Source organism: Polynucleobacter necessarius (assembly GCF_900095185.1).
Taxonomy (GTDB): Bacteria; Pseudomonadota; Gammaproteobacteria; order Burkholderiales; family Burkholderiaceae; genus Polynucleobacter.
In genome coordinates this window covers 167,173-222,318 of record NZ_LT606948.1, presented here as the reverse complement: position 1 = coordinate 222,318, position 55,146 = coordinate 167,173, and the positions used below count along the sequence as shown (strand labels likewise).

At 45.1% G+C, this 55,146-nt stretch carries 62 protein-coding genes, 1 other RNA gene and 11 pseudogenes (2 of these 74 cut by a window edge); 46 read left to right on the top strand and 28 right to left on the bottom strand.

All coding sequences use genetic code 11. The features are described 5' to 3' along the window. The 6 genes and pseudogenes from DXE31_RS10865 to DXE31_RS10015 form a co-directional block, all read right to left on the bottom strand. Nucleotides 1–248, bottom strand: partial view of a TAXI family TRAP transporter solute-binding subunit gene (locus DXE31_RS10865; RefSeq protein WP_231969261.1) — the 5' portion only. The gene continues 106 nt to the left of window position 1, outside the view; 248 of the gene's 354 nt are visible here — the first part of the coding sequence; it begins with the start codon at nucleotides 246–248; the stop codon falls past the left edge of the window. A gap of 48 nt (nucleotides 249–296) precedes the next feature. Next, nucleotides 297–491, bottom strand: coding sequence for a hypothetical protein (locus DXE31_RS10860; RefSeq protein ID WP_231969260.1), 195 nt, complete (start codon nucleotides 489–491; stop codon nucleotides 297–299). 140 nt (nucleotides 492–631) lie between these two features. Next, nucleotides 632–844 (bottom strand): beta/alpha barrel domain-containing protein, encoded by a 213-nt coding sequence (locus DXE31_RS11910; RefSeq protein WP_269460564.1) that lies wholly within the window; start codon nucleotides 842–844, stop codon nucleotides 632–634. Further along, nucleotides 844–1,365: a dihydrodipicolinate synthase family protein gene (locus DXE31_RS11905; protein WP_269460563.1), complete on the bottom strand. Its 522-nt coding sequence runs from the start codon at nucleotides 1,363–1,365 to the stop codon at nucleotides 844–846. Before DXE31_RS11905 ends, DXE31_RS11910 begins: the two co-directional genes overlap by 1 nt. 162 nt (nucleotides 1,366–1,527) lie before the next feature. After that, nucleotides 1,528–1,968 (bottom strand): annotated as a pseudogene (locus tag DXE31_RS10020) (NAD(P)-dependent oxidoreductase). 14 nt (nucleotides 1,969–1,982) lie between these two features. Next, nucleotides 1,983–2,192 (bottom strand): hypothetical protein, encoded by a 210-nt coding sequence (locus DXE31_RS10015; RefSeq protein ID WP_231969259.1) that lies wholly within the window; start codon nucleotides 2,190–2,192, stop codon nucleotides 1,983–1,985. Nucleotides 2,193–2,484: 292 nt separating this feature from the next. On the opposite strand from DXE31_RS10015, the gene DXE31_RS10855 reads away from it, so the two are divergent. Together DXE31_RS10855 and DXE31_RS10850 are read left to right on the top strand one after the other, a co-directional pair. Continuing rightward, complete coding sequence (locus DXE31_RS10855; protein WP_231969258.1) at nucleotides 2,485–2,826, top strand: 3-hydroxyacyl-CoA dehydrogenase NAD-binding domain-containing protein; 342 nt, start codon at nucleotides 2,485–2,487, stop codon at nucleotides 2,824–2,826. Continuing rightward, on the top strand, nucleotides 2,826–3,269 hold the full coding sequence (locus DXE31_RS10850; protein ID WP_231969257.1) for a 3-hydroxyacyl-CoA dehydrogenase family protein: 444 nt from the start codon (nucleotides 2,826–2,828) through the stop codon (nucleotides 3,267–3,269). The genes DXE31_RS10855 and DXE31_RS10850 overlap by 1 nt, the downstream gene beginning before the upstream one ends. A 119-nt stretch (nucleotides 3,270–3,388) precedes the next feature. Here the strand turns inward: DXE31_RS10850 and DXE31_RS10845 are convergent, their stop codons facing one another. The 4 genes from DXE31_RS10845 to DXE31_RS09690 form a co-directional block, all read right to left on the bottom strand. After that, nucleotides 3,389–3,577 carry a CrcB family protein gene (locus DXE31_RS10845; protein WP_231969255.1) on the bottom strand — a complete coding sequence of 63 codons (189 nt, stop codon included), beginning with the start codon at nucleotides 3,575–3,577 and terminating at the stop codon, nucleotides 3,389–3,391. Nucleotides 3,578–3,712: 135 nt separating this feature from the next. Further along, entirely contained in the window at nucleotides 3,713–4,165 is a 453-nt protein-coding gene (locus tag DXE31_RS10840) for a dioxygenase family protein (protein ID WP_231969254.1), read from the bottom strand. Nucleotides 4,166–4,227: 62 nt separating this feature from the next. Next, nucleotides 4,228–4,497 carry a dioxygenase family protein gene (locus tag DXE31_RS10835; protein ID WP_231969252.1) on the bottom strand — a complete coding sequence of 90 codons (270 nt, stop codon included), beginning with the start codon at nucleotides 4,495–4,497 and terminating at the stop codon, nucleotides 4,228–4,230. Nucleotides 4,498–4,688: 191 nt separating this feature from the next. Continuing rightward, nucleotides 4,689–4,865, bottom strand: a complete 177-nt coding sequence (locus DXE31_RS09690) for a hypothetical protein (protein ID WP_162785513.1) — start codon at nucleotides 4,863–4,865, stop codon at nucleotides 4,689–4,691. 28 nt (nucleotides 4,866–4,893) lie between these two features. Here DXE31_RS09690 and DXE31_RS01360 point away from each other — a divergent pair, with 28 nt between their 5' ends. Next, a complete protein-coding gene (locus tag DXE31_RS01360; protein ID WP_114697550.1) occupies nucleotides 4,894–5,556 on the top strand; it encodes a site-2 protease family protein in 663 nt (220 codons plus the stop codon). Between the two features lie 62 nt (nucleotides 5,557–5,618). Then, nucleotides 5,619–6,071, top strand: coding sequence for a c-type cytochrome (locus DXE31_RS01355; protein WP_114697549.1), 453 nt, complete (start codon nucleotides 5,619–5,621; stop codon nucleotides 6,069–6,071). 6 nt (nucleotides 6,072–6,077) lie between these two features. Here DXE31_RS01355 and DXE31_RS01350 read toward each other — a convergent pair whose 3' ends face one another. Next, nucleotides 6,078–6,803, bottom strand: a complete 726-nt coding sequence (locus DXE31_RS01350; protein WP_231969250.1) for a cytochrome b/b6 domain-containing protein — start codon at nucleotides 6,801–6,803, stop codon at nucleotides 6,078–6,080. Between DXE31_RS01350 and DXE31_RS01345 the strand changes: the two genes are divergently transcribed. Further along, nucleotides 6,802–8,007 carry an MFS transporter gene (locus DXE31_RS01345; RefSeq protein ID WP_114697548.1) on the top strand — a complete coding sequence of 402 codons (1,206 nt, stop codon included), beginning with the start codon at nucleotides 6,802–6,804 and terminating at the stop codon, nucleotides 8,005–8,007. The two genes, DXE31_RS01350 and DXE31_RS01345, sit on opposite strands and share 2 nt — an antisense overlap. Before the next feature lie 18 nt (nucleotides 8,008–8,025). Here DXE31_RS01345 and DXE31_RS01340 read toward each other — a convergent pair whose 3' ends face one another. From DXE31_RS01340 to DXE31_RS01315, 7 genes and pseudogenes are all read right to left on the bottom strand, one after another. Continuing rightward, nucleotides 8,026–8,184 carry a hypothetical protein gene (locus DXE31_RS01340; protein ID WP_231969248.1) on the bottom strand — a complete coding sequence of 53 codons (159 nt, stop codon included), beginning with the start codon at nucleotides 8,182–8,184 and terminating at the stop codon, nucleotides 8,026–8,028. Then, nucleotides 8,181–8,729: pseudogene (locus DXE31_RS01335) on the bottom strand (Bug family tripartite tricarboxylate transporter substrate binding protein). The gene DXE31_RS01340 and the pseudogene DXE31_RS01335 overlap by 4 nt, the downstream one beginning before the upstream one ends. A 343-nt stretch (nucleotides 8,730–9,072) precedes the next feature. After that, nucleotides 9,073–9,183, bottom strand: a complete 111-nt coding sequence (locus DXE31_RS12655; protein ID WP_197712086.1) for a chromate transporter — start codon at nucleotides 9,181–9,183, stop codon at nucleotides 9,073–9,075. 84 nt (nucleotides 9,184–9,267) lie between these two features. After that, nucleotides 9,268–9,813 carry a chromate transporter gene (locus DXE31_RS01325; RefSeq protein WP_114697547.1) on the bottom strand — a complete coding sequence of 182 codons (546 nt, stop codon included), beginning with the start codon at nucleotides 9,811–9,813 and terminating at the stop codon, nucleotides 9,268–9,270. Between the two features lie 14 nt (nucleotides 9,814–9,827). Further along, on the bottom strand, nucleotides 9,828–10,259 hold the full coding sequence (locus tag DXE31_RS10005; protein ID WP_197712085.1) for an NAD(P)-dependent oxidoreductase: 432 nt from the start codon (nucleotides 10,257–10,259) through the stop codon (nucleotides 9,828–9,830). 118 nt (nucleotides 10,260–10,377) lie between these two features. Next, nucleotides 10,378–10,743, bottom strand: a complete 366-nt coding sequence (locus tag DXE31_RS10000) for a Rossmann-fold NAD(P)-binding domain-containing protein (protein WP_197712084.1) — start codon at nucleotides 10,741–10,743, stop codon at nucleotides 10,378–10,380. Nucleotides 10,744–10,843: 100 nt separating this feature from the next. Then, complete coding sequence (locus tag DXE31_RS01315; RefSeq protein WP_114697546.1) at nucleotides 10,844–11,617, bottom strand: sulfurtransferase; 774 nt, start codon at nucleotides 11,615–11,617, stop codon at nucleotides 10,844–10,846. A gap of 87 nt (nucleotides 11,618–11,704) precedes the next feature. Here DXE31_RS01315 and DXE31_RS01310 point away from each other — a divergent pair, with 87 nt between their 5' ends. From DXE31_RS01310 to DXE31_RS01290, 6 genes and pseudogenes are all read left to right on the top strand, one after another. Next, the gene (locus DXE31_RS01310) at nucleotides 11,705–12,718 is read left to right on the top strand and encodes a tripartite tricarboxylate transporter substrate binding protein (protein WP_114697545.1); all 1,014 of its coding nucleotides are present in this window, start codon (nucleotides 11,705–11,707) and stop codon (nucleotides 12,716–12,718) included. A 26-nt stretch (nucleotides 12,719–12,744) separates the two neighbouring features. Then, entirely contained in the window at nucleotides 12,745–13,296 is a 552-nt protein-coding gene (locus tag DXE31_RS01305) for a carboxymuconolactone decarboxylase family protein (protein ID WP_114697544.1), read from the top strand. Nucleotides 13,297–13,316: 20 nt separating this feature from the next. Continuing rightward, nucleotides 13,317–13,565 carry a pirin family protein gene (locus tag DXE31_RS12650; RefSeq protein ID WP_415077786.1) on the top strand — a complete coding sequence of 83 codons (249 nt, stop codon included), beginning with the start codon at nucleotides 13,317–13,319 and terminating at the stop codon, nucleotides 13,563–13,565. Continuing rightward, complete coding sequence (locus DXE31_RS12645; protein WP_415077785.1) at nucleotides 13,558–13,680, top strand: pirin family protein; 123 nt, start codon at nucleotides 13,558–13,560, stop codon at nucleotides 13,678–13,680. Before DXE31_RS12650 ends, DXE31_RS12645 begins: the two co-directional genes overlap by 8 nt. A gap of 432 nt (nucleotides 13,681–14,112) precedes the next feature. Continuing rightward, nucleotides 14,113–14,181 carry a hypothetical protein gene (locus tag DXE31_RS12640; RefSeq protein WP_415078048.1) on the top strand — a complete coding sequence of 23 codons (69 nt, stop codon included), beginning with the start codon at nucleotides 14,113–14,115 and terminating at the stop codon, nucleotides 14,179–14,181. 4 nt (nucleotides 14,182–14,185) lie between these two features. Then, nucleotides 14,186–15,206 (top strand): annotated as a pseudogene (locus tag DXE31_RS01290) (50S ribosomal protein L11 methyltransferase). A 41-nt stretch (nucleotides 15,207–15,247) separates the two neighbouring features. Here DXE31_RS01290 and ssrA read toward each other — a convergent pair. From ssrA to ompA, 5 genes are all read right to left on the bottom strand, one after another. Beyond that, nucleotides 15,248–15,606: a transfer-messenger RNA gene (ssrA, locus tag DXE31_RS01285) on the bottom strand. A gap of 110 nt (nucleotides 15,607–15,716) precedes the next feature. Continuing rightward, nucleotides 15,717–16,163: an HAD family hydrolase gene (locus tag DXE31_RS01280; RefSeq protein ID WP_162785512.1), complete on the bottom strand. Its 447-nt coding sequence runs from the start codon at nucleotides 16,161–16,163 to the stop codon at nucleotides 15,717–15,719. 22 nt (nucleotides 16,164–16,185) lie between these two features. Continuing rightward, nucleotides 16,186–16,341: a hypothetical protein gene (locus DXE31_RS09685; protein WP_231969246.1), complete on the bottom strand. Its 156-nt coding sequence runs from the start codon at nucleotides 16,339–16,341 to the stop codon at nucleotides 16,186–16,188. Nucleotides 16,342–16,349: 8 nt separating this feature from the next. Next, nucleotides 16,350–17,039, bottom strand: a complete 690-nt coding sequence (gene ubiG, locus DXE31_RS01275; protein ID WP_114697542.1) for a bifunctional 2-polyprenyl-6-hydroxyphenol methylase/3-demethylubiquinol 3-O-methyltransferase UbiG — start codon at nucleotides 17,037–17,039, stop codon at nucleotides 16,350–16,352. Between the two features lie 96 nt (nucleotides 17,040–17,135). Then, on the bottom strand, nucleotides 17,136–17,708 hold the full coding sequence (gene ompA / locus DXE31_RS11900) for an outer membrane protein OmpA (protein WP_114697541.1): 573 nt from the start codon (nucleotides 17,706–17,708) through the stop codon (nucleotides 17,136–17,138). A gap of 159 nt (nucleotides 17,709–17,867) precedes the next feature. Here ompA and gyrA point away from each other — a divergent pair, with 159 nt between their 5' ends. From gyrA to DXE31_RS09675, 20 genes and pseudogenes are all read left to right on the top strand, one after another. After that, nucleotides 17,868–20,570: a DNA gyrase subunit A gene (gyrA, locus tag DXE31_RS01265; RefSeq protein ID WP_114697540.1), complete on the top strand. Its 2,703-nt coding sequence runs from the start codon at nucleotides 17,868–17,870 to the stop codon at nucleotides 20,568–20,570. 29 nt (nucleotides 20,571–20,599) lie between these two features. Continuing rightward, nucleotides 20,600–21,700, top strand: coding sequence for a 3-phosphoserine/phosphohydroxythreonine transaminase (gene serC / locus DXE31_RS01260; RefSeq protein WP_114697539.1), 1,101 nt, complete (start codon nucleotides 20,600–20,602; stop codon nucleotides 21,698–21,700). After that, complete coding sequence (pheA, locus tag DXE31_RS01255) at nucleotides 21,700–22,779, top strand: prephenate dehydratase (RefSeq protein WP_114697538.1); 1,080 nt, start codon at nucleotides 21,700–21,702, stop codon at nucleotides 22,777–22,779. Before serC ends, pheA begins: the two co-directional genes overlap by 1 nt. A gap of 49 nt (nucleotides 22,780–22,828) precedes the next feature. Next, nucleotides 22,829–23,945, top strand: a pseudogene (gene hisC / locus DXE31_RS01250) (histidinol-phosphate transaminase). 15 nt (nucleotides 23,946–23,960) lie between these two features. Then, nucleotides 23,961–24,842, top strand: a complete 882-nt coding sequence (locus DXE31_RS01245) for a prephenate dehydrogenase (RefSeq protein ID WP_114697537.1) — start codon at nucleotides 23,961–23,963, stop codon at nucleotides 24,840–24,842. Between the two features lie 8 nt (nucleotides 24,843–24,850). Next, complete coding sequence (gene aroA, locus DXE31_RS01240; RefSeq protein ID WP_114698610.1) at nucleotides 24,851–26,170, top strand: 3-phosphoshikimate 1-carboxyvinyltransferase; 1,320 nt, start codon at nucleotides 24,851–24,853, stop codon at nucleotides 26,168–26,170. A gap of 25 nt (nucleotides 26,171–26,195) precedes the next feature. Beyond that, nucleotides 26,196–26,858 carry a (d)CMP kinase gene (gene cmk, locus DXE31_RS01235; protein ID WP_114697536.1) on the top strand — a complete coding sequence of 221 codons (663 nt, stop codon included), beginning with the start codon at nucleotides 26,196–26,198 and terminating at the stop codon, nucleotides 26,856–26,858. A gap of 143 nt (nucleotides 26,859–27,001) precedes the next feature. Beyond that, the gene (gene rpsA, locus DXE31_RS01230) at nucleotides 27,002–28,675 is read left to right on the top strand and encodes a 30S ribosomal protein S1 (protein ID WP_114697535.1); all 1,674 of its coding nucleotides are present in this window, start codon (nucleotides 27,002–27,004) and stop codon (nucleotides 28,673–28,675) included. Between the two features lie 52 nt (nucleotides 28,676–28,727). Continuing rightward, nucleotides 28,728–29,066 (top strand): annotated as a pseudogene (locus tag DXE31_RS01225) (integration host factor subunit beta); the annotation flags it as partial. Nucleotides 29,067–29,123: 57 nt separating this feature from the next. Then, the gene (gene lapB / locus DXE31_RS01220; RefSeq protein ID WP_114697533.1) at nucleotides 29,124–30,344 is read left to right on the top strand and encodes a lipopolysaccharide assembly protein LapB; all 1,221 of its coding nucleotides are present in this window, start codon (nucleotides 29,124–29,126) and stop codon (nucleotides 30,342–30,344) included. 57 nt (nucleotides 30,345–30,401) lie between these two features. Further along, complete coding sequence (locus DXE31_RS01215; RefSeq protein WP_114697532.1) at nucleotides 30,402–31,766, top strand: UDP-glucose dehydrogenase family protein; 1,365 nt, start codon at nucleotides 30,402–30,404, stop codon at nucleotides 31,764–31,766. 53 nt (nucleotides 31,767–31,819) lie between these two features. After that, on the top strand, nucleotides 31,820–32,749 hold the full coding sequence (rfaE1, locus tag DXE31_RS01210) for a D-glycero-beta-D-manno-heptose-7-phosphate kinase (protein WP_114697531.1): 930 nt from the start codon (nucleotides 31,820–31,822) through the stop codon (nucleotides 32,747–32,749). Further along, nucleotides 32,746–33,765: an ADP-glyceromanno-heptose 6-epimerase gene (rfaD, locus tag DXE31_RS01205; RefSeq protein ID WP_114697530.1), complete on the top strand. Its 1,020-nt coding sequence runs from the start codon at nucleotides 32,746–32,748 to the stop codon at nucleotides 33,763–33,765. Before rfaE1 ends, rfaD begins: the two co-directional genes overlap by 4 nt. Before the next feature lie 135 nt (nucleotides 33,766–33,900). Continuing rightward, nucleotides 33,901–34,194: a hypothetical protein gene (locus DXE31_RS01200; protein ID WP_114697529.1), complete on the top strand. Its 294-nt coding sequence runs from the start codon at nucleotides 33,901–33,903 to the stop codon at nucleotides 34,192–34,194. A 5-nt stretch (nucleotides 34,195–34,199) separates the two neighbouring features. Then, a complete protein-coding gene (locus DXE31_RS09680) occupies nucleotides 34,200–34,400 on the top strand; it encodes a hypothetical protein (RefSeq protein WP_162785510.1) in 201 nt (66 codons plus the stop codon). Further along, a complete protein-coding gene (locus DXE31_RS10820) occupies nucleotides 34,394–34,645 on the top strand; it encodes a hypothetical protein (protein WP_114697528.1) in 252 nt (83 codons plus the stop codon). Before DXE31_RS09680 ends, DXE31_RS10820 begins: the two co-directional genes overlap by 7 nt. A 14-nt stretch (nucleotides 34,646–34,659) precedes the next feature. Then, nucleotides 34,660–34,923 carry a hypothetical protein gene (locus tag DXE31_RS01190; protein WP_114697527.1) on the top strand — a complete coding sequence of 88 codons (264 nt, stop codon included), beginning with the start codon at nucleotides 34,660–34,662 and terminating at the stop codon, nucleotides 34,921–34,923. After that, complete coding sequence (locus tag DXE31_RS01185) at nucleotides 34,920–35,177, top strand: hypothetical protein (protein ID WP_114697526.1); 258 nt, start codon at nucleotides 34,920–34,922, stop codon at nucleotides 35,175–35,177. Before DXE31_RS01190 ends, DXE31_RS01185 begins: the two co-directional genes overlap by 4 nt. 78 nt (nucleotides 35,178–35,255) lie before the next feature. Next, on the top strand, nucleotides 35,256–35,594 hold the full coding sequence (locus DXE31_RS01180; protein ID WP_114697525.1) for a hypothetical protein: 339 nt from the start codon (nucleotides 35,256–35,258) through the stop codon (nucleotides 35,592–35,594). 592 nt (nucleotides 35,595–36,186) lie between these two features. Beyond that, a pseudogene (locus tag DXE31_RS09675) lies at nucleotides 36,187–36,467 on the top strand (cysteine synthase B); the annotation flags it as partial. A gap of 14 nt (nucleotides 36,468–36,481) precedes the next feature. Here DXE31_RS09675 and DXE31_RS01165 read toward each other — a convergent pair. After that, nucleotides 36,482–37,726 (bottom strand): lytic murein transglycosylase, encoded by a 1,245-nt coding sequence (locus DXE31_RS01165; protein WP_114697524.1) that lies wholly within the window; start codon nucleotides 37,724–37,726, stop codon nucleotides 36,482–36,484. 6 nt (nucleotides 37,727–37,732) lie between these two features. On the opposite strand from DXE31_RS01165, the pseudogene DXE31_RS01160 reads away from it, so the two are divergent. The 5 genes and pseudogenes from DXE31_RS01160 (at nucleotide 37,733) to DXE31_RS01140 (ending at nucleotide 43,863) form a co-directional block, all read left to right on the top strand. Further along, nucleotides 37,733–38,590, top strand: a pseudogene (locus DXE31_RS01160) (arginase family protein). A 195-nt stretch (nucleotides 38,591–38,785) separates the two neighbouring features. After that, nucleotides 38,786–40,282, top strand: a pseudogene (locus tag DXE31_RS01155) (AMP-binding protein); the annotation flags it as partial. A gap of 64 nt (nucleotides 40,283–40,346) precedes the next feature. Continuing rightward, entirely contained in the window at nucleotides 40,347–41,096 is a 750-nt protein-coding gene (locus tag DXE31_RS01150; protein ID WP_114697523.1) for an electron transfer flavoprotein subunit beta/FixA family protein, read from the top strand. Further along, on the top strand, nucleotides 41,097–42,032 hold the full coding sequence (locus DXE31_RS01145; protein WP_114697522.1) for an electron transfer flavoprotein subunit alpha/FixB family protein: 936 nt from the start codon (nucleotides 41,097–41,099) through the stop codon (nucleotides 42,030–42,032). 56 nt (nucleotides 42,033–42,088) lie between these two features. Then, nucleotides 42,089–43,863, top strand: a pseudogene (locus DXE31_RS01140) (acyl-CoA dehydrogenase). A 78-nt stretch (nucleotides 43,864–43,941) separates the two neighbouring features. Here the strand turns inward: DXE31_RS01140 and DXE31_RS01135 are convergent. Continuing rightward, nucleotides 43,942–44,472, bottom strand: coding sequence for an META domain-containing protein (locus tag DXE31_RS01135; protein WP_231969244.1), 531 nt, complete (start codon nucleotides 44,470–44,472; stop codon nucleotides 43,942–43,944). A 222-nt stretch (nucleotides 44,473–44,694) separates the two neighbouring features. Here DXE31_RS01135 and rpsP point away from each other — a divergent pair, with 222 nt between their 5' ends. From rpsP to DXE31_RS01105, 6 genes are all read left to right on the top strand, one after another. Beyond that, the gene (gene rpsP / locus DXE31_RS01130; protein WP_114697520.1) at nucleotides 44,695–44,940 is read left to right on the top strand and encodes a 30S ribosomal protein S16; all 246 of its coding nucleotides are present in this window, start codon (nucleotides 44,695–44,697) and stop codon (nucleotides 44,938–44,940) included. A 92-nt stretch (nucleotides 44,941–45,032) separates the two neighbouring features. Further along, entirely contained in the window at nucleotides 45,033–45,599 is a 567-nt protein-coding gene (gene rimM, locus DXE31_RS01125) for a ribosome maturation factor RimM (protein ID WP_114697519.1), read from the top strand. 33 nt (nucleotides 45,600–45,632) lie between these two features. After that, a complete protein-coding gene (gene trmD / locus DXE31_RS01120) occupies nucleotides 45,633–46,379 on the top strand; it encodes a tRNA (guanosine(37)-N1)-methyltransferase TrmD (RefSeq protein ID WP_114697518.1) in 747 nt (248 codons plus the stop codon). Between the two features lie 135 nt (nucleotides 46,380–46,514). After that, complete coding sequence (gene rplS / locus DXE31_RS01115; protein WP_114697517.1) at nucleotides 46,515–46,910, top strand: 50S ribosomal protein L19; 396 nt, start codon at nucleotides 46,515–46,517, stop codon at nucleotides 46,908–46,910. Nucleotides 46,911–47,055: 145 nt separating this feature from the next. Continuing rightward, on the top strand, nucleotides 47,056–47,577 hold the full coding sequence (locus tag DXE31_RS01110) for an NUDIX hydrolase (protein ID WP_331851975.1): 522 nt from the start codon (nucleotides 47,056–47,058) through the stop codon (nucleotides 47,575–47,577). A 135-nt stretch (nucleotides 47,578–47,712) separates the two neighbouring features. Continuing rightward, entirely contained in the window at nucleotides 47,713–48,672 is a 960-nt protein-coding gene (locus DXE31_RS01105; RefSeq protein ID WP_114697516.1) for a CobD/CbiB family protein, read from the top strand. Here DXE31_RS01105 and rsgA read toward each other — a convergent pair. Further along, the gene (rsgA, locus tag DXE31_RS01100; RefSeq protein WP_114697515.1) at nucleotides 48,581–49,630 is read right to left on the bottom strand and encodes a ribosome small subunit-dependent GTPase A; all 1,050 of its coding nucleotides are present in this window, start codon (nucleotides 49,628–49,630) and stop codon (nucleotides 48,581–48,583) included. The two genes, DXE31_RS01105 and rsgA, sit on opposite strands and share 92 nt — an antisense overlap. Before the next feature lie 9 nt (nucleotides 49,631–49,639). Continuing rightward, nucleotides 49,640–50,875 (bottom strand): M48 family metallopeptidase, encoded by a 1,236-nt coding sequence (locus tag DXE31_RS01095; RefSeq protein WP_415077784.1) that lies wholly within the window; start codon nucleotides 50,873–50,875, stop codon nucleotides 49,640–49,642. 27 nt (nucleotides 50,876–50,902) lie between these two features. On the opposite strand from DXE31_RS01095, the gene orn reads away from it, so the two are divergent. After that, on the top strand, nucleotides 50,903–51,499 hold the full coding sequence (orn, locus tag DXE31_RS01090) for an oligoribonuclease (protein ID WP_114697513.1): 597 nt from the start codon (nucleotides 50,903–50,905) through the stop codon (nucleotides 51,497–51,499). Nucleotides 51,500–51,567: 68 nt separating this feature from the next. Here the strand turns inward: orn and mog are convergent. Next, nucleotides 51,568–52,103, bottom strand: a pseudogene (gene mog, locus DXE31_RS01085) (molybdopterin adenylyltransferase). A 176-nt stretch (nucleotides 52,104–52,279) separates the two neighbouring features. On the opposite strand from mog, the gene pmbA reads away from it, so the two are divergent. The 3 genes and pseudogenes from pmbA to DXE31_RS01070 all read left to right on the top strand — a co-directional run. Beyond that, a complete protein-coding gene (gene pmbA / locus DXE31_RS01080) occupies nucleotides 52,280–53,581 on the top strand; it encodes a metalloprotease PmbA (RefSeq protein ID WP_415078046.1) in 1,302 nt (433 codons plus the stop codon). 60 nt (nucleotides 53,582–53,641) lie between these two features. Beyond that, nucleotides 53,642–54,668, top strand: a pseudogene (locus DXE31_RS01075) (TRAP transporter substrate-binding protein). 61 nt (nucleotides 54,669–54,729) lie between these two features. Next, a protein-coding gene (locus tag DXE31_RS01070; protein WP_197712083.1) for a sulfite exporter TauE/SafE family protein crosses the window boundary here: on the top strand, nucleotides 54,730–55,146 show its 5' portion. 174 nt of this gene lie beyond the right edge of the window; the window shows 417 of its 591 coding nt (coding positions 1–417); the start codon lies at nucleotides 54,730–54,732; the stop codon falls past the right edge of the window.

Below are 55,146 nucleotides of genomic sequence, written 5' to 3'. Positions count from 1 at the left end.
TTGATATCTTTAGTCGGATCTAAACCAGCTGCTTCAAGTAAACGAAATGCCATGACTTCAGTTGCGCTTCCAGGGGCGCCAGTGCTGACTCGCTTACCTTTGAGGTCACCCATAGTTTTGATGCCAGTTGATTCAACAGTAGCAACGTGCATCAAGTTTGGATAAAGAATGAGCAGAATGCAAACATCAATAGGCTTGTCTTTAAATTTATCTACGCCTGATGTTGCATCTTTAGCAGCATTCGCCATAGAAAAACCAACATATGGCTTTGTCTGTGCCGATTAGCTTTAAGTTGTCTATACAGAGCCACCACCGGTGACTTCTGCCGTTGCAGACATGCTTGGAACTTTGCTGGAAAGAACAGAGGCTAAGCCACCACCCATGGGGTAGTAAACGCCTCCTATGCCGCCCGTAGCAATAGAGATATTTTGCGCAGTTGCACTTGCGTATAAAAAGCTAAGCGATATAGCAATGACTTTAAGTGGTTTCATTGTTGTCTCCTATTTATGTTTTGTATTGTATTTTTATTAAATTACAGTCCCGGCATGCTAAAATTAATTTTTTTTAACTCTTTAAGTAATTGAGAGTGCTGATCATCGCTGAGTTGCATAAGTGGTGGACGCACTCTGAGCTACTCAGGATCATTGGTGTAATGGGCTGCAGCAGTTTTCATGCCTGCAATCATTTGATACTTAGCAAAAATTCCACGAACCTGATCAAGTCCAGCTTGACGCTCATCTGCGTTGGATTCTCGCCAGTGCGCCGCTAATTCAGCAATGGCTTTTGGATTGACGTTGGCGGCAGTGGAAATGCAACCGACGCCACCAGCACGCAGGGCACCCATTAAAAATACTTCATGACCCCCGCATAGACTCTAAAGCCAGAAGGAGCGAGTAATTGAATGACTGATTCGGTGTATGCCCAGTCGCCTGAGCTATCTTTCATGCCGACAACAGTGTTTGGGTACTCCTTTGCTAAGTGCGCAAGTAAGGAGAGGCTTAAATTAAGCTTAGTAACTGGTAGAATGTTGTAAATATAAATCTGAAGTGCAGTACTACCCATCTTTTGAATGACTTCAGAAAAATAAGCGAAGAGGCCATCGTCTGATACTTCTTTGTAGAAGAAGGGCTGTAACATTAATACCCCTGCGCACTTATGATTCACTGCATGGCGAGTTATTGTCACAGCGGCATCAATTGATGTGGCACCAGTACCAGGCATCATATGTTCAGGATTTAATCTGCCTTCAATTAAGGCGGTCAAAGCACTCATTTTTTGAGGGGCAGATATTGAGTTTGCTTCAGAGTTTGTGCCAAAGATCGCTTGACCAACACCATTGGCCTCAAGCCATGTACATTGTTTCAATAACTTTTTGGAGCATCTGGGCTACCGTCCGCCTTAAATGGTGTGATTACAGGGGACAACACCGCAGGTAAGGTAGAAGGGTGCAGAGAAATCGTCAGGCTGGCTCCGTTTTAATTATTTACTTCTGAAGGAAATTTTTGTTGTGTAAAGAAAGCTTCTAAATTATCTACCGCTAACTTGGTCATTGCTATCCGCGTTTGGACTGGACTCATTTTCAAAAACATCTAAAGCCGCGCCAGCAATCTTTTTATGCTGCAGTGCATATAAAAGAGCGCCCTCTCAACCACGCTACCACACACAATATTGATTAGATAGCCAGAAGGCCTCAAGGACCTCGGTATTGAGCATCTTGTTTGTTTTCGGAGTGGCTTGGCACGCTAGAAAAAGGATCTCGCTGGCTTTGGCTAAAGAGTAAACATCGTGGAAATAGGCATAAGAAACGGATTTCTGATTGTGTCCCGAATAAGCGATTTTTACCTTAAAAGCCTCAAGGCGTTTAGCCAGGTCCTGGCCTATTCGACCCATACCCGCTATTCCTATAGTTTTGCCAGCAAGGGTAGTTGTAATTGGAAAAGGTGCCTTTGACCAAGCAGAGCGTTTCACGTATTCCTGAGCCTCTAGAATGCGGCGGAGTAAGCCAAGAGGAGATTGTCATAGCTAACCCCACAGGTTGCCACCATGCGAATACTGGAAATTTGCTGCACCAAAGCTTTAGGCAACTTGGTGTTTGAGCGAATCAAAATCGCTTGAAAGTTGCCTGCTGGAGCAGGTGCTTGAGGATCTGCATGACGACAGAGAATAAAGCGTCGATCAATTTCCGCTTGCATAATTTCAGGGAAATGGCCGACCTGCAGCCCCGAATTGACGGGGATCATGTCTCGCTAACTTTTTCTTTGAAAAAAGGAGCCCATTATAAGAGGATTTTTAGAACAGGTCCGCATCCCTTTTAGGAGAATATTCATGTTATTCATGCTAGCTGAAACTAAGGTGGTGATTGTTGGTGGCGGCACGATGGGTGTTGATGTAGCGGCTGTGTGTGCACGCGGGTGGGTGTGCTGTTCAGGTCGTTGAGTCAACCACTGAGCGTCGTGCACTCCTACCAGATATTTTGCTAATACTATGGCTGATCTTGGCTATGAGCATCGGATCCATTTACTGTCTGTGGCAGTAGCGCTTGAAAAAGTAGACTCGACTGATATTGATTTGGTAATCGAGTGTGTTCCGGAACTATTGGATATTAAAAAAGAGTTATTTGCTCAGTTAGAAAAATATGCCAAGCCTGAGGCAGTGCTAACCAGTAACAGTACCAGCTTTCCAATCCGCCAGATTGCAAAAGGTCTCAAAACTGCAGCAAGAATGATTGGATTACCTTTCTTTATGCCAGCACACTTAGTGCCATGCGTTGAGGTTGTTTATGGTAAGAAGACCTCGCCAATGGTAAGGACAGTCTATCTCGTTTAATGACTGCTTGTGGCATGGTGCCAGTAACGGTCAAGAAAGATCTCCCAGGTTTCTTAGTCAATCGATTGCAGCATGCCCTTTCTCGTGAAGCTTTTGCCATGGTCGATGCTGGTATATGTACCCCAGAAGATATTGATAAAGCTGTTCGTTTTGGCTTTGGTTTTCGTGAGATCGCCGCTGGTCCTGCAATGAATAACTCACCAACTACTTCCCAATGTCCCAAGCTTTGTGGAATTGGGTTATTCCAAAGTAGAAGTTCTTATATTGATAAATTAAATGCTGCTGCAAATGAAGCACTTAAGAATCCTCAATTACGAGAGCTCATGCTCTCACAAGGTAATGAGATTGGCGGTGGCAACCCAGCAGAGTTTACAGCGCTCATCAAATCAGACGCAAGCAAATGGAGTGTAGTAGTCAAAAGTGCAAACATCAAACCCGAATAGGAGATTGACATAGATTAAATTTTTGGGCTTAGCATTCCCAATTGTTTAAGTGTTTATTTAAGCACTTGGTCAGTCAAGATACCCAAGAAAGTAAACGCAATCGAGCCGATTAAGTGAAGTCATGCTGTGTCCAAGACCCAACTTAGCTCACCGCACTGCATAAAACCAACCACTTCAGCCGAAAAACTTGAAAAAGTCGTCAAGCCACCCAGAAAACCAGTAATGATAAAAAGTTTCCATTTAGGTGAGACGTTAGGATTATTACCAAAAAAGGCAATTGCGATACCTATCAAATAGCCACCAATCATATTAGAGATTAAAGTCCTCATTGGAATGACAGATGTGGCCTAACCGTTAAAAAATTAAATGCTGCTCTTAGCAACGCGCCCAGACCAACGCCAAAGAAGATTGCAAAAATTGATAACCACATAGTTCGCTCTTTATTAAATGGAGAAACCCAGCATACTGATTGAACTCATCCCTATACCATCAGAATATATTTTTACTTGCTCACCTTTTGCCTGCAAGGCTAGCGTATATAAAGCTGGCCAATAATGCTCTGGGGTTGGAATTGAGAGTTTGGCGGCCTCACCAAAACCTTCCCACTCAATCAAAGAGTCCTGATGGTTAGCCTGAATTTTCGAGATAAAAAAATGATTGAATTGCGTAGCCAATGGATAAGGCTCTGCACCCTCTTGCCAGCGAATAGTGCGTAAATTATGAACAACATTACCGCTAGACAAAATCAGGATATTTTCATCACGTAAGGGTCTTAGCTGTTTGGCCAACTCATAATGCTCTCGTTCTCGTGCCGACATCGATCCATCCAAACTCAACTGCACTACCGGCACATTAGCGTTTGGATACATGTATTTGAGATACTGACCAAGCACCATGATCGATCCCTCACTCGTTTTCTTCAAGCACTACGGAAATGTCCAATAACTCTTGGATACGATCAAGCCAACTCAGGACTGCTTGGCGCTGAATCTTGGATATTCAAGAGGGCCTGTGGGAAGCCGCCAACGTCATGAATTGTTTTGGGCTTAGGCATTGCAGCAACCCAAATCCCGCGCGTTACCCAATGAGCTGATATGACAAGAATAGAGTCTGGGCGCTGTAATGGTTTCCCTGAAGATGACCAGGCCGCTGTATAGCGGTTGGGCTCAATAGCATACATCGGACTACCATAGCCAGCAAATACTGCCGGTTGGCGATGGCTAGTCATTAATGCGTTTTAACCGAACTCATAACCTGTATGAGCTGCAACCAAAGCAAACAAAATTGCCAAACTAGTAGCGGCGCCCAACATGACGATCAAGGTAATAATCTTTTTGTTGATTGCTTCTTTTGATTCGTTATGCTATTCGTTCATGCTAAATCCTCTGTAAACAGATTAATCAATAGTGCAATTATCCACTATCGACCGCGACCAGCCTTGCGCATCATGCCTTTTCCCACGCCAAAGCCTGCTTGAGGCCTTCCAGGGGGCCCAGATGGGCCTTTAGGCGCGGGTGGGCGTGCTGGTGGTGGCGGCTTGGCGACAACTGAGGCCTTTATTGGGGTCTTGGAATCGGGTTTCTTTTCGTCGGTCACTTTTTGCTCCTGTGGATATCATATTGCCATGATTACTGACTATTCTATCCAAGCTATCGCAATTAATGCTATTCCGCTGATTTTTGCGATCACTATTCATGAGGCAGCCCATGGTTACGCTGCGCATAGATTTGGCGACAATACTGCTTATATGCTTGGGAGAGTGAGTCTAAATCCCGCCAAACATATTGATCCGGTCGGCACTATTTTAATTCCGCTAGTCTTACTTTTGACTGGATCCCCATTTTTAGTGGGCTACGCTAAGCCTGTCCCCGTCAATTTTTGTCGTCTGCGAAATCCCAGAATCGACTCTATCTGGGTTGCCTTAGCTGGACCAGGCTCCAACTTCATCCAGGCGTTGATCTGGCTCATCCTACTTATCGCGCTCGTCGGATTTGGGGTGGATGAGAAATTTCTCATTTCCATGTCGCAGGCTGGAATCACTTGGAATCTAAGTTTACTGGTCTTTAACCTATTCCCATTACCCCCACTAGATGGCGGAAGAATTTTATCCAGCCTCCTACCAGCCCGTCAGTCTATTGCCCTTGGAAAATTGGAGCCTTGGGGGTTTTTTATTGTCCTAGGACTGGTTTTTACCGGAATTATTGGCAGCTTCTGGATGCAACCTTTGATGAACTTCTTTGAATGGCTCATTTTGTTGTTAACCGCCCCCCTGCGGATGATTTTTTAAGCGGAAATACCCATTTTGAGATATGCTGAAATGACGCAATGCACTGATTAGGGAGAACTCTTATGAAATTTCAGAAATTGGTTTTAGGAAGCGCAGCTACTGTTTTAGCAATGTGTGCCGGTCAAGCATATGCACAATTTCAAAAGCCAGAAGACGCCATCAAATATCGCCAAAGCGTCTATACCGTCATGGCCAATTCTTTTGGGAAAATTGGCGGAGTTGTCAAAGGCGAAGCTCCATTCAACAAAGATGAAGTAGCAAAAAACGCCGCTATTGTTTCCATGATGTCGACTTTACCTTGGCAAGCATTTGGACCTGGCACTGAAGGCGGAAAAGCGCAACATGCCGTTTGGTTGGACAACGCAAAATTCAAAGCTGCCTCTGACAAAATGCAATTAACAGTGGCTGATCTCAATAAAGCCGCTCAATCAGGCGATCTTGAGAGTATTAAAAAAGCTTTTGGTGCTGCTGGTGCAACATGCAAAGGCTGTCATGATGATTTCAAAAAGAAATAAGCCTTTTTACTTTGTCATGTAATAACCCACCACTACCACGATCAAGCCTAAAATTAATAGAGCAAATCCGCGCTGTAAGACCCCATCCTTGGAGGCGCGACCCAAGTCAGTAGGCAGATAATTAGCCGCCTCACTTGGGTCAATTTCTTGATCCCCAGTGATGATCGGCTTGATAAGATTTTCACCTTTAAATTTTTTGTAGAACCAGATCGCTGCGATATGAATCGTAATCAGAGTGAGAATCACCACTTGGTTGCCTTCATGTATCTCTGACAAAAATGAAGATACCCGTCCAGGCACATACTTAGCAAGTGGCCCTTGAAATGCGATTTCATCATCCACAAATAAACCAGTAGCAACTTGAACACAGAGCACAAAGAGGAGTGCAAATACCGATAATGCACCCACTGGATTGTGGCCAAGAACGCGAGGCGAACTACCTTGCAAATAATCGATAATTGCTTTTTTGCTTGGAAAGAACGATATAAAACGCGCATGGGTAGAGCCAACGAATCCCCAGATAATTCTGAAGAGCAGCAGAGTCAAAATGCTGTATCCAAAATAAGCATGCCATTGAATCGCATTGCCACCCAGATTAACGCTAATAAAACTCCCAATAATGCAGAGCACTAACAACCAATGAAATAAGCGGATTGGCAAATCCCATATGCGAATGATTATCTTCATGCGATAAGGATAAAGCAGCTCTCCCTTAAAATGCAAAGGATTCATGAATCCTGGAAAAGCCTTTAGAACCCTTCTGCTGTACCGCATAGGCGCAACCCTATGCTATCAAGTCACAATGGTGGCTATAGGATGGCATTTATATGAAATTACCAATAGCGTAGTTTCACTCGGTCTAATTGGCCTTGCTGAGCTCATTCCCTACTTTGCGCTAGCGCTTTACTCAGGACATGCGGTAGATCACTACTCGCGTAAATGGATTGCCGCGCTTGCCTGTCTGATTCACATTGTGGCAGGTCTTTTTTTAACAGCCGTATCACTAGGATGGTTGACCCCACCAGAACCATTAATTTACACCGCCGTCGCATTCATCGGCGTTGGCAGAGCATTACTCAGACCCTCTTATCACGCACTGTTTGGTCAAATCATCCCACGTGATCAATTACCACATTACACCGCCTATGCATCTTCAGCTTTTCAGATTTGCGTAGTAGCTGGCTCTGGACTAGGCGGCCTCACAATTGGTTTTGCTGGCCTTGAATGGACATATCTACTTGCTGCATTGTGTGGCGCAGTTGGACTATATGGCATTGCCTTCATTAAGGTACCCCAAGAGAAATCTAGCAATCTATCGAAACACTTTCTCAAAAGTTTTTTAGAAGGCTTTCACTACGTCAGAAAACATGAGCTTATTTTGAGCATCATGGCGCTCGATATGTTTGCAGTACTTTTTGGTGGCGCGGTTTCTATCTTGCCGGCGTTTGTAAAAGAAGGACTGAACTCGGGGCCAGAAATACTAGGCATTCTGCGTGCCGCGCCCGCGGCAGGTGCCGTTGTAACAGGAATTTATTTAGCGCGGCACCCTATTTTGACAGACTCTGGCAAGCATCTACTTATATCCGTTGCAGGATTTGGTATGGCGATTATTGTCTTTGGCATCTCCAGCAATCTTTGGCTATGCGCATTCTTTTTGCTGATCTCCGGGTGCTTTGACTCAGTTTCCGTAGTCATTCGAGGGAGCATCATGCAATTGACAACACCAGATCACATGCGTGGCAGGATAAGCGCTATAAATGGGATCTTTATTGGATCATCAAATGAATTAGGAGCTCTTGAATCAGGCATCGCTGCAAGCATAATAGGGCTAGTACCCTCAATTATATTTGGCGGAGTCACAACCATTGCAGTGGTTGTCATTACCTATCGCCTAGCCCCGCACCTGAGAAAACTTCACCTCAAAGATATTTCATAACTTCCGTTTTGGTTATTACTATTTAATCTCTGGCAAATCTTTTTGAATAATCTTCAAGCCGGCACGCCATGCATCTTGATAACGCTCGCGCTCTGCTTGAATAGTTTCAGCAGTCCAGGTAAAAAATCCTTCGCCGGTTTTCATACCAAACTTACCATTCTCAATTCGGTCACTCAAACACTTGGCAGTAAAAGCGAGCGTTTGTTACTGGTAATGGCGAGAGGACAAATTTTGTCAGCCTTGATACCGGGCACAGCCGAATACATTTTGTCAAACATGAAATCAACATTGCCTGCCATGAGATCGGTTACAGCGCCAGATCCACCCTTATAAGGGACATGAATCATCTGAATACCTGCATTGAATTCAAAGGGCTCAGCAGAGAGTTGATGGCTGCCACCGATTCCGGCTGAAGAAAATATTCAAACGTTAGGTTGAGCTTTTGCTGCTACAACAATATCCTGAACAGTTTTATAGGGTGAATTAGGATTCACGACTAAGACTAATGGACCTTTTTCAACCGCGATGATAGGAGTCAAATCCGTTTCAGGGGCGTAACGCAAATTTCCAAACAATGTTTTATTGACTGCCATGGGAGCAAAATTTCCCATACCAATAGTGTATCCATCTGGTGCTGTACGAGCAATAAATTCAGTGCCGATATTCCCGCCGGCACCTAGCTTGTTATCGATAACTATGGGCTGCTTGAGAATGAGGCTCATCTTTTGAGAGAGCTGTCGGCTTCTCGAGTCGGCGCTTCCACCGGTACCATAAGGCACTATGAAATGAATTGGTTTGCTTGGATAGCTGCTCTGAGCAAAAATCGAAGTTGCAAATATTGCAAGAAGACAGAGTAGGTAAGCTGGAAATTTTTGATGGACTTGCATAGTAATTTTCTTAAAGTGATCTAAATAAATCCCAGGGCGCCTAGTGCTCCACCAATTGCAATGCAATAAAGTGGATGCCAGCGTGTGAATAAGGTAAAGCCGATAATAGTGATGGTCAAGATGTAGACCGCAATACCCTGGTGAATTTGTAGGGCAATCTCCCAAGCGGAAGAGAGAACTAGCCCAATAGAGTAGCTGTCATGAAATTGGGCCCTGGAGCAGCTTGGGCAATCGCAAAGTAATCAGAAAATGTTTGCAAATCTATCCACCGCTCTTGATAGACAGCCAAATTTAATAATTCAGGTAAAAGTGCATTTACACCGACAAATCATGGAGAACGCAGATAGCTTCAAAAATAGACTCAACAGTATGTTCATCTACGCTGAGCCTTTTTGCGTGCCAAGAATATAGCTAATGGTGATGCTGTTAGCACTACCCATCCTAAGCCTAAATGAAAATAAGTGGCGCATAGAATGGTGACTGCGACGACTAAAAACATCGCTGGGTAATGAAATTCATCGCGCAGTATTTTTAATCCAGTCGAGGCAATGAGGCCGACTCCTACGGCAGAAATACCGCGCAAGACTCCTTTAACCGTTGCAATATAGCTGTAATGCTCATAGAGTGTTGCAAGCAATATTACAAGAGCGATTGGCCCCAGGATTAGGCCAAGCACCGCAGCAAAAGCTCCTCTTGCGCCGCCAAATCTCGAGGCTACACAGACCGCTAAGTTCACAATATTTGGGCCTGAAACAATCTGGCAGATTCCGAGAATGGCGCTAAATTCTTCCGATGTCAGAACTTTATCGCGTTCAACTAACGTCCTTCTGGCCAAAGGAAGTACGCCTCCAAAACCCGAAAGGCCAATTTTGCTAAAGCTAATAAAACGTTGGAGCGGAGAAAGGGTGTAGGGTTGCATGAAATCAAGCAGGGCTATTGTGGATTAAAGGGATGCGGTACGGGTTTATTTTCTACCCATGCTTCTAGAGTCTCGGTAATTCCTTTTGAGAAAGTAGCAAAGATAGGTTCGGCAATAAATTCAAGATGCGGCGTTACCAGTGGATTAGGTGTATTGCCTAATGCATCTTTTTCCGGAAGTGGTTCAATATCAAAAACATCTACCGCTGCTTGACTTGGCCGACCAGCTGCTAGCGCAGTTTGTAGATCGCCCATATTAATAAGCGCCGAGCGAGACGGATTGACCAAGATCGAATTGGGACGCATGAGTGCCAATTGATCAGAACTAATTAATCCCTTGGTCCCAGGTCCAGCAACTAGATGCATTGAGACCACCTTAGAAGTTTTCAGGAACTCATCAAGGCTTACTGCCTTAGCATTCTCAGCAGCAGCACGTTCTGGAGTCATGCGCGGACTCCATGCCAAACGCTGCGCCCACACGTGCTACGCGACTACCAATTGCACCCAAGCCCATTATGCTCAGGCGTTCATCAGGGAGCATCGGCAGTACAGATAGAGAGTCGCGCTAGCCACCAGACGCGATTAATTTATTTTCCTCAATTAAGCGTTTGGATGTACCTAAGATCAAAGCCCAAGTGAGTTCAGTGGTTGTTTCTTTTGGAGGGCCACCAGGTGTATAGGCCATCGGAATATTTCTCGAAACTAGAGTAGATGCTTCTAGAGTGCCATTGCGTTCACCAGTAAATATTAAAAATTTGAGTTTTGGCAAACGTGCAATCAAGCCTTCATTAAAAGGCGAGCGATCTCTTACGATTGCAATTACATCTGCATCTTTTACAGCTTCATAGAGAGCTTGGTCTCGTAAAGGCTCGTGATAAATCGTAAGGTTGGTCAGTTGATAAAGCTTGTTCCAATTGGAGGCTTGTTCCAATTGGAGAAGCGGCGGAGCGGAGGGCGCGCTCGTAGTCGCCAAGGATTACAATATTCGGTAATGAGCTCATAGATTTCTTGTATATAGGGTGCATTAATTTTCAGTGGAAATAGTGTGGATTTTTTCGAATAGAGTGTTCTGCAGGAATGGAATCCAAGCTGGGTTCCAATGCTTCGCGCTCATCAAAGACAAAACAGCTTCCTTGATAAGGAGGAGAGCCGACCTCTTCAAAGTATTTCAGAATACCGCCTTCTAATTGATAGCTGTGTTGCATGCCAATCTCTCGCATATATAGACCAGATTTTTCGCAACGAATACCACCAGTGCAAAAGCTCACGAGTGTTTTATCGACTAACTCATCTTTATGAGCTGAAATAGCGGCGGGAAACTCTGTGAACTTTTCAATATTGAAAAGTAAAGCATTCTCAAAAGTGCCGTATTCAACCTCGAAAGCATTCCGAGTATCTACCATCACCACAGGACGACCCAGATCATCAGTGCCGCGATCCAACCACTCTTGGAGCTTCTTGGGGCTAATAAAATTGGCACGACCTTCTTCTGGGCGAAGGGTCGGATGATTCATGCGAATAATTTCATTTTTCAGTTTGAACAGCATTTTCTTGAAAGGCTGTTCATCTGACCAGCTTTCTTTTGTGGTGAGAGGGTTAAAGTGCGGATCAAGGCGCAACCAATCCACAAATCCTCGAAGCTCCTCTGGCTTGCTGGCAAGGAACATGTTGATGCCCTCGCCAGTTAGTAGGATGGTCCCTTTAAGGTTGCGACTATTGCACTCATCTAGCGTCTTGGCGCGTAGCTCTGGCAATCCATCTAGGCTGACAAATAAATAGGCGGCAATATTTAGAATCAACTTCATGTTTCTCTCACTTGGCTTCCTTTGTATTATCGAGCAAATAGACTAAGGGGGTGTTAATCTTGAGGCATTATTACAGGAGGCAAATCCATGTTGGATCATTTAAAAATGGCTAAAAAAGCCCTGAAAAATAGCTTATTGGGCGTCTTATTGGCTTTTGGCTGCGCTAGTCTTGTCTGTGCACAAGGTGCGGGGGTTGGAGCTTGGCCAACCCAAAAACCAATTCGCTTAATTGCCGTATTTCCACCGGGGGGTTCGGTTGATCAGGTGGCTCGGGTATTGGCGCCTGCATTGCAGGCTGAGTTGAAGCAAAACGTAATTGTAGAAAATATTGGCGGAGCTTCTGGTGTCATTGGCACATTAGCGATGACGCGTTCTGATCCCGATGGTTACACTTTTGCTGTGGTGTTTGATACTCACGGCGTAAATCCGAGCCTGAAAGACAAACTTCCCTATGACACGATTAAAGATATTGCACCTGTAGTGTTAATTGGAACATCGCCAATGGTATTGGTGGCAAGCAAAAAGTCTGGCATTACTAGCTTTAAACAGTTGGTTGATCTCTCCAAAACAGGCCAGCAATTTAGCTATGGTTCCATTGGAATTGGTAGCTTAGGACACTTGGCAATGGCGCGACTTGTGAAACAAGTTGGCTTTGATTGGAACCATATTCCGTATCGTGGTGGTGGTCCTTTGATGCAGGATGCTTTGGGCGGTCAAGTTGAATTAGCAGTAGGCTCAGAGTTCTTGGTCAAGCCTCATGTGGATAGTGGTGGCGTCATTCCTTTGGTGATAACTACTGCTAAAAGATCTCCTTCATTGCTAAATGTCCCGACAATCTCAGAGAGTGGCTTCCCGGGATTTAGTGCGCCAGCTTGGTGGGCAGTTTTAGCGCCTGGTAAAACACCTGCACCAATAGTGGACGCAATGAATAAGGCATTAAAAAAGGCTTTGAAAACACCTGCAGTTGCTGAAAAGTTCAAAGTACAAGGCATTGATATCGTTGGTGGCAAGCCAGAAGCTGCGCGTGAATTTATTGGCAAGCAAATTGGTATCTGGGGTAAGTTCGTAATTGAAAACAATCTCAAAGAGACAGCACAGTAAACAAATAAAAGGTTGATTCATGATGTATGACAGAACGTTTAATTCCTTATCAGCCTATGGATTTAGCTGAACCAGCAGAGCTGGTGGCAGCCATTCGTCAGCGCCGTGGTGGCCAGTTCATTAATTTGGATCGCATGCTCTTGCATAGCGTTCCAATTTCTGAAGGTTGGAATCATTTTATTGGGGAGATTCGTAATAATCTCTCTTTGGACCCTAAATTGCGTGAGTTGACAATGTGTGGCGTGGCGGTCCTCAATGGTGCCGAGTATGAATTTTTTCATCATGCGCCCGCATTTAAAAAGGCTGGGGGTAGCGAAGAGCAGGTACAAGGCTTGCGTTTAATTGGCCAGCCCAATTTTCCAAAGGGGTTGTTTTCGGCAGTTGAACATGATGCTGCTGACTTAACTTTTCAGATGACACGCAACATTAAAGTTGATCCTGATCTCAGGAAGCGCTTACAAGCATCTTTGGGTAGTACAGATATCGTCGAGTTGGTTACAGTGATTGCAGCGTATAACATGGTTTCTCGCTTTTTAATGGCGCTAGATGTGAATCCTGAAGATCATCCACCCGCTTAAATAGAGCTGTACCTCTGAATATGATCCGAAATATTCAAACCATTATTCCTGGTATTGATACTTCTGATGGTGCGGGTGTGAAATTGCGTCGAAGTCTTGGCGGTCAGAATCAAGTTCGTTTAGATCCTTTTTTGATGCTCGATGAATTTTCTTCACATGATCCCAATGACTATGTAGCAGGTTTTCCTGCTCACCCACATAGAGGTTTTAAGACGGTCACCTATATGCTTGAGGGCCATATAGGTTGCATGAGAGGATCATTTGAGTAACCCAGGTCATTTAAAGACTGGTGGTATGCAGTGGATGACTGCCGGACGAGGCATTATTCATTCAGAGATGCCACAACAGGTAAGTGGCGCTGCGCGGCTTTTAACTTTGAATTAACTTGCCTGCTAATGAGAAGATGAAAGAGGCTGGATATAAAGATATCTAGATTGAGGGAGGATATTCCAAAGGTAGATATGGTTAATGGCGGAACGGTCCAGGTGATTGCCGGTTTATATCAATACGAGAATCATGAAATCCTGTCCAATACAAGGCATCACTACCGCACTCTTATTTTTGGATGTTCACATCACCCCATTGTGATTTTGAGCATCCCATTGCGAAAGAGCTCAATGTGTTTGTCTATGTATATGACGGCGCTTTAGAGAGCGGCGCCCCCACTTGAGGCCTGTGCCCAAGTAAGCAGCGATTGTCCTTGGGGATGGGGGACCCCCGCCTAAAAGCCAAATCTGGACCTGCAGGCGCACAACTGATTATCCTCGCAGCATTTTACCGCTTCATGAGCCCATTGTTCAGTACGGTCCCTTCGTTATGAATACACGGGCTGAGATTGAGCAAGCAATTCATGATTATCAAAACAATCGATTTGTGATTACCTAGGCGAATCAAGATACCTGGCTGCAGTGGGAAGAGGGCGGCCAAGGCTAAGTGGCATTTAGAAAACGGGATTGCGTCCCACAAAAAGATTCTGATTGCTGACGATACCTTAACTGCTGATATCGCCTATTGATTGGCGTGTGAGGGTACAGCGATGCTTTTTTACAGGGGAGCTTTTCAGAATGCACGGCAAGCTATTGCAGGCTTTAGCCAGGATGGTGGATAGGTCTTCAAAAAAATCTTCCCGAGCTCATGCGCTTGAAAAAGAAAAAAACAGAAGCCCTCTTGATGTATTTAATTTGCACCGACTTGCTCAATCTGCTAGGTATTATCAGTGCCCATGAATGGCGTAAGACTGGCGTTCAAGTTCTCACTAGAGACGATGAGGAGATTCGGGTTCATCCGCGCTATGGAGTTTTTTCGCCTATCCGTGGTGAATATATCGAGCTCGTATTAAAGGCGCCCTGCCTGCAGCGTTACAAAATAATTCAATTGCTTTCGATATCGGTGTCGGTACGGGGGTTTTGTCGATTGTTTTAGCGATGCGCGAGGTTGGAAAAATCATTGCGACGGATTTAGATGATCGAGCAATAGCTTGTGTACAAAAAAATATTGATCGATTGGGTTTGAGTCAGCAGATTGAAGTCAGTAAAACCGATCTTTTTCCTGCAAGTAAAGCCGCTCTGATAGTTTGTAATCCGCCGTGGTTGCCTGCCAGAAGACCAAGTTCCTCTTTGGAGCGTGCCGTGTATGACCCTGATAGTCAAATGCTGAAGGGTTTTTTAAGGGGACTTAAAGATCATCTGCTACCGCAAGGTGAGGGTTAGCTAATTCTCGCTGATCTAGCGGAGTATTTGGGGTGGCGCTCGAGAGAAGTGCTTGAAGATTGGATTGTGCAAGCGGGCTTAAAGGTGATTGCACGTTTAGATACTAAGCCTACACATCAAAAAGTTTTTGATAAGGCGGATGCTTTGCATTCTGCACGATCGAAGGAAGTTACTGCTCTTTGGCGTTTGGGTGTTCGATAAAAAACAAAACCCCTCCAAAAATCAGAGGGGCTTGCTTTAAATGGTGGAGTCGGCGGGAATCGAACCCGCGTCCGCAAATCCTCCACAACAAGTTCTACATACTTAGTCATATCGTTCGATTTAATCAGTTAGTCACGGATTGACACGTTTCTCACTGACGATTCACCAAGTTTTCGTACTATTTTTCGTGACGCAAAATAGTCTTATCTCTTGTATATGACCCTGATGTAGCTTGCGCTACCTGACCCAAGAGAGAATCAGTTCAGGGGCAACCGCAATTAAGCGGCTAGTGCGTAACGTTCGTCGTTAGCAGTTATTACATTCCCATTGATTTACGAGATAACGGGTCCTCGGTATGCCCTTGATGCTTTGTAATCCACGTCGAAACCATGTCGACCCCGGAGTTCATACATAGGAAGAATCTATTTTAAAGCTGCTAACCTTAAATTGCTGAATATCTTTTTAAACCCTGCTGGGAAAAATGATTTGTAATAAGTCGGCGGAAGGGGGTTATTGATGATGTAATCCGCTCCCCAAGCCTCTGGAGGCTCCTTTACAGCGACAGTAACCATAGGCTGCTGCAACGGTCTTCATTCCTGCTGCGTTGCCCGCCAAAATGTCTCTGATGTCATTGCCAAACATAGATTGATTGTGTAGAATTGATATTCGAAGCTCTTGCTGCATGCAAAATGGGCTCTGGGTGTGGTTTGAACAGTGGAGACGGCTCGCTGGTGAAGACCCATTAACTTCGTAATGGGTCTTAGTAAAACGCTCACTTTTGTTGGTAATGATTCCCCGGAGAAGATTTGCATGGTCCATTTGGACAAGCAAGTGGTCAATTCCATCAAATAATCTGCTTTCTACTAACAAAGCTTTCTCATAATTGCTGAAAAACTCATCACGTAGAATGGGGAAATCTGCATGATCTGGACTGATTCCGAAAGCGTCTGCGAGCAATCCCCTTGCGTCGGCTGAAAGCTTAAGGTTGCAGAAATTCATAAGGCTTGAGCTCTAAATGGCGCGTAATGAGTAATTGATTGGTTGCTGCCACTAAATCTGGAGCAGTATCAGCTAATGTCCCATCCAAAGCAAAAAAGATGCCTGCGTATGGGCTCGACTCGAGAGAGTCGCTCACGTTTTGACTCACTTTCGCACTGCGATCATGTAATTCACATCCACGTCATCGCTTAGGCCATATACCTGAGTAATAGGGTTGTAGCTTAAGCCGTTCATGCCTAGCATCTCTAAATTTGCATGACGGGTCAAGGCAACCAGTTCAGAGGGTTTGATGAATTTAGCGTACTCATGGGTGCCTTGAGGAAGCAGTTTGAGGATGTACTCTGCGCCAATAATCGCAAATAAGTGGGACTTTGGATTGCGATTTAATGTACTAAAAAATAAAGTCCCGCCTGGTTTACACAATTTGGCACAGGCTCTCACGATTGACGCAGGGTCAGGCACATGTTCTAGCATCTCCATGCAAGTCACTACATCATATTGTTCTGGTTGTTCTTCTGCGAGTGCCTCTGCTGAAATCGCGCGATATGTGAGATTTGCGCCTACTTCGAGTGCATGTAATTCTGCAACTTTAAGTGCTTTTTCAGAGAGGTCGATACCAGTTGTATCTCCGCCTGAATGCGCGATCGATTCTGCAAGGATGCCGCCGCCGCAACCAATATCCACTACCTTTTTGCCCTCTAGATTGACAAATGATTTGATCCAACCCAGTCGAAGCGGGTTGATGGCATTTAGGGGTTTGAATTCGCTATTCGGATCCCACCAGCGATGGGCTAGGGCGCTAAATTTGGCGATTTCGGACTGGTCGACGTTCATAAGAGGGGGTTTTGGGTAAGGCTATGAAAGAAGTTTATGAATATAACGGAAATACAAAAGCCCGCTTGAAGCGGGCTTTTGTACAAGTAAAGCGAATTACTTAGCTGCTGTACCAACAACTTCGATGTCAGTACGGCGGTTCTTAGCGCGGCTTTCAGCATTTGCGTTTGATGCAACTGGATTGCTCTTGCCTTTAGATTCTGTGTAGATACGGCTTCCGTCAACACCCTTGCTTACGAGGTAAGTCTTAACAGATTGCGCACGACGCTGACCGAGGGCCATGTTGTATGCATCTGTGCCGATGCTGTCAGTGTTACCAACAGCGATGATGACTTCCAACTTGATCTTGCTCAAATCACGAGCAATCTTGTCCAAAGTAGCCATGCCTTCTGGCTTCAATGTTGCTTTGTCAAAATCATAAAGTGTGTCAGCTTGCAAAGTGATTTTGCTTTGGCTAACACCAGAAACAGGAGCCGCAGGTACTAGAGCACCGTCACAACCTTTGAACGCAGTTGCCGGTGTCCAGTTGTTGACGCGCCAGCACAATGTGCCATCGCCGTTTTTCCAATTCAAAGTACCGTCGCCGTTTACCCAGTTGTCAACGGTTTGAGCAGAAGCAGCAGAAACGGTGATAACAGAAGCCAGCAACACTTTTAGGGTTTTGTTCATTTTTAGTCCTCAAAAATCTCTTTTTTAATTAAAGCCAAACTTAAATGTAATTCGCCCTACTTTGATGCAAAAACTGCAAAGCGACACATCTCAATTTCGTACACACTGACAGAATTTTAGCATAGGGCCTACCTGTCATCAAAATGATATTATTTCTAAATGGAACAAGCCGCTAAAGAAACACTATCCATATCCCTCGAAGACGAAATGCGGCGGTCCTATTTGGACTACGCAATGAGCGTCATCGTCGGCAGAGCCCTGCCAGACGTGCGTGACGGCCTCAAACCGGTTCACCGCCGGGTCTTATTTGCAATGTATGAATTAAACAACGATTGGAACCGAGCTTATAAAAAATCTGCCCGTATAGTTGGCGATGTAATCGGTAAATACCATCCGCACGGTGATTCTGCGGTGTATGACACGATTGTTCGAATGACACAGGACTTCTCTCTACGCTATATGCTGATTGACGGGCAGGGTAACTTTGGCTCCGTAGACGGCGATAACGCTGCTGCAATGCGGTATACCGAGATTCGCCTTCGTAAGATCGCCCATGAGCTTTTGGTTGATTTGGATGAGGAAACAGTCGATTTTGGTCCAAATTACGATGGCAGCGAGAAAGAGCCCCTGATTCTGCCTGCCAAAATGCCTAATTTGCTGATTAATGGCAGTTCTGGCATTGCTGTAGGCATGGCAACTAATATCCCTCCCCATAACCTGGATGAGGTGGTTTCAGCCTGTTTACATGTACTTCACAACCCTGAATGCACGATTGATGAGCTGATTGAGCTAATTCCGGCTCCGGATTTCCCAACCGCCGGGATTATTTACGGGGTTCAGGGCGTTCGCGAGGGCTACCGTACTGGTCGCGGGCGAGTGGTAATGCGTGCCAAAACTCACTTTGAAGATTTGGATAAAGGTGCCCGTCAAGCCATCATCGTTGATGAGTTGCCATATCAGGTTAATAAGAAGAACTTGCTCGAACGTATTGCCGAGTTAGTGAATGAAAAAAAAGTAGAAGGCATTTCTGATTTACGTGATGAATCGGATAAATCTGGCATGCGTGTCGTGATTGAACTCAAGCGCGGAGAAGTGCCAGAAGTTGTTCTCAATAACTTGTACAAGAGCACTCAACTACAAGATAACTTTAGTATGAACATGGTGGCTTTGGTTGATCACCAGCCACGCCTGTTAAATCTCAAGCAAATGCTTGAGTATTTCCTGCAACATCGACGTGAGGTTGTTACACGTCGTACCATTTTTGACCTACGTAAGACGCGTGATCGTGGGCACGTATTAGAAGGATTAGCGGTTGCGTTAGCAAATATTGATGAATTTATTGCGATTATCAAAGCGGCTGCGAACCCAGTGCTTGCTAAGCAAGAATTAATGGGTAAAGCTTGGGACTCATCGATGGTGCGCGAGATGTTAGCGCGGGCTGAGACCGATACACCTGGTGGCCGCAACGCTTATCGTCCAGAAGGATTGTTACCTGAATACGGCATGCAAACTGCTGGCTTATATCGTCTCTCTGATAGTCAGACGCAAGAAATTTTGCAGATGCGCTTGCAACGTTTGACTGGCCTTGAGCAAGACAAGATCGTTAATGAATACAAAGAAGTCATGGCAGAAATTTCTGACTTACTTGATTTGCTAGCAAATCCAGAGCGTGTCACTCAAGTGATGGAATCTGAATTAAAAGAAGTACAATCGGAGTTTGGTATTGCGGGCGGTGATACAGGTCGTCGTTCATTTATTGAAATGAATGCAGCTGAACTTTTCACGGAAGATTTGATTACGCCACAAGATATGGTGGTGACACTCTCACATACCGGTTACATGAAGAGCCAGCCGCTGAGCGAATATCGCGCGCAAAAACGCGGCGGTCGTGGCAAACAAGCTGCTGCAACAAAAGCTGAGGATTGGATTGACACCCTATTCGTGGCTAACACCCATGACACGATTCTGTGCTTCTCTGATCGAGGCCGCATGTACTGGCTCAAAGTATGGGAAGTTCCGCAAGGAAGCCGCACATCGCGTGGTAAGCCTATTGTAAATATGTTCCCCCTGATTGAGGGGGAGAAGATTACTGTGATTCTGCCGATTAAGGGTTACCAAGACGACCACTATGTGTTTATGGCCACTAGCTTAGGTACCGTGAAGAAGACGCGGTTATCTGACTTCTCTAATCCACGTAAGGCCGGCATTATTGCGGTTGACTTAAACGAAAACGATTTCTTGGTCGGTGCGGCGATTACAGACGGTCAGCATGATGTGATGTTGTTCTCTGATGCAGGAAAAGCGGTCCGCTTTGATGAGAATGATGTTCGTCCGATGGGCCGAACTGCCCGTGGTGTACGCGGTATGAATCTTGGTGAAGGCCATCAGGTAATTGCTATGTTGGTGGCTCCTGCTGAAGGCGCTGAGGCTGCGGTTGTAGCTGCGAATGGCGTTGCTATTCCAAGTAGCGTGTTGACTGCAACTGAAAATGGTTACGGGAAACGTACGCCAATGATTGAATATACCCGTCATGGTCGTGGTACCAAAGGCATGATTGCGATTCAGACGTCAGACCGGAACGGTAAAGTGGTTGCTGCTGCACTAGTATCCCCAGAAGATCAAATTATGTTGATCACCATTGGTGGCGTACTAGTTCGTACACGTGTCTCTGAAATTCGTGAAATGGGTCGTGCGACCCAGGGCGTTACTTTGATCAACGTAGATGCAGGTACACGACTTTCTGGTCTGCAGCGTATTGCTGAAAGCGATTCCGATGACGCGGGCGATGTTGAGGATGAAGGCGATATGCCTAACGCTGCTCCAACAGCCGATGCCAATTCTGATGCGGCAGGCGACGCTTAAGGCGTCACCACACTCGACTTGTAAACATCATGACATTTGACCGCCGCATCTTTAATTTCGCTGCGGGGCCTGCTACTTTGCCCGAAGAGGTTTTGAAGCAGGCCGCTGATGAAATGCTCAATTGCCATGGACTTGGCACCAGCGTGATGGAAATTAGTCACCGTAGCAAAGAGTTTATGGAAGTGTATGAAAAGGTCATTCAAGACCTTCGTACATTGATGAATATTCCGGACTCATATGAAATCCTGCTTTTGCAGGGCGGTGGTCTTGGGCAAAATGCAGCCATACCAATGAACTTGATGCCTTTGGCTAAAAATGGACCAAAGGCAGATTACATTGTGACTGGTGTTTGGTCAGAAAAATCATTTCAAGAGGCGCAGAAGTACGGCACGGCAAATTTAGTTGCATCTTCTGCCGTTGAAAAGTTCAATACAATTCCTGCCAGAAATACTTGGAAGTTATCGAGTGATGCTGCCTATGTTCTTTATTGTGCCAATGAGACAATTGGTGGAGTTGAATTTCCAGATGTCCCCGAGGTTGGCGATGTTCCTTTGGTCGCCGATATTTCTAGCAACATTCTCTCTAAAGAGATGGATGTGAATCGATGTGCTGTTTGGTTTGGTGGTGTACAGAAGAATATTGGTCCGTCTGGTGTAACAATTGTGATTGTTCGCAAAGATTTAATAGGTCACAGCATGGACATCACTCCATTAATTTGGGATTGGGCTGTCCAAGCAAATACCCAATCGATGATTAATACTCCGCCTACGTTTTCTATCTACATGGCTGGTCTTGGCTTTAAGTGGTTGCTCGGGCAGGGTGGTGTGAAAGTGATTGAAAAGCGCAATCAAGAAAAGGCGGATTTGCTTTACAACTTCTTGGATCAAAGTAGTTTGTATGAGAATCGCGTTACTAAAGAATATCGTTCGCGTATGAACGTGACCTTTTTCTTAAAAGATGAGAGCCTGCTGAACGCAGAATTTTTGACTCAATCGAACGCTGCTGGTCTGGTGGGATTGCGGGGTCATAAAGCGGCGGGTGGAATGCGTGCCAGCATTTATAACGCCATGTCGATTGAAGGCGTACAAGCCTTAGTTGAATTTATGCGTGACTTTGAAAGGCGGGCTTAATGAGTACTGAAGAACAGCGCTTAGCTCCCTTAAGGGAAAAAATTGATGCCTTAGATGCCCAGATCTTGGATTTACTGACGCAGCGTGCAAAAGCTGCACAAGAGGTTGGATATGTAAAGAGTGGTTTTGCATCACCAGTATTTCGCCCTGAGCGTGAGCATCAAGTTGTTGCGCGTTTACAAGAAATCAATCAGGGCCCTTTATTGCCGGATGGGATTGTAGCTATCTGGCGTGAAGTGATGTCTGCATGCCGTGCATTAGAGGCGCGGCAAACCATTGCCTTCCTTGGGCCAGTCGGAACCTTTTCTGAGCAAGCAGCACAAACTTACTTTGGGCACTCGATTGTCGGCCTGCCTTGTGCAAGTTTGGATGAGGTGTTCAGAGCGGTAGAAAAGGGTGCAGCACAATTTGGTGTGGTACCCGTAGAAAACTCCAGTGAAGGTGCGATCTCGCGCACTTTAGACTTATTGCTTGATTCTTCGATGCGTATAAGCGGTGAAGTTGTACTGCCAATTCGCCACCATCTATTGACTAAGAGCGGAGATCTAGATGGTGTTACTACGGTCTGCGCACACGCTCAGGCTTTGGCTCAATGTCAACAATGGTTAAGCGTGCATGCTCCCCAACTCAAGCGTCAAGCTGTCAGCAGTAATGCAGAGGCTGCTCGTCTAGCAGCACATGACTCAAGTTTGGCGGCTATCGCAGGAGATCCTGCGCAAGAGGCATATGGATTACAAGCAGTAGCTGCGCAAATTCAGGATGACCCACACAACCGTACTCGTTTTGTTGTGGTTGGAGACTATGCATGCCAGCCTACCGGCAAAGATCAAACATCTTTAGTCCTCTCGGTTGATAACCACCCTGGAGCTGTGTATCGCTTGTTAGCCCCTTTGGCAAAACATGGTGTTTCTATGCAACGCTTTGAATCTCGACCTGCACGTAAGGGGACTTGGGAGTATCACTTTTATATCGATATTGCTGGTCATGCTGATGATGCTAAGGTATTAGAGGCGCTTGATGACCTAAAGAGTGTTGCTGCTTTTTATAAAAACTTAGGCTCTTATCCACATTCTGCTTAATCGAATAAAAGTTTCAGCACACAATTCGTTATCACACTAGCAAAATCACATGACATCTAAGATCGGCCTCAAACATATTCAAGCGAATGCTCCCTATGTCGGAGGCCGTCCTATTAGTGACGGTTGCGCGGGAATACGGTTTAGAGGAAAACAAGATTGTGCAGTTAGCTTCAAATGAAAACCCATTGGGTATACCAATGTCTGCGCAAGATGCGATGCTTAAGGCTAATAGTGATTTTGGCCGTTACCCAGATTCCAATAGATTTGAATTGAAGAATGTTTTGGCTAGCCGTTTAGGTGTTCCAACCGATTGGATTACTTTAGGTAATGATATTTTGGAGTTGGCTGCCAGTGCAGTTGCACACGCTGGTGATGAAGTGAGTTTTTCTAAGCATGCATTTGCTGTTTATCCGCTGGCAACGCAGGCTGTTGGTGCTAAAGCGATTGAGGTGGCTGCAGCATCTACCTATGGGAATGACACTCCTGCAATGTTGGCAGCAATTAAAGCTTCTGGCGATAACGCAAAGTTGGTATTCGTTGCAAATCCAAATAATCCTACAGGGAGTTATCGCACCGCTAAAGAGATTGAAGATTTTTTAGTAGCGCTTCTGTTAAATGTAGTTGTTGTTCTGGATGAGGCTGACAACGAATACCTCTCTCCTGAGCAACGTTACGATGCCATTGCTTGGGTGAAGCGTTTCCCCAATCTGATTTTGTCACGTAGGTTCTCAAAGGCTTATGGGTTGGCTGGTTTACGAATTGGCTATGGTGTTGCCCAACCACATGTAACTGATTTACTTAACCGTATTCGTCAGCCCTTTAATGTAAATAGCCTGACGCAGGCGGCTGCAATTGCTGCTTTTCAGGATCAGGCATTCTTACAGTAGGGCTTTGAATTAAACCGTGCAGGCTATGTGCAATTGACTAATGCCTTTGATGCGCTGGGTTTAGAATATCTGCCATCCGCCGGAAATTTTGTTTTAGTTAAAGTAGGCGAGGATGAACAAGCAGGCGCACGCATTAACCTAGAGTTGCTAAAGCGCGGGATTATTGTTCGATCAGTAGGAAACTAAGGCTTGCCTCAGTGGCTCAGAATTTCTATTGGCTTGCCAGAACAGAATTCAGCATTTATCGATGCATTAAAAGTAATCCTGGCTCAGGAATAAAAGTTTAAAAAAAGAATGACCATTATGAATCCAGTAAGCAATTACGGTACTGTCGCCATTGTGGGCGTTGGTCTAATTGGTGTATCCTTAGGTTTAGCACTTAAAAAAGCTGAGGTTGTAGGTAAGGTATTGGGTGTTGGTCGAAGCCCAGAAAATTTAGAGCAAGCCCAGAAAATGGGTGCGATAGATGGTGTAGTGGATTTGGTTGAGGCAGCTAAACAATCTGATGTCATTGTGCTTTGCATACCGGTTGCTCAGATGCGTGCTGCATTTGAAGTGATTGAGCCAAATCTAAAGCCTCGCACCATGATTACAGATGCGGGTAGTACTAAAGGCGATGTGATCTTGGCTGCCAAAGAAGCCTTAGGTAAAAAAGCCTGTCAATTTGTCCCTGCGCATCCGATTGCGGGTGGTGCGCAACATGGTGCTTCTGCTGCTAAGGCAGATTTATTTCAGGGCAAGCAGACGATTATTTGCCCTTTACAAGAAAACTCTTCTGAAGATACCGCTTTGATTACTGGTTTCTGGGAAACGGTTGGTTCAGAGGTCAAAAAGATTGGTGTTGTTCAGCACGATGCCATTTATGCTGCAGTCTCTCATTTACCGCACATCTTGTCTTATGCTTTCATGGCTAGCATTGTGATCTCTGAAGATGCAGAGCAAAAACTGAGTCATGTGGGTGCAGGCTTCAAAGACTTCACGCGAATTGCTGCATCAAGTCCAGAGATGTGGCGTGATATTTGCTTGGGTAACAGGGCTGCAGTTCTCAAAGAACTAGATCAATACTTATTAATCGTTAATCACGTGCGCAAATTCATTGCTGAAAATGATGGTCCTGGTTTAGAGAAATTATTTAATAAAGCTAGTAAAGCACGCCAAGATTTGGATGTACTTTGATGGGTGCTTTGCATGACATCACCATAGGACCATTTAAGCAAGCGCAAGGCTCAATCTTTTTGCCAGGTTCAAAAAGCATTTCAAATCGCGCCCTATTGCTTGCAGCATTGTCTTCCGGCGCTACTACTTTGAAGAATTTGCTCGATGCCGATGACACCCAGGTCATGCGTACGGCATTACGTCAATTGGGTTTAACGGTTACCGATCAAGCAAACAATGTTTGTGTTGTAGAGGGGTGTGGTGGCCAATTCCCTGTTAGTGAAGCGGATCTTTTTATGGGTAATGCGGGTACTGCGATTCGTCCGCTTACTGCTGCCCTAGCGATGCAAGGCGGTAACTATCGCTTGTCTGGAGTTGCCCGCATGCATGAGAGACCAATTCGGGATTTGGTTGATGGTTTGCGTCAAGTAGGCGCCAAGATCGAGTACGAATTGGTTCAAGGTTATCCACCAATCCAAATATCGGCAGCTGAGATTCAAATAAAAGATGTTGTTAAGGTCCGCGGTGATGTATCAAGCCAATTTTTAACTGCATTACTAATGGCTTTGCCCTTAGTGGCAAAAGAGCCAGTTCGAATTGAAGTGATAGGAAAATTAATTTCTCGTCCGTACATTGATATCACCCTGAAGCTCATGGCGCGCTTTGGTGTTAATGTCACTCGTCCTGATCAACAATCATTTGTTATTCCTGCAAAAACTTCTGATGCTGTTTATAAGCGCCAAGGCCAATTATCTGTCGAAGGCGATGCTTCATCTGCCTCTTATTTCTTGGCGTTGGGGGCGATTGGAGGGGGTCCTGTAAAGGTTGTGGGTGTTGGCAGGGATAGTATCCAGGGTGATGTAGCATTGGCTGATGCTCTTGCGCTCATGGGCGCCAACATTACTGTGGGAGAAGATTGGATTGAAGTGGATGGCGTAAAGAATGCTAACGGCAAACTCAATGGCATCACGGTTGATTGCACTGAAATTCCAGATGTAGCAATGACACTTGCAGTTGTGGCATTATTTGCCGAGGGACCAACCCGCTTAAATCATGTTGCAAGCTGGCGAGTTAAAGAGACAGATCGCATTGCGGCTATGGCAAAAGAATTAAAAAAAGTTGGCGCCATTGTTGCAGAGGGTGCCGATTGCATTGTTGTTCAATCACCCATATCATTGATGAATTGGAAGTCACCAGCTGAAGGCATTGATACCTATGATGACCATCGAATGGCGATGTGCTTTTCCCTCGCTGCTTTTGGCCCGAATGCACTGAAGATCAATGATCCTAATTGTGTTGCCAAAACATTCCCCACTTACTTTGCAGAATTTGCGAAAGTGGTGAGTTAACTTATCCCCCTTAGGGATTACTTAAATGAGTCTGCCACCAGTCATCGCTATTGATGGACCCACTGCCTCAGGCAAGGGAACTGTCGCCTCCTTAGTGGCTCAACAGCTCGGCTTTCATTACTTGGATAGTGGTGCGCTTTATCGACTAGTTGCTTTGGCTAGTGCAAAGCAGGGTGTTGAGGTCAAAAATAGTACAAAATTAGGCTTTTTAGTTCCTAAGTTATTGATTTCATTCAAGAATGGTCAGATTTTCCTCGATGGCGAGGATGTTACTGATGCTATTCGCACTGAAAACATTGGTCTGAGGGCATCGGCTTTGGCGATTTATGCGGAGGTTAGATCAGCCTTGTTTGACCTACAGCATAGTTTTCGTCAAACGCCTGGCTTGGTGGCTGATGGTAGAGATATGGCCAGCGTCATCTTCCCAGATGCAGTTTTGAAGGTTTTCTTGACTGCGACAGCCGCTGCTAGGGCTGAACGACGCTATAAGCAATTGATAGCTAAGGGGATTTCTGCTAGACTAAAGGATTTGCTGCAAGATTTGCAGGAGCGCGATGCCAGAGACAGTAGTCGAGGTACAGCCCCCCTACTTGTTGCAGATGGTGCAAAAGTGCTTGAAGCATCCAATTTAACGATAGATCAAGCAGTAAAGACAGTTTTAGATTGGTATCAATCTGCGATTGCTTAGTTTTGTATGTTTGAGTAGTGAGTTATCAGTAGTAGTTTTGGCGTCTTAAGACACTCCACAACGCAACTTTTTCTTTAGCGCGTTTCTTTAAGACTTTTTTAACCTAACCCGTCAGGTCTTCTGACGACACAAAGTGAATACACATGTCTGAATCATTTGCAGAATTATTTGAAGAATCATTCACCCGATCGAATATGAAGACCGGCCAAGTTATTTCAGCTGAAGTTCTTCGAATCGACCATAACTTCATCGTTGTTAACGCTGGCTTAAAGTCTGAAGCGTTTATTCCTGTTGAAGAATTCCATAACGACGCTGGCGAGATTGAAGTAGCTCCTGGTGATTTCGTTTCTGTTGCTATTGACGCTCTTGAGAACGGCTATGGCGACACTATCCTCTCTCGTGACAAAGCTAAACGCTTGGCTTCATGGATGAACTTGGAAAAAGCGCTTGAACAAGCTGAGATCGTTACCGGTACTGTTACTGGTAAGGTTAAAGGTGGCTTGACTGTGATGGTGAATGGTATCCGTGCATTCTTGCCTGGATCACTTGTTGATACGCGTCCAATCAAAGATACCAGCTCGTACGAAGGTAAGACGATGGAGTTCAAGGCTATCAAGCTTGACCGTAAACGTAACAACGTAGTCTTGTCGCGTCGTGCGGTTGTTGAAGCTAGCCAAGGTGAAGAGCGTGCTAAGTTGATGTCTAACCTTAAAGAGGGTGCAGTGGTTACTGGCCTCGTTAAGAACATCACGGATTACGGCGCATTCGTTGACCTCGGTGGTATCGATGGTCTCTTGCACATCACTGACTTGGCATGGCGTCGTGTGCGTCACCCAAGCGAGATGTTGACTGTTGGTCAAGAAGTTACCGCAAAGATTTTGAAGTTCGATCAAGAGAAAAACCGTGTTTCACTCGGCGTGAAGCAATTGGGTGACGATCCTTGGGTTGGTATCGCTCGTCGTTATCCACCGAACACCCGTTTATTCGGCAAAGTAACTAACTTGACTGATTACGGCGCATTCGTAGAAATCGAATCAGGTATCGAAGGTTTGGTACACGTTTCTGAAATGGATTGGACTAACAAGAACGTGGCTCCAAGCAAAGCTACTGCATTAGGAACCGAAGTTGAAGTCATGGTTCTGGATATTGATGAAGACAGGTGTCGTATTAGCTTGAGCATCAAGCAGTGCAAAGCAAATCCATGGGAAGAGTTTTCACGTGCACAGCAAAAAGGCGACAAGTTAACTGGCGCAATCAAGTCTATTACTGACTTTGGTGTGTTTATTGGCGTGCCTGGCGGCATCGACGGCTTGGTTCACCTCTCAGATCTTTCATGGAATGAGCCAGGCGAAGAAGCTGTTAAGAAATACAAAAAAGGTGATGAAGTTGAAGCCACTGTATTGGCAATTGATGTTGAAAAAGAGCGTATCTCTCTTGGCATCAAACAATTGTCCGGTGATCCATTCAATAACTACATATCAGTCAGCGACAAGGGTAGCCTTGTTACTGGTACTGTGAAGGCTGTTGATGCTAAGGGTGCAGCTATTCACTTGGCTGATGAAGTTGAAGCTTATTTACGCGCCTCCGAGATCTCAACTGATCGTGTTGAAGATGCGCGTAATGTATTGAAAGAAGGCGATAGCGTAACTGCAATGATCATTAATATTGATCGTAAGTCACGCGTCATTAATCTTTCAATCAAAGCGAAAGATAGCTCTGATCAACAAGATGCAATGAGCAAGCTCCAAGGTGATGCCCAGTCTGGCACTACTAATTTGGGCGCCTTGTTAAAAGCAAAATTGGATAATCAAGGCTAAATCAAAATTGCCACTTCCCATGAGGGGAGTGGCAATTTTTTATTGATAGATCATGACAGATCAAGAGCAACTAGCGATTACCCGCTCCGAACTAGTGGAGTGCCTGGCGGAACAATTTCCGCAGCTTCTGCCTAGGGATGTGGAGTTAGCTGTAAAAACCTTGCTAGACACAATGACTCATGCTTTGGCTGAGGGTAAGCGCATTGAATTGCGCGGTGTCGGAAGTTTTGTGCTTCATCATCGTCCGGCGCGTACTGGACGCAATCCGAAGTCTGGTGAGAAAGTATTGATTCCAGAAAAACGTGTTCCGCACTTTAAGCCTGGCAAAGAGCTGCGTGAACGAGTCGATTCCAAGCCTTTGAAGCAGGCGGGCCCCAAAGAGAGTTCTGGTGCCTAAGTTTCAGGCTCAGCCTCAGTGGGCCATTTTTTTATTTAAATTCTGTACAATATGATTCAGATAGCTACCGCTTGGTTACTGCTATTACCAGTCATGTTTGGTATTGGCTGGTTAGCCGCTCGCTGGGATTTACGACTTGAAAACCGCATGGATGAACGTGAGCGGATGCGTCAGCAGCGCTCGACCTTTAAGAGTTTAAGTCTTCTGCTGAATGAGCAACCTGATCAAGCAATTGAAACTTTGGTCAAAATTGCTCAACTAGATCCTGAAACCATAGAACTTCATTTTTCATTAGGCAATTTATTCCGACGTCGTGGTGAGACCGAGCGAGCTATACGTGTTCATCAGCATTTAGCTAATCGAGATGATTTAAAGCCGCGTGATCGCGATCATGCGGCCTATGAGTTAGGCCGGGATTTTTTACGTGCCGGTTTGCTTGATAGAGCTGAAGCATCTCTCAATCGAGTTGGCAATGGTAAGTATGCAGAGTCAGCAAAGGAGAGTTTGCTGGAGATGTACCAAATTGAGCATGATTGGAAAAAAGCCATCATTGCTGCTAGCGAGCTTGAGGGCTTGCAGGGCAAATCGCACCATACTGAAATCGCCCAATTTCATTGTGAACTAGGTCAAGAAGCATTGCGTCGTAAAGACTTAGTAGAGATTGAGCTTTCTATACAGCGTGCATTGCAGGCTGTTCCCAACCATGCCCGTGCTTTGATTTTGCAGGGCGATTATCTGATGGCGATGGATCTGCCAGCGCAGGCCATTGACGCTTGGGGGTTGATCGCTAGTTCTCATCCTACCTACATGCATTTATTAGCGGATCGTTGGATGTTGGCTCATACAGCCATCAGCAAAGAGGAAGAGGGCTTAGATCGTCTATGTGAATTATTAAAGACGCAAGCTTCCGGGGAATTGCTTGATATCGTTCATAAACATCTCATGAAAATTCGCGGTCCAAAGGCCGCGAATGCAATGTTGTCAGAAGTAATGCAACATTCTCCAACCTTAATTGCTTTATCTAAATTAGCTGAAACTCGCCTTGCATTGGAGGGAGAAAGCGCTAATCCCGAAAGACTAGCAGAGTTGCAATCCATCCTGAATTTATTACGCCAGCGGACAACCAGCTTAGCTCGTTATACTTGCGGTAATTGTGGCTTTAGAGCGAGAAGATTCTACTGGCAGTGCCCTGGATGTACTCATTGGGAGGCATACTCCCCAAGACGTAGCGAGGGTGCCGCTCCAAGCGGTCCTTCGATACAAATTAACTAAATCGTCATGATTCCAATGTGTAATGAAATATTTAAATAGAGAACTGTCGGAGCTAAATTGAAAGTCACCATCATCGGTAGTGGTTACGTTGGACTTGTTACAGGCGCTTGCCTTGCAGAGCAAGGCAATAATATTTTTTGCGTAGACGTTGATCCCAAAAAGATCGAGATCCTGAACTCTGGGGGTGTTCCCATTTATGAGCCAGGTTTAAAAGAAATGATTGAGCACAATATGGCAGCTGGGCGCCTACAGTTCTCTACCGATATTGCAGCTTCCGTTGCGCATGGCGATATTCAATTTATTGCTGTAGGCACACCACCTGATGAAGATGGTTCGGCCGATTTGCAGTATGTTGTTGCTGCTGCCCGTAATATTGGGCGTTATATGACTACCCCAAAAGTCATTGTTGATAAATCTACCGTTCCAGTTGGAACGGCAGATAAAGTTGCTGCTGCCATTATTGAAGAATTGGATAAGAGGGAGCTTTCCCCAGAACTCTGTTCAGTCGTCTCGAACCCAGAGTTCCTGAAGGAGGGTGCCGCTGTTGAGGACTTTATGCGACCTGATCGTATTGTGATTGGCACAGCCAATACACCAGCAGGGCAGAGGGCTAAAGAGCAAATGCGTAAACTTTATACACCTTTTAATCGTCATCATGAGCGCACTTATTACATGGATGTCAAAAGTGCTGAACTAACCAAATATGCTGCTAATGCGATGCTGGCTACGCGCATTTCTTTTATGAACGAATTAGCTAATCTAGCAGATTTAGTTGGTGCTGATATTGAAGCGGTACGCGAAGGCATTGGTTCCGATTCCCGCATTGGTTTTGGATTCTTGTATCCAGGGACGGGTTATGGTGGTTCATGCTTTCCTAAAGATGTCTCAGCCTTATCAAAAACTGCCAAGGAACATGGTCGAGATCTGAAGATTCTAGATGCGGTGGAAGCAGTCAATGAGCTGCAAAAATATACCTTAGTCAACAAAATCGAAAAAAGGTTCGGTCAAGATCTCAAGGGTATGAAGTTTGCACTCTGGGGTTTAGCCTTTAAACCGAATACCGACGATATGCGCGAAGCACCAAGCCGCGTAATTATTGCTGAGCTTATTAAACGCGGTGCCCAGATTGTGGCGCATGATCCGGTAGCCATGCCAGAAGCACAGCATGCCCTAGAAGTGGACTTCAAAGGCAATCCAGATGGCCTTAAAAAAGTCTTAATGACTGATAACCCCATGAGCGCATTGGATAACGCTGATGCCTTGGTCATAGTGACCGAATGGAAAGCTTTTAGAAGTCCAGATTTTGAACAAGTAATGCAAAAACTCAAGCGCCCCATCATTTTTGATGGCCGTAATCTCTATGAGCCTGCCTTTATGCAAGAATTAGGTATTGAGTACCATGGTATTGGGCGACATAATTAAGCGGTATTAGATTAAGCAGCATTCAATATAACGAAATAGCTAAACGTATTTAAATGGAAAAAGCCAACCGAGAACAGTTTTCTAAAGCGCACCTATTAGTGGTAGGTGATGTCATGCTCGATCGCTATTGGTTTGGCGATACGAATCGTATCTCTCCAGAGGCACCAGTGCCTGTAGTGCAGGTAAGCAAGATTGATGAACGTCTTGGCGGTGCGGCTAACGTGGCACGTAATGTAGCTGCTCTCGATGCTCATGCAACTATCTTAGGCACTGTTGGTAATGATGAGTCTGGTAAGCGAGTCGTTGAGTTACTGAACGCAGGTGGGGTTGATAGCCAGCTAGAAATAGATGCTGAAGTGCCGACGATTGTGAAGCTGCGTGTCATTGCTCGTCAGCAACAATTGATCCGCCTGGATTTCGAAGAAACTCCTAGTGATAAAGCGCTAGCTCACAAATTGGAACGTTTTGAAAAGTTACTTAGTGCTGCGGATGTAGTAATTCTTTCGGATTACGGTAAAGGTGCTTTGGGTCAGGTGGTGCAGATGATTGAGCAAGCTAGAGCACAAAACAAAATGATCTTAGTTGACCCTAAGGGCGAAGACTATGAGAAGTATCGTGGTGCAACAGTCCTTACGCCGAATCGTAGCGAACTGCGTCAGGTAGTTGGTAAATGGACTAGTGAAGAAGACTTGACCAAAAAAGCACAAGACCTTAGAAAGTCCTTCGATCTTCAAGCCTTGCTCTTAACGCGCTCTGAAGAGGGTATGAGCCTTTATACCGATGAAGGCGTTAGTCATGTGAATGCCCAAGCGCATGAAGTATTTGATGTATCGGGCGCTGGTGATACTGTAATCGCAACATTAGCTGTGGCTTTAGCAGCGAAGTGGCCTTTAGAACAAGCAATGGCGCTTGCAAATCGTGCAGGCGGTATCGTTGTTGGTAAGCTAGGTACTGCAACCGTAACTTCAGAGGAATTGCAGTGACTATTATCGTTACCGGCGCAGCTGGATTTATTGGTGCCAATATAGTTCAAGCGCTCAATGCGCGTGGCGTAAAAAATATCATCGCGATAGATGATTTTCGTCCTGCAGACAAGTACCGTAATCTCGCTGATTTAGACATTATTGACTACCTTGATAAAGCGGAGTTTCAAGAAGCATTTAGAAGTGGTCATTTTGGCAAAGTGCAGGCGGTATTTCATGAGGGGGCCTGCTCTGATACGATGGAAACTGATGGTATTTTCATGATGGCGAATAACTACCGCTACTCCATGGATTTACTAGATATTTGTACTGAGCAGAAAGTTCAATTGCTTTACGCATCTTCTGCTGCTATCTATGGCGGCTCAGATGTTTTCGTAGAGAGCCGCGAGCATGAGAAGCCGCTCAATATCTACGGCTACTCAAAGTTTTTATTTGATCAAGTGATGCGTAAACGTTTTACTGAAAATGCAAACACTGCGCAAGTTGTCGGATTTCGTTATTTCAACGTATATGGTCCTCGGGAGTCCCATAAAGGGCGCATGGCTTCAGTGGCATTTCATCAGTATCACCAATACAAGGCTAACGGCCACGTAAAACTCTTTGGCGAATACGGTGGTTATGGTCCAGGAGAGCAAAGCCGTGATTTTGTGTCGGTCGAAGATGTAGTTAAAGTAAATTTATTCTTTTTGGATCATCCTGAAATTAGCGGCATTTTCAATTTAGGCAGTGGTAAAGCCCAACCATTTAATGATGTAGCGTATGCAGTGGCCAACACCATGCGTAAGCTTGATAACACTCAATCAGCAACACTTGCAGAGTTAGTCAAAGAGAAGGCCATTGAGTACATACCTTTTCCGGACGCACTCAGAGGTAAGTATCAGTGTTTTACTCAAGCAGACCTTACTCAGCTGAGGGCTGCGGGATATACAGAGCCTTTCCTGAATGTAGAGCAGGGAGTGGGAAGGTACATTGAGTGGTTAGAAGCTAATTCGAGTTTTTTAGCAAACCCACTGTAAGTTGGGTCCAGATGTCGATTGAGGTAATGCCATCAGAACTGGTCTAGGTAGCATTATCTACAAAAACCCATTCATTACTAAGCTAGTATATCCACAATAAATATTGTTGGGGGGATTTCTATGCGTAAGTGACTAATGATTCCAGCCTTTTTGCTGGGCTGCAACATTGTGCTCATGTCGGCAGAAACGCTTGCATCTTCTGCGGCGGACGATATCAATATTGAAAATATTGAGGCGCCCCATAGGGATGTTAAGGATATCCTGAAGTTAGTGGAGCAAACTAAGCCTGATCTTGCCATCGTCGAGCGTGCCAAAAAAGTAATGGCAACCCCGTTGCCAGTATCACAAGATAATGAGGTGATGAATCACTTTTATACGAGGCGCTCTCGGCTGCGTACGAAGATCTCGGAGATGCTGGAGAAGCTCTAAAAAACTTGGAAATAGCCGTAAATCAATATCCCTCCACCAATCCACGTTTTCATTTAACGGAGTTAAATAATTTAAGTGTGCTTGAAACTTCTGTAGGGAAGCAGTCTAAGGCAATTACCCTGATTCAGAAAGCGCAGGCATATCAGTTATCTGCATTACCCAATTTAACTGGTGCTCCAGTCACCATGGGAATGGAAGGTTGCTAACTACTTTTTATGCCAACTCAGGTAATTTTGATGCTGCTAAAAAGACTTTACATGACCTCGAAAATGCCTTAAATTCTCTTAGAAGATCTCGTGGATTCTCAAATTATGGATCTTTTTTGGAGTCGAATTTTGAGAGTGCGCGAGGTATTTATTATTCCTCCCAAGGTCAATGGATTGAAAGCGAGCGCGCCCTCAGAAAAGCAATTCATTTACTTGAGATGCAGTCTGAGCAGGTAAAAAAATAGCGGCTCTCAAGTTGATGGATGCCGAGTACTATGCACATATCTTTTTGCATAAGCAGGCTAGCGTAAAGCAAGCCACTTCAATGGACCTATCAGACCGTAAAGTCATTATGTTTTCTACTCACGGATTGGTTCCGGGTGAGTTAAATGGCTTGACGCAGCTCGCATTAGCCCCTCTCATCTCTAGAGCAATGATGACTGATCTTCTTAGAAATCAGCAAAAAGCTCAAGGCACCAGTAAGGCTGGTGCTGCTGAGGCAGGCAATACTCAATCAGTATGAGTTGGATAACGAGTTTAGTTGACCAATCCCCAGTTTTACCGCGCATTCTATTTGAATGGAGAGAGGTTCTAGAGTATTCAGCGAGTATTGCATTTAACTTTTTAACCGGCATGTTGGTTGGTAAGGTTTCTTATTCAGCCAAGCTAAGGGTAAGAAGAGCTGGTTTAGTGAATTCAATGATAAACGTCGCTGCCTTGAATTTAAAAGATGGCGGTGCGTCCCTTAAAAATGTACATGGTTTGATGAAAACCTGACAAGAGACTAGAGGAGGTGAGGTTGTCGAGTTTTATAGGAAAAAATTTAATCTTCCTGTATGGATATTTGGCCATAGCATGGGTACTTCTACGGCTACCTACTTTGTTAATCGCATGGATACCAATTCGCTGGCTGGGATCATTATTGCTGGCACTGTTCGCACGGCAAGAGTAAGTGATGATGTGAAGTTACCCGTTCTGGCGATTCATCACTCCAATGGCCAATGTGCAGGCACCCCACCATCTGCTTCTGAGAGTGTCATCTCATCTAGACCTCAAAATACCATTTCTCGTTTAGAAGTGATTGAAGGTGGAATAAGTGAGGGTAATGTATGCGAATCCTTTGCCTATCATGATTTTGACCAGACTGAACCGGAGTTCATTAAACGAGCTGCACAATTTATGCTGACGCATTAGTTCAATGGTTTATCAGAGGATACTGATTCAAATGTCTTCTTAAAAAACAAGTCAACCTCACTCTGATCCACTCGTTGTAAACGATCCACGCACACTTTGTGTTCGTGGATTTTTTGTTTGCTGATGGAGAAAAGATATGGAATGTATTGAGAGCAGCGACAGTAGCTCTATCTTTGTTAGGGTCTGGTTTTGGTATGGCGACTGCATTGCCAATTCATGTGAATACTGCTAGTTCGAAAGCATTAAAGGAATTGGTCCAGCAAAGGCAAAAACAATCATTGCCGCACGCTTGGATGGCGGTCATTTCCAAGACGCCAATGATCTACAAAACCGCGTACGTGGAATGGGCATGAAGTCTGTAGAGAAAATGATGGATAACGGTCTAACAATTGAAGCTCCCAGCTCATTTCGTGAGCCAAATGGTCGGACCAAAAAAGAGGACGGGTCTTCTAGCCGACGTAATTCTCGTAATCAAGCTAATCCTCGCAATCAGTCGGAGCGTGCGGAAGTAAGTCGCCGAAAAAATGAGAATCGCAATAATGTGATTTTGGGTAAATTGGAGGGTAACAACCCAGCCGGGTCAGTAAAAGACCGACCCGCGCTGTCAATGATTTCTCCAGGTATTCGGAAGTGGGCCCCAGAGTATTTGCTAAAGAGTTATCAAGGTGACAAGGTAGATCTGATTGAATATGTATCGCAAGCTAACACCGAGGAGATGGCACGTCGCCTGGCGGTCGAAGAGGGCATCTCTCTGCTGGCGGTGCTTTTGTGGCGGCTCTGCGTATCGCTCGTCAGGTAGAGAATGCAACGATCGTCTTCATTGTTTGCGATCGCGGTGACCGCTACTTATCAACTGGAGTTTTTTCAGTCTAACTAATTCCTATGAATCAGTTAGGTTTTTGTTTTTTCTTTGCGCTTACCTTTTTTGGTTTAGCTTGCTCCGAAGATTTTGGACTCGAGTTTGCCTTAGCTGAGTTTTCTGCGGGAACTACGCTCTGATTTTTATAACCCAAAGCTTCTGCAAACTCAGCTACGCTTTGTGCATAGAAATAACTAAGGTTGTATTGCACAATCGTCAGAAAATTATTTAAGCCTACAAAATATTGCACCTGGTCTAAGCCGTCCTTATCGAGATAAAGGAGATCAACGATGAAAACTTTGCTGTGGGGCTCGACACCGCCACTTTGTAAATCCCCTTGTTGCTTGGTTAGAATGCCTTTTTCAATCAGCCCTTGTACCGTGTATTTCAGCTGCGGTTCACCGTCAGCAAGTGCCTTTGCCTCGCTTACGGCGTTGACTTGAACTGGGAAGGAAATCGGCATGCCTGTTTGCCAACCATGTTTTTTCATGAAGTTAGCCACGCTTGCAATGGCATCTTTAGGACTTTGCTTGAGATCAATTCGGCCGTCCCCATCGCCATCAACAGCATAGTTGCGGATACTTCCAGGCATAAATTGGGGAAGACCAATGGCGCCAGCATAGGAGCTGTTTTGATTTAAGCAGGTGTTAAAGCGAGTACTATCGATACTATTCTGAGATGGCAATTTGCCCCCAGCTTCTGTCCAGCATAGGAGGATGAGTTCTTTGAGCTGGTCTTTGAAGAGTTGCTCGCGTGCAGCTTTGTTGGGTGTATCTGGGTAGCTGAAGGCCAGGGTTGAAAGTACATCTTTAACCCTGAAATTACCGGTTTGGCGTCCGTAGATCGTCTCGATACCAATAATGGCCACAATAATCTCGGCAGGGACCCCTGAATCTTGCTCAACTTGGCTCAGAAAGGTCTGGTTTTGATCCCAAAATACCCTCCCAGCCTTGAGTCGGACTGGCTCTATGAAGCGCTTGCGATACGCCAGCCAATTCTTTTTAAAGGTACCTGATGGGGGTAATACCAATTTACGAATAGAAGGAACCGTTTTAGCATCTAGAAAGCCCGTTTCTAGAGCAGGGAGGGATATTTTTTGGGTCTGGGAGATCTGGCTCAGTAGTTCGTTCAGGTTTTGTCTAAAACGCGCTTCTGCGACGGCATCATCGGTCTGGTTTACGATGGGCTGTTGCGATTGGGCTGACTGAATGGGGGCGCTTAAGCACTCTGCTAGCGCAAGGGCAAAAAGCATATAGGTGATACGAAGGCTCATGCGTGAATGATTGGGTGTTCGAGCATTGAGTATGTTTGTTTAGATTATAAAAACTATAAATTTGCTATTGAGGATTTAGGTAATGACAACAGGATACATAACTCATCCAGGCTTTCTAAAACACGAGATGGGAAGCCACATCATCCAGAATGCCCCGAGCGCATTCAAGCGATCAATGATCAATTGATCCGTAGTGGTATGGATCTCTTCTCGCATCATTTAGATGCACCATTAACGAGCGAGGATCAGCTGGAGTTGGTTCATAGTCCAGATCATGTTTCTTTTGTTCGAGATCGTGCGCCAGAAACTGGTTACTTCATGCTCGATGGTGACACGATTATGAATCCCCATACCTATAGGGCTTCATTAAGAGCTGCTGGTGCCGCAATCGCGGGCGTTGATGCGGTAATTGAAGGGGGAAGTTGAAAATGTCTTTTGTGCGGTCAGACCCCTGGACATCATGCAGAACCAACGCGTTCAATGAGATTTTGTTTGTTTGATAACGTAGCGATTGCCGCTCGTTATGCGATGGAAACCTACAATATTGATCGCGTAGCGATTATTGACTTTGATCTGCATCACGGCAATGGCACAGAGGCAGCATTTTTCAATGACCCCAATGTTCTGATGTGTAGTTTTTTCAGCATCCTTTCTACCCATATAGTGGCTTAGATCATGCTGAGAATATGGTAAACATTCCATTGCCTGCAGCTACATCGTGGTGATGTGGTGCGTTCTATTGTAGAGGAGCGTTGGTTACCTGCTTTACGCAATTTTGAGCCTGAGCTCATCATTCTTTCAGCAGGCTTTGATGCGCATCGTGAGGATGATCTAGGTCAGATGGGCCTAGTGGAAAATGACTAGGCTTGGATTACAAAGCGCTTACAAGAAATTGCGAAGGACAATGCGCAAGGGCGCATTGTGAGTGGTTTAGAGGGAGGTTATAACCTTTCTGCTGTGGGACGTAGTGTGGTAGCGCACATCAAAGCACTTGCAGATATTTAATTAATCTCATTTATCAATTAAGTAATTTAGTAAAACGAAAATCGAAAGCTGAAGATGGCAAATATTTATGAACAAGGTTTGGATCGTAATCCAGCCACTTACACTCCAATAACTCCGCTCTTATTCTTAGAGCGTTCAGCAGAAGTTTATCCCAACAAGATCGCCATAATTCATGGGAAGCTACGCCAAACTTGGAAGCAAACTTATGAGCGTTGCCGCCGTTTAGCTAGTGCCCTACAGAAGCATGGTATTGGATTGGGAGATACAGTTGCCGTGATATTGCCCAATACCCCGCCTAGATGCAGACTCAATTGCATTCATGCTGAATCATGGCGAGGCTAATAAGGTTGTTATTGTTGATCCCGAGTTCTCAGGGGTAATGAAAAAGGCTCTAGAGATAGCTAAAAAGGATTCTGGCCGTGAGTTTTTAGTGATTGATGTTGAGGAAAATGAATTTGATGTGCCTGGTGAGAGGTTGGGTAAATTAACTTACGAAAAGTTGCTTGCAGAAGGGGATCCTCACTTTGCATGGCAGGTGCCAGCTGATGAGTGGCAAGCCATCTGCTTGAATACACCTCTGGCACTACCGGTAATCCTAAAGGGGTGGTGTATCACCATCGGGGTGCAGCGATTAATGCGGTATCAACTGTATTGGATTGGGATATTAATAAACACCCAATTTACTTGTGGACGCTACCCATGTTTCACTGCAATGGCTGGTGCTTTCCGTAGACTATTGCTGTCCGTGCTGGGGTGAATGTGTGCTTACGTCGCGTAGATGCTCAGCACATGTTTGCCGCCATTAAAGAGCATGGTGTCACACACTATTGCGCCGCTCCAATTGTTCATAACTTGTTAGTAAATGCTCCTGATGAGTTGAAAGCTGGCGTACCAGCCGGCGTGAAAGGCTTGATAGCCGGAGCTGCGCCACCTGCATCGATTATTGAGGGTATGGAAAAGCTCGGATTTGATTTGACGCATGTTTATGGATTAACTGAGGTATATGGTTCAGCATCTGTCTGTATCAAACAAGACGAGTGGAATGATTTAGATATTGGCGAACGTGCTCGCTTAAATGCGCGTCAAGGTGTGCGCTATCACATGCAGCAAGCAATCGCTGTGCTTGATCCTGAAACTATGAAGTCAGTTCCACCGGATGGTGAAACCATGGGCGAAATTATGTTTAAGAGCAATATCGCTATGAAGGGCTACCTAAAGAACGAAAAGGCAACTCAAGAAGCCTTTGAAGGTGGGTGGTTTAATTCGGGTGATTTAGCAGTCATGAATCCTGACGGCTACATCAAGATGAAAGATCGTAGCAAAGACATCATTATTTCTGGGGGAGACACTATCTCCTCGGTTGAAGTGGAGGATGTACTGTACCGCCATTCCGCGATTAATGCTGCTGCTATTGTTGCTAAACCCGATCCTAAATGGGGTGAAACTCCGTACTCTTTTTTAGAGATTAAGTCTGGCGTGAATGTCACTGCTGAAGAAATTGTTGCTCACTGCAAGCAGTATTTGACTGGATTTAAGGCTCCCAGAGCGATTGATGTCTAGAGTTTGGTTTGCTGGACGGATAAAATAGATCGTTAACCATTATTGAGTATTCCAAATGAAAATCTTAGTTGCCGTAAAACGCGTTGTTGATTACAACGTCAAAATTCGGGTGAAATCAGATAATTCTGGTGTTGATCTGGCTAATGTCAAAATGAGCATGAACCCCTTTGATGAAATTGCTGTAGAGGAAGTAGTACGTCTCAAAGAGTCAGGTGTTGCAACTAAAGTAGTAGTTGTTTCTGCTGGTGTAACGCAATGTCAAGAAACTCTCCGTACTGCCTTAGCGATTGGTGCAGACCGCGCAATTCTAGTTGAAACCGATGCTGACTTACAGCCTTTAGCAGTGGCGAAGATTCTGAAGGCCCTATCGGAAAAAGAGCAGGCCCAAATCATCATGCTAGGGAAGCAAGCAATTGATGACGATAGTAATCAAACGGGGCAAATGTTAGCAAGCTTAATGGATATCCCACAGGCAACCTTCGCGTCTAAAGTGTTGATAGCTGACGGTAAGGCAATAGTAACTCGTGAAGTAGATGGCGGTCTAGAAACGATTGCTCTGACTTTGCCTGCAGTGATTACTGCTGATTTGCGCTTGAACGAGCCACGCTACGTGACTTTGCCGAATATTATGAAGGCTAAGAAAAAGACAATCGATATCGTGAAGCCGGAAGAATTGGGTGTAGATATTGCCCCACGCCTGAAAACAATCAAAGTAGAAGAGCCTCCTAAGCGCGCTGCTGGTGTGATGGTTGCTGATGTTGCAGCTCTTGTGGAAAAACTTAAAAATGAAGCGAAGGTGATCTAAATGGCCGCACTTGTTATTGCTGAACACGATAATCAAACATTAAAAGTAGCCACATTAAATACCGTAGCCGCTGCATTACAGTGTTCACCAGAGGTCGATGTTGTGGTGGTTGGTAGCAACGTTGATGCTGCCGCTTTTGCTGCTGCGCAAATTTCGGGTGTACGCAAAGTGATTCAAGTTGATGCTCCAAATCTTGCTGATCAATTGGCCGAACCTTTGACTGTACAAATCCTCTCTATTGCTAACAACTACAGCCACATTCTTGCCCCAGCAACTACTAATGGCAAGAATGTGTTACCCCGTGTTGCCGCAGAATTGGATGTAGCTCAGTTATCTGACATTACTAAAGTGATTTCTCCAGATACTTTTGAGCGGCCTATTTATGCTGGCAATGCCATTGCGACTGTGCAAAGCGCTGATCCAGTGAAAGTGATTACTGTACGTACTACTGGGTTTGATCCGGTAGCCCCTACTGGGGGCTCGGCTACGCTTGAGAAGGCGGCTGCTGTTGCGAGTAAGGCATCATCTTCGTTTGTTGGTCGTGAGCTGACTAAGTTGGATCGTCCGGAACTCACCACAGCAAAGATTATTGTCTCTGGTGGTCGTGGTTTAGGTTCGGGCGAGAAATATCAGGAATTGATTGCGCCATTGGCTGATAAGCTTGGCGCTGCCCTGGGCGCATCTCGTGCTGCGGTAGATGCAGGTTATGTTCCCAATGACTATCAAGTAGGTCAAACCGGCAAGATCGTAGCTCCTCAGCTCTATATCGCTGTAGGCATCTCTGGTGCGATTCAGCACTTGGCAGGTATGAAAGACTCCAAGGTGATCGTGGCAATTAATAAAGATCCAGAAGCACCGATTTTTGGCGTTGCTGATTATGGGTTAGTAGCTGATTTGAATACCGCTGTGCCAGAATTAACCAAAGCGCTTGGTTAGTAGCCCTAAGCAGCGTTTACATCGCGTGATTTAGTACCAAATAAAGAGGAGTTGTAATGCCATACGTAGCCCCAGTAAAGGATATGTTGTTTGTGATGAACGAACTAGTAGGGTTATCGGAAGTTGTTGCTTATCCCTCTTATGCAGAAGCTCGTGCAGATGTTGAGTTAGCCCCAGCTATTTTGAAAGAGTCTGCAAAATTTAATCAAGACGTCGTCGCTCCTCTGAAGTGGGTTGGGGGATCAAAATCCTAGCTCTTTAAAAAAAGGGGTGGTTACCACAACCAAGGGGTTTGGTGCCGCAGGTTGGCAAGGCGTTGTATATCGCGCAGAATTTGGCGGTCAAGGACTGCCTAAACTTATATTGCTACTGTTTGCTTTGAAATGGTTCACTCAGCAAGCCTCTCGTTTGCCTTATGCCCCATGCTCACGGATGGGGCGATTGAGGCACTCCTCACAATTGCTGATTCTGAGTTACAAGAGCGTTTTGTACCGCAAATGATTGTTGGTGAATGGACGGGATCCATGTGTTTAACAGAGCCGCAAGCTGGCTCGGACTGATCAATGGTTCGTGCCCGTGCTGTCCCCGAGGGTGATGGTACGTTTAAGATTTTTGGTACCAAGATTTATATCACCTATGGTGAGCACGATAGGGCTAAGAATATTAGCCATTTGGTGCTGGCTAGAACGCCAGATACTCCGGAAGGTGTGAAAGGTATTTTATTGTTTGTAATACTGAAATTTTTAGTGAATGCGAATGGTTCATTGGGCGAGCGCAATGATGTGCATTGCGTCTCTACTGAACATAAGCTCGGTATTAAAGACAGCCCAACAGCCGTGCTCCAGTTTGGTGATCATGGTGGAGCGATTGGTTGGCTGGTTGGTGAAGAAAACCGTGGTTTGGAATATATGTTGATCATGATGAATGCTGCCCGCTTTGCAGTCGGTATGCAAGGCGTAAGCGGTAGCAGAGCGTGCATATCAAAAGGGCGGTTCAATATGCCAAAGACCGCGTACAAAGTCGCGATTTAGCTGGCTCACCTGGTTCTGTGGCGAGCATTCATCAGCCCGATGAAAAGCGCATGTTAATGACAATTCGCGCCTATACTGAGGCATCTCGCGCACTCGCCTACTACGCTGCCTCTGCATACGATGATGCTCAACACGCCGCCCCGGATGAAGCAGTTCGTACGATCAATCAATCAATTTATGAATTTTTAGCGCCTATCGTTAAGGGCTTCTCTACAGGGAAGTCGATCGAAGTTGCCGGTCTGGGTATACAAGTTCATGTTGGAATGGGCTTTATTGAAAAGACCGGTGCTGCACAGCACTACCGTAATGCGCGCATCCTAACAATTTATGAAGGTACTACTGCGATTTAAGGGAATGACTTAGTTGGTAGAAAAACAGTGCGCGATGGTGGGGTTGTTGCAAAAGAGCTTTCTCAGAAAAATTGCCGCCACTGAAAAGGAGCTGGCAGCAAGTGGTAGTGAAGAAAATGCCAAGGCAGTCCTCAAGTAGCTTATTCTGGCGCGTGCTGTATTTGATCAAGCGGTTGCGTACATTGTTGCAAATGCGAAGACCGATATCAAGGCGGTGTATGCCGGTAGTGTTGCCTACCTACGTTGATCTGGCTTGTTATTGGGCGGCTGGCAAATAGCAAGGTCGCTCTTAGCGGCAGAGCATCTGCGTGATGCAGATCCTAAAAATTTTATGATGCAAAAATTGCTACAGCACGTTTCTTTGCCGAGAAACTCATGCCTCAAACTCAAGCCTTAGCTACTTCAGTTGTCGAGAGCGGTTACTCTACTAATAAAACCGCTTCTAGGTAGAAATAATCCGAGTGCGCAAAATAGGAAGTTGGATTTTTTCATTAAACTTTCCATCAGGTTGCAAATAGATTGTCTAAATTATTGCTTCGAGATGGATTTTTGAGTAAAACTTAACACCTCACGATCGACCCCAATCATTAGTAATTGATCGCCATTGCGGACTATGCTGCGATAGTCATTGAGCTGATATAAGAAGTCATTTTCTAATTCCATACGCTGCGGAGTGCAGGCCATTTTGGTCCTGGTAATGTGTTTGAGAGTAAAGCCACGCGCATCTTCGTCGAGCGTTGCAGTAAAACGATTGCATCCTGTCGAGCCGCTTAGACGTTGTCCATCAGCATCAACAATGATTTGGATAGGATTGCTCGCATCTCCAAGGGGAATTTGACGGACGCGCACCTCTCCATTGCTATTGGGAGGCAAGTTCCAACGAGTAAGCTCCCATTTGGTATTTTTGAGTTCACTACTAGGTGGGCTAGTTTTGGCTCCACAAGGAGGAATGACGCTGGCACAACCGGTAATCAGGCCAAGGCCCAAGCAAGAAAACACCAGCAAGAGTCGATTTATACGGGTTCTGAAAGCGGCTAAAACATGGATTTTATGAGGCATATTTATATAAGTTATTGTTTTTAAAACTTTTTCTAAAAGGCTGCATTCTATTCTACTGGCTTGGGTTCTCAAATAGGTGGAAGAAGTAGGGGTTTTCGTCTAAAATATGAGGTTTTCCGCTTCACCGTATCTTTATTTGGTGAGCTGGAGACCAAGATTTTTTGTAGAAATTTCATTGGGTTGTAATCAACCTGTTTTCATTTTAGATTTTAAGGAATAAGTATGGTCGTCATTCGACTGGCACGCGGCGGTTCTAAGAAGCGCCTTTTTTACAGCATCGTTGCTACTGATAAGCGCAACCGTCGTGATTCGAACTTTATCGAGCGTATCGGCTATTTCAACCCACAAGCAGCAGCATCTGAGCAAGCAATGCGCATCGCTCAAGATCGTTTGACTTACTGGACTGGTGTTGGTGCGCAAATCTCACCAACAGTTGTACGTCTGATCAAGAACAATTCAGCTGTTTAATATTCGCTGCTAAAAACTTCATCATCGTGATGGGGTTTTTAGTATTCAAATATCCAGTAGTTCTATTTCGGGAAAATTAGGTGTCATTACAAATGAGTACACCTTCCCTTACCGATTTAATCGAACTAGGCGCCATTTCTGAGGCGCAAGGATTGCAGGGCCAAGTAAAGGTTAGGCCTCACTCTACCGAGCCTGTAGCACTTCTCTCTTCGAAATTCGTTTGGCTGTCACTCATCCCTCGCAGGGGGGGTGGCGCTATTGCCACTGCAGATAATGCTTCTTTGACTCAATACAAAGTCAAAAGCGCTAAGATGCACAGCAGTAATGTAGTGATGACACTCGAGGGTATCGGTGATCGTGATCAAGCACTTGCATTAAAGGGTGCCCGAATATTAGTGACACGGGTTGCTTTTCCAAAAGTAGAGAGTGATTCCTATTACTGGGTAGATCTCATAGGATGTAATGCATTCAATCTTCAAGGGGAAGTGCTTGGTGAGGTGATTGATGTTACTGAAAATGGTGCGCATGGTGTTATTGCTATCGGTGATGCACAAACGAAGACGATGCAGTATTTGGTGCCCTTTGTAAAAGAGGTTGTCCAAAACGTCGATTTGCCTCATAAAACCATTACTCTCGATTGGCAGTCTGATTGGCAATAACCATTTAAAGACGAATTAAAAATAGTGGCTAATATGCGCTTTGATGTTGTGACCTTGTTTTCAGAAATGTTCTCCGCTTTAACGAAGTGGGGTATTACGGGCCGCGCCTGCGAACAATCCTTGGCTAGCGTTCATTTGTGGAATCCCCGCGATTTTTGCACTGATCCTCGCAAAACTGTAGATGATCGTGCTTACGGTGGGGGCCCGGGCATGGTTATGATGGCCAAGCCTTTAGAAGATGCCGTTTATGGAATTAAAGCTTCTCATCAGGTGGCTGGCATTAAAAGTGGACCAATTTGCTTGTTATCTCCTCAAGGAGAGCAATTTTCACAGAAGATAGCGACAGATATTATCAGTTACGGTAATTTAAGCTTGATTTGTGGTCGCTATGAGGCTGTAGACCAGCGTTTTGTTGACCGAAATGTGGATTTGCAGCTTTCTATAGGGGATTTTGTGCTTTCAGGTGGTGAAATTCCCGCGATGGCGATGATGGACGCCGTGATGAGGCTCATTCCGGGGGCTCTAGGGGACGGTGAGTCTGCAGCCCAGGATAGCTTTATGAATGGCCTTTTGGACTATCCACACTACACTCGTCCTGAAATATACGAAAATTTATCTGTTCCGGACGTGCTTTTAGGCGGACATCACGCTAAAATAGCAGATTGGCGTCGGCAAAAGTCTTTGGAGCTGACGTTCAGGTTAAGGCCGGATTTAATTGCAACGGCCAGAGCCAAAGGGTTGCTAACCCGAGAAGATGAACAATTTCTTCGCTCTCTGTAAATACTCTTAAAGAGTGCAGCGGTGGATAGGTGGTTTCGTTTTTGGTTTAGTGAAATTGTTTTAACTGCATCCTCCATTAGGTCCGTTGACTGCAGTCTCGGGATTAAACGCTAATACGATGTTTAAGGATTAAAAATGAATTTAATTGCAAAAATTGAGCGAGAAGAAATTGCTCGCTTAAGTGTTAACAAAGTATTGCCAAGCTTTACTCCTGGCGACACAGTAGTTGTTAGCGTGAACGTTGTAGAAGGAACACGTAAGCGTACCCAAGCCTTTGAAGGCGTTGTGATTGCTAAACGCAATCGCGGACTTAATTCCAGTTTTATCGTGCGTAAGATTTCTTCTGGTGAAGGCGTTGAGCGTACTTTCCAAACATACTCACCATTGATTGCTAGCGTTGAAGTGAAGCGTCGTGGTGATGTGCGTCGCGCGAAGTTGTACTACTTGCGTGATCGTTCTGGTAAGTCAGCACGTATTAAAGAAAAGCTTCAAGCGCGTGTTAAGCCTACAGCTGCTGTAGCTGCTGAGTAATCGCTGCTTTGATACAAACAGAAAGGCGGCCTAGGTCGCCTTTTTTGTTACCTTAAAATAGAAACATGCCCAAGACCTCAAGCCCTGAAGGCTACCCAATGAATGTTGTGCTGCACCTCCGGGATTTGATGCGCAGGCAGTGCCAATGCATGAAGTACTCTCACATGAAAAGAAGGTGGCAAGAGAACTCCTTGAGCCTGAAAGTTTAAGGGCGCGTTTTCAGTCGCCACCAATATGGCAACCGGAAATTACTGATGAAAATCGTTATGTCATTGCAGCGGCTATTATTGCTAAGCGTCAAGCCGTGGGAAAAGTCACCAAGGCTGCTGTACTCATTCCACTTTTATTAAAAGACGAAGGCCTTTCGGTCGTGTTGACACAAAGAACGAATCACCTAAGAGACCATGCCGGTCAAATCAGCTTCCCAGGTGGACGTATGGATTCTGAGGATCAAAGTCCAGATGACTCTGCCTTGCGTGAGAGTAAAGAAGAGATCGGGCTGGATCCACAGCGAGTGGCAATTATTAGTCACTTATCTCAATATTTAACGGTTTCTGGCTATAGCGTTACTCCGGTCGTGGGATTGGTTCAAGCTCAGGCAGAGTATGTCTTAGATGCGTTTGAGGTGGCCGATGTATTTGAAGTGCCCCTGAGTTTTTTTACTTGATCCCGCCAATCACCAGCTGAGGTTGTGGCAAAGTGAGCAGGGTGGACATCGTTTTTATTCGATGCCTTATGAGAACCGCTTTATTTTGGGTGCTACTGCGGGCATGTTGCGTAACCTGTATTATTTACTAAAAGTATGACTTTCTTTTCTATTTTCTTCGCCCTCATCGCTGAGCAATATCGCCCAGTGACTTCAAGCCATTGGATTGCGCGTGCCTGTGCTCGTTGGTTAGATTGGGTTGCCGCAGAATTTGGTGGGAAAACTGAAGAGGGTGCAAGTCCAGTGGGTGCGCGTATGGCCTGCTTGGTGGCATTTATTCTGCCTACCTTCCTCGTCTTTATTGTGTATGTGGTTTGCATGGTGATATACCCAATTTTGGGATTCATTTGGAATATTGTCATTGTTTACTTATTTTTTGGCTTTCGTCAATTCAGTCATTCTTTTACTGCAGTTCACGAAGCAATTGAAGCGCATGATTTACCAGCTGCACGCGCAGCTTTGGGTGAGTGGTACGGCCCAGAGTTAGACGCCTCCAATTTCACTGAAACGGAAGTAATTTCTTTGGCCTTAGAGCGAGCCATCATCGGATCTCATCATCATGTATTCGGTGTTTTATTTTGGTTCATGATGCCAATGGGTCCCGCAGGCGTAGTGTTATATCGCTTGGCAGATATTGCTTCGCAGCGCTGGTCTGAGCGCGGTGACTTTAATCTCAGTGAATCAGCGCGTCATTTCTTCTATGTTTTGGATTGGGTGCCTGCACGTATTACTGCAATGGGTTTTGCTATCGTCGGAAACTTCGAAGGTGCAGTTTATGGCTGGCGCTACCTTACTCAAAAATGGTCAGACTCTTTATCAGCAGTCATTTTGGCGGCTGGCAGCGGTGCGCTGGGTGTTCGTCTAGGTGAGCCAATGAGTGAGCCAGATAGCGACGAAGCTCTTCGTATGGCTGAAGCAGGAGAGCCTGTAGTTTATGAGGTTGGTCTTGAGCCAACTGAGCGCACTATGCGTTTAGCGGTAGGATTAGTCTGGCGCTTAGTGATCGCTTGGATGGCTTTGTTGCTAATGCTGACCATCGCTCTTTGGCTTGGCTAATGCCCTGAATTTGCACATCAGCTGTTTTTGAATCAGAGTGCAATTGTCTAAATAGCGCCAGAAAGACTGGCGCTATTTCGTTTCTGTCTACAGCATTACGAATGGCGCAATCTGGTTCAGATAAGTGTACACAGTTATGAAAGCGACACTTCCCTAAAAGCTCTTTAAATTCTCGAAAAGCATGTTGTAGCTCACTCACAGACATATGCGCTAGGCCAAACTCTTGAAAGCCTGGTGAGTCGATCAGGGCGCCAAGCTTGCCTGAAGCATCTCCACCCCAGGCTTCGGGTAATTCAAAGTAACGACATGCGGTAGTAGTGTGCTTGCCAGCATCCAGGCGAACGGAATATTCCTGCGTGAGCGCGGCAGCATTTGGAATCCAAGCATTTAAAAGACTAGATTTGCCCATACCTGACTGTCCAACAAGTACTGAGACTTTGCCTTGGAGGGTGGTGCGTAACGCATCAATAGATCCAGGGTCAAATTTGGCAGAAACCTCACTCACTTGATAGCCCATGCGGGCATAAGGAGCGATGATTTTGCGGGCATGATCTAAGTTATCCTTAAGATCGCATTTATTCAGTAAAATATGTAGGCTGATTTGATTCGCTTCAGCTACCACCATGGCTCTACCCAATAGATCAGGCGAGAAAGCGGGTTGAGTCGCAAGCACTACTAAGATTTGATCAACATTTGAGGCAATCAACTTACTCTTGAAGGCATCTGAGCGATACAGAAGATTTTCTCGGGCTTCTATTTGGATGATGCGTGCTTGATCGGCTGAAGTCATTTCTAACAGCATACGATCCCCAACTGCACCAATGTGCAGTTTAGCTGGAGTGCTCACCTGAATTAATGGGCCATCAGGAGATTCATGACCGCTGGAATTCTCTATCAAACGCTGCGCTAAGTAATGCCTTCCGTATGAGGCAATGAGTAGCGCATGAAACTGTTCCATCGTTATGAGCTAAATCGTTTGAAGGTTGGCAATACGCAAGGGCGCAGGTGGGTGTGAGCTGTAAAAAGCGGTGTAGATGGGATCGGGTGTCAATGTTGATGCATTGTCTTGATATAACTTTACAAGTGCAGTGATTAAATCTTGTGCAGAAGATTTTTCAGCAGCAAAGCCATCGGCCTCGTATTCATGTGTACGTGATGCCAAGCTCGATAGAGGGGTAAAAAAGAAGCTAAATACTGGGGATACCAGCATAAAGAGAGCCAGAGCTAGCCCACCGTTATAGCCATTAAGATTGGGCGTGACACCAAGATCGGTATAAAACCAAACCTTTGTGCTAATCCAACCAAGCAACGCAAACATAGCAAAGCTCAAGACAAACGAAATGAAGAGGCGCTTACGAATATGCTTGCATTTGAAATGACCCAGTTCATGTGCCAGCACTGCCTCGACTTCTCCTGGGGTGAGTTTTTCAATGAGGGTGTCAAAAAAGACAATGCGTTTAGCCTTGCCCATGCCAGCAAAAAATGCATTGCCATGCGCACTTCGCTTGCTGCCATCCATGACAAATAGACCTTGACTAGAAAAATCACAGCGCGTCAATAGAGCTTCAATCTGAGTTTTTAGTGGACCATCCTCTAAGGATTGAAATTTATTGAACAGCGGCGCAATAAAGGTTGGGAAAATCCATTGCATGAGTAAGCTAAAAACGGTTAGCACTACCCATGACCAAAGCCACCATAAATCACCTGCTTTAGCCATTAAAGTCAAGATGACCCAAAGAAGTGGAATGCCAAGAGCGCCACCCACTGATACACCCTTGAACATATCAGAGAAGAAGAGTGTTTTAGTCATACGATTAAAATCAAATCGCTCTTCAAGATGGAATTGCTTGTACCAAGAGAATGGGATGTCCAATATTCCGGAGATGAGGACAATCGATACGAGTAAGGCGATTTGCTGAGCAATGCCCTCGCCAAATAACTGGAGGAGTGCCATGTTAATCATCTGTAATCCACCTAACAAGGTGAAGCCAATTAAAATAATCGCGCTGACCCCATTTTCTAAAATACCAAGGCGTAATTTAGCGATGGTGTAGTCGGCTGCCTTTTGATGTTCGACTAGGGTCACCTGTTCCGCAAAATCTATAGGCACAGCATTTCGATGCGATGCTACATAGCGAATTTGACGTTGGGAAAGCCAGTGGCGTAAGCTAAAATTAGCAATAAAGGCGATTAGAAAAATCATTGTGAATGTCATGAGATCATTATAGATATGAGCGAGCAAACAAACATTACAGCGTCCGAAGCGACCAAGACGGTATCACCTAATGAGCACCTGATTTGGGTGGATATGGAGATGTCCGGTTTAGATTTAGAAACTGAGCGGATTCTGGAAATTGCCATTATTGTGACTGATGCACACCTCAATACTATTGCCACGGCGCCCGTTTGGGTTGTTCATCAGGAGGATGCCGTTTTGGATGTCATGGATGCTTGGAATAAGGGTACGCACGGTCGATCTGGTTTGATTGATAAAGTAAAGGCATCCACGTTGGATGAGGCAACTGTCGAAGCCCAGTGTATTGCGTTCTTAAAGCAATATATCAAGGCAGGTATTGCGCCAATGTGTGGGAACACGATCGGGCAAGACAGGCAGTTTATGGCAAAGTACATGCCTAAGTTAGAGGCGTACTTCCACTATCGAAATATCGATGTATCCTCTTTAAAAGAGCTTTGCAAACGTTGGCATCCCGAATTAGTAAAAGGCTTTACTAAGAAACAGGCTCACACTGCTTTAGCAGACATTGAGGAATCAATCGAAGAGTTAAAGTACTATCGTGAACAATTTATTGTTCCCTTGCCTCAATAAAAAATGATCCATTCAGATGGAGTAAAAAATGTGCGCAATGTGGACCTTTTGCTTGGTCACGCAGCAAATCAAGTCTGAGATTTTTTAATCGCACTTTTTGGTCTAAAAACTTTCACCACTGTTTCATTAGTTTCGATATAAGGCCCGCCGATTAAATTAATACAGTAGGGTATACCGCCGCAAAGATGCGGGGAACGATGGATTTACCATTCTCATCCTTAAGGCCCTCGAGCGTTTCGGCAATCGCTTTCGGTTGGCCAGGAAGATTGATAATTAGGGCTGCGTGACTGTCGATTTCCCTGAGGACGGCAGTTTGTCTGGATAGAATTGCAGTAGGTACAAAATTCAGACTAATTTGACGCATTTGTTCCCCAAATCCAGGCATTTCTCGGGTTCCTGCATCACGCGCGTAGCCTCTTGTGGGGTGACATCGCTTCTGGATGTGGCCTGTACCGCCTGTAGTAAGAAGAAGGTCGCATCCTAGCTCATCGACTAACTTTACGACAGTTTCCGTGATGACTTCTGATTCGTCTGCAATCAGGCGCTCATGAAAAGCGCAGGGATTGCAAATTGCTTTCATTAGCCAGGTTTGGAGGGCGGGAATACCTTCATCCTAATGGACGCCTTTATTAGCGCGATTTGATATGGAGATGAGACCAATTTTGACCTCATTTGGACTATTTCACTTTAGGGCTTCTGTATGCTTCATGTTTCTATTCTAGCTATTATTGGGGTATGTTTACATATACATCCAATCAGTTTCAAGAAATCATCGATTTCATGCTTAAAGAGGCCAAAAAAAGGGGTGCCTCAGATGCCGTAGCAGAGATTTCCGAAGGACAAGGCCTGTCCGTCATCGTTCGTAAAGGTGAGGTCGATACTATTGAGCAAAGTCTAGATAAGCAAGTCGGGGTTACGCTATTTTTGGGATATCATCGTGGCAACGCTAATACTAGCGATTTCTCAAAGGAGTCCTTGAAGGCTACTGTAGATGCCGCATATCACATTGCACAACATACAGCTGAGGATGTTTGCGCTGGTCTAGCTGAAGCTAGACTATTGGAGAAAAATCCTCTAGATTTAGATTTATTTCACCCATGGAATATCGATGCAGCTCATGCAGTAGAAATTGCTAGGAGCGCTGAGGGCGCTGCTTTTTCTGTCAGCAAGCAAATTCAGAATACCGATGGAGCATCGGTATCGGCCCATCATGCCCATTTTATGATGGGTACATCTCATGGTTTTATGGGTGGTTATCCATGCTCGCGGCACTATCTTTCCTGTGCACCGATAGCAAGTCAGGGTGGTAAGCATGCGCTTATGCAGCGTGATGATTGGTACTCCAGTTCACGCATACCTAGCGAGTTGGCAGAGCCTGCTGCGATTGGTCGATATGCAGCGCAGCGTGCATTGTCACGCCTCAAAGCAAGATCGTTAACTACTCGACGTTGCCCTGTGATTTTTGAAGCACCATTGGCTGCGGGTTTACTCGGTAGCTTAGTGCAAGCAGTTTCAGGCGGGGCTTTATATCGGCGTTCGAGTTTTTTGTTAGATAGTCTGGGTAAGCAAGTATTGCCCAAGCATCTCAGTGTGTTTGAAAATCCGCATCTGAAGTCGATGACTGGTAGCGCGCCATTCGATGGGGAGGGCGTCAAAACATCGGCTCGAACTGTTGTTGATAAGGGAGTATTACAAGGATATTTTTTATCGACATACTCTGCTCGTAAATTGGGTATGCAAACTACTGGTAATGCTGGTGGTTCACACCATCTCACTTTGCAGAGTAAGAAAACCCCTAAAAGGGGCTTGCCGGGTTTATTGAAAGAGATGGGCACTGGCTTATTAGTCACAGAATTAATGGGTCAGGGCGTCAATTACATTACGGGTGATTATTCACGAGGTGCATTTGGCTATTGGGTTGAGAATGGTGAAATTCAGTATCCTGTTGAAGAGATCACAATTGCTGGTAACTTGCGCGATATGCTCATGGATATTCAGCTTATCGGAAGCGATACACTCATACGTGGCACCAAAGAGACTGGCTCAATATTAATTGGCTCCATGACAGTTGGTGGAAAATAAGCACAGAATCTTCAACCTATAACAAAACTCAGTTCCATTATTTTTCTAGAGGTGACGGTCATGCAAAGACGCTCATTTTTAAAGAAGGCTTCGATTGGAGCCGGAGCGGCTGCTCTAGGTGCAGCGGTTGCCCAAAGCCTACCAACGCTGAATTGGCGTTTGGTATCAAGCTTCCCTAAATCGCTTGACACTTTATTTGGTACCCCAGAAATTTTCGCTAACGCTTTGCGAAAAGCAACCGATGGCAAGTTTAATGTCAAAGTATTTGCGGCAGGAGAAGTTGTTCCTGTACTGCAGGTGCTCGATGCAGTTCAAAACGGCACTGTAGAGTGTGGGCATGCAGCAAGTTACTACTACCTCGGAAAAAATAGTGCTTTCATTTTCGACACAGCGGCCCCGTTTGGATGGATTGCTCGTCAGCAATCTGCATAGTAACGGCATGAAGCTAATGCGTGCACTTTAACGCAAATGGGTGGATGGTTTCGTAAAGAAATTAAAGCTCCCGAAGATTTGAAGGGATTGAAATTCCGTATTGCTGGCTTTGCTGGACAAGTGCTTGCCAAATTAGGGGTTGTTCCGCAACAACTGCTCACAGGTGAAATTTATTCAGCATTAGAAAGGGCACTATAGATGCTGCAGAATTTATTGGCCCATACGATGATGAGAAATTGGGTCTTACTAAGGTTGCTAAAAATTATTATTACCCAGCTTTCTGGGGGGGTGCCGCAGGACTTTCCTTTCTGGTAAATCAGCAACAATGGGATTCCTTGTCACCCTCATATCAAGCTGCATGGGAGGCTACGTGTTTTGAGGCGCATACTGATATATATGCGCTAAGTACGATGCACTAAAGCTACCTGCTTTGCAACGCCTTCTGCAGAACGGCGCCGTGCTCCGTAAGTTCAGTACTTCAGTCCTGGATGTATGCTTTAAGGCTAGTCAAGAAACGTATGCTGAGGAATCTGCAACGAATCCACAATTTAAAAAGATATATGAAGACTATCGCGCCTTCAGAAATATGGAAGCACAATGGTTTAATGTAGCTGAGCAGGCTTTTTCACAATATAGTTGTAATAGGAAGCTGTGAAAAGCATCGTTCTTTACAAGAGGGCTCCTTGGGAGCCCTTTTTGTTTGTTAGTATCAAACAATGCTCGATCTAGTTGTTCAACCCCTAACTCAGTCTTTTCATGCGCATTCATTGATATTTTTTGTATGTGCAGTCATTAGCGTCATTATTGTTGGTATTTCCAAAAGTGGCTTTGGTGCTGGGCTAGGTGTTTTGTCTTTGCCTTTAATGGCTAGTCAATCTCGCATCAATGAAGCTTTAGCAATCTTATTGTCGCTCTTGATCGCCATAGATTTAGTGGGCTTACGCCGTTTTGTGCGTAACGCTGATTGGCGTATTCTGAAAATCATTATTCCCCCAGCCATAGTGGGTTTTCTGATGGGAATGATTTTCTTTACTGCAATTACCCCTCAGATATTCACGCTCTTAATCGGTATATTTACCCTACTATTTTTGATTCAGAATCTAGCGATGTCACGGTTGGAATTAAAGGAGACA

Bases quoted from the DNA above. Each gene is read 5' to 3' on its own strand.
- gyrA (WP_114697540.1), top strand. From the start codon at position 17,868: ATGGAACAAGCCGCTAAAGAAACACTATCCATATCCCTCGAAGACGAA.
- DXE31_RS10840 (WP_231969254.1), bottom strand. From the start codon at position 4,165: ATGGTGCTTGGTCAGTATCTCAAATACATGTATCCAAACGCTAATGTG.
- DXE31_RS10860 (WP_231969260.1), bottom strand. From the start codon at position 491: ATGAAACCACTTAAAGTCATTGCTATATCGCTTAGCTTTTTATACGCA.
- DXE31_RS01180 (WP_114697525.1), top strand. From the start codon at position 35,256: ATGGGTACTTCTACGGCTACCTACTTTGTTAATCGCATGGATACCAAT.
- cmk (WP_114697536.1), top strand. From the start codon at position 26,196: ATGAGTCTGCCACCAGTCATCGCTATTGATGGACCCACTGCCTCAGGC.
- pmbA (WP_415078046.1), top strand. From the start codon at position 52,280: ATGCTTAAAGAGGCCAAAAAAAGGGGTGCCTCAGATGCCGTAGCAGAG.
- DXE31_RS01305 (WP_114697544.1), top strand. From the start codon at position 12,745: ATGACAGAACGTTTAATTCCTTATCAGCCTATGGATTTAGCTGAACCA.
- DXE31_RS01325 (WP_114697547.1), bottom strand. From the start codon at position 9,813: ATGCAACCCTACACCCTTTCTCCGCTCCAACGTTTTATTAGCTTTAGC.
- DXE31_RS01145 (WP_114697522.1), top strand. From the start codon at position 41,097: ATGGCCGCACTTGTTATTGCTGAACACGATAATCAAACATTAAAAGTA.
- ubiG (WP_114697542.1), bottom strand. From the start codon at position 17,039: ATGAACGTCGACCAGTCCGAAATCGCCAAATTTAGCGCCCTAGCCCAT.
- orn (WP_114697513.1), top strand. From the start codon at position 50,903: ATGAGCGAGCAAACAAACATTACAGCGTCCGAAGCGACCAAGACGGTA.
- DXE31_RS01345 (WP_114697548.1), top strand. From the start codon at position 6,802: ATGAATCCTGGAAAAGCCTTTAGAACCCTTCTGCTGTACCGCATAGGC.
- trmD (WP_114697518.1), top strand. From the start codon at position 45,633: ATGCGCTTTGATGTTGTGACCTTGTTTTCAGAAATGTTCTCCGCTTTA.
- rpsA (WP_114697535.1), top strand. From the start codon at position 27,002: ATGTCTGAATCATTTGCAGAATTATTTGAAGAATCATTCACCCGATCG.
- DXE31_RS12650 (WP_415077786.1), top strand. From the start codon at position 13,317: ATGATCCGAAATATTCAAACCATTATTCCTGGTATTGATACTTCTGAT.
- DXE31_RS01200 (WP_114697529.1), top strand. From the start codon at position 33,901: ATGATTCCAGCCTTTTTGCTGGGCTGCAACATTGTGCTCATGTCGGCA.
- DXE31_RS01185 (WP_114697526.1), top strand. From the start codon at position 34,920: ATGAGTTGGATAACGAGTTTAGTTGACCAATCCCCAGTTTTACCGCGC.
- DXE31_RS10005 (WP_197712085.1), bottom strand. From the start codon at position 10,259: ATGACTCCAGAACGTGCTGCTGCTGAGAATGCTAAGGCAGTAAGCCTT.
- DXE31_RS01315 (WP_114697546.1), bottom strand. From the start codon at position 11,617: ATGAAGTTGATTCTAAATATTGCCGCCTATTTATTTGTCAGCCTAGAT.
- DXE31_RS01150 (WP_114697523.1), top strand. From the start codon at position 40,347: ATGAAAATCTTAGTTGCCGTAAAACGCGTTGTTGATTACAACGTCAAA.
- DXE31_RS01355 (WP_114697549.1), top strand. From the start codon at position 5,619: ATGAAATTTCAGAAATTGGTTTTAGGAAGCGCAGCTACTGTTTTAGCA.
- DXE31_RS11910 (WP_269460564.1), bottom strand. From the start codon at position 844: ATGGGTGCCCTGCGTGCTGGTGGCGTCGGTTGCATTTCCACTGCCGCC.
- DXE31_RS01310 (WP_114697545.1), top strand. From the start codon at position 11,705: ATGTTGGATCATTTAAAAATGGCTAAAAAAGCCCTGAAAAATAGCTTA.
- DXE31_RS01245 (WP_114697537.1), top strand. From the start codon at position 23,961: ATGACCATTATGAATCCAGTAAGCAATTACGGTACTGTCGCCATTGTG.
- rpsP (WP_114697520.1), top strand. From the start codon at position 44,695: ATGGTCGTCATTCGACTGGCACGCGGCGGTTCTAAGAAGCGCCTTTTT.
- DXE31_RS01350 (WP_231969250.1), bottom strand. From the start codon at position 6,803: ATGAATCCTTTGCATTTTAAGGGAGAGCTGCTTTATCCTTATCGCATG.
- DXE31_RS10845 (WP_231969255.1), bottom strand. From the start codon at position 3,577: ATGATTGGTGGCTATTTGATAGGTATCGCAATTGCCTTTTTTGGTAAT.
- rsgA (WP_114697515.1), bottom strand. From the start codon at position 49,630: ATGGAACAGTTTCATGCGCTACTCATTGCCTCATACGGAAGGCATTAC.
- DXE31_RS01105 (WP_114697516.1), top strand. From the start codon at position 47,713: ATGACTTTCTTTTCTATTTTCTTCGCCCTCATCGCTGAGCAATATCGC.
- pheA (WP_114697538.1), top strand. From the start codon at position 21,700: ATGAGTACTGAAGAACAGCGCTTAGCTCCCTTAAGGGAAAAAATTGAT.
- rimM (WP_114697519.1), top strand. From the start codon at position 45,033: ATGAGTACACCTTCCCTTACCGATTTAATCGAACTAGGCGCCATTTCT.
- rplS (WP_114697517.1), top strand. From the start codon at position 46,515: ATGAATTTAATTGCAAAAATTGAGCGAGAAGAAATTGCTCGCTTAAGT.
- DXE31_RS10855 (WP_231969258.1), top strand. From the start codon at position 2,485: ATGGCTGATCTTGGCTATGAGCATCGGATCCATTTACTGTCTGTGGCA.
- DXE31_RS10835 (WP_231969252.1), bottom strand. From the start codon at position 4,497: ATGACTAGCCATCGCCAACCGGCAGTATTTGCTGGCTATGGTAGTCCG.
- rfaE1 (WP_114697531.1), top strand. From the start codon at position 31,820: ATGGAAAAAGCCAACCGAGAACAGTTTTCTAAAGCGCACCTATTAGTG.
- lapB (WP_114697533.1), top strand. From the start codon at position 29,124: ATGATTCAGATAGCTACCGCTTGGTTACTGCTATTACCAGTCATGTTT.
- DXE31_RS01095 (WP_415077784.1), bottom strand. From the start codon at position 50,875: ATGATTTTTCTAATCGCCTTTATTGCTAATTTTAGCTTACGCCACTGG.
- DXE31_RS01190 (WP_114697527.1), top strand. From the start codon at position 34,660: ATGGATGCCGAGTACTATGCACATATCTTTTTGCATAAGCAGGCTAGC.
- DXE31_RS01360 (WP_114697550.1), top strand. From the start codon at position 4,894: ATGATTACTGACTATTCTATCCAAGCTATCGCAATTAATGCTATTCCG.
- DXE31_RS01165 (WP_114697524.1), bottom strand. From the start codon at position 37,726: ATGAGCCTTCGTATCACCTATATGCTTTTTGCCCTTGCGCTAGCAGAG.
- serC (WP_114697539.1), top strand. From the start codon at position 20,600: ATGACATTTGACCGCCGCATCTTTAATTTCGCTGCGGGGCCTGCTACT.
- DXE31_RS10015 (WP_231969259.1), bottom strand. From the start codon at position 2,192: ATGCAAGCGGAAATTGATCGACGCTTTATTCTCTGTCGTCATGCAGAT.
- ompA (WP_114697541.1), bottom strand. From the start codon at position 17,708: ATGAACAAAACCCTAAAAGTGTTGCTGGCTTCTGTTATCACCGTTTCT.
- DXE31_RS01110 (WP_331851975.1), top strand. From the start codon at position 47,056: ATGCATGAAGTACTCTCACATGAAAAGAAGGTGGCAAGAGAACTCCTT.
- DXE31_RS10850 (WP_231969257.1), top strand. From the start codon at position 2,826: ATGACTGCTTGTGGCATGGTGCCAGTAACGGTCAAGAAAGATCTCCCA.
- DXE31_RS01135 (WP_231969244.1), bottom strand. From the start codon at position 44,472: ATGCCTCATAAAATCCATGTTTTAGCCGCTTTCAGAACCCGTATAAAT.